The organism is Streptomyces uncialis (genome assembly GCF_036250755.1).
In the GTDB taxonomy this organism is placed as follows: domain Bacteria; phylum Actinomycetota; class Actinomycetes; order Streptomycetales; family Streptomycetaceae; genus Streptomyces; species Streptomyces uncialis.
Map to the genome: position 1 here is coordinate 1,898,166 of NZ_CP109583.1, position 57,671 is coordinate 1,955,836.

49 protein-coding genes and 4 pseudogenes (2 of these 53 cut by a window edge) are annotated in these 57,671 nt (G+C 70.3%); 32 read left to right on the plus strand and 21 right to left on the minus strand.

Translation table 11 applies throughout. The features are described 5' to 3' along the window. The 3 genes from OG711_RS07540 to OG711_RS07550 all read left to right on the plus strand — a co-directional run. Positions 1-254 carry the final stretch of a DUF4331 domain-containing protein gene (locus OG711_RS07540; RefSeq protein WP_405648144.1) on the plus strand. 1,249 nt of this gene lie to the left of the window's left edge, so the window shows 254 of its 1,503 coding nt (coding positions 1,250-1,503); the start codon falls outside the window, past its left edge; the stop codon is at positions 252-254. A 112-nt stretch (positions 255-366) separates the two neighbouring features. Next, positions 367-1,707, plus strand: a complete 1,341-nt coding sequence (locus OG711_RS07545) for a tetratricopeptide repeat protein (RefSeq protein WP_266506608.1) — start codon at positions 367-369, stop codon at positions 1,705-1,707. Further along, the gene (locus OG711_RS07550; protein ID WP_329558811.1) at positions 1,704-3,380 is read left to right on the plus strand and encodes a HoxN/HupN/NixA family nickel/cobalt transporter; all 1,677 of its coding nucleotides are present in this window, start codon (positions 1,704-1,706) and stop codon (positions 3,378-3,380) included. The genes OG711_RS07545 and OG711_RS07550 overlap by 4 nt, the downstream gene beginning before the upstream one ends. A gap of 21 nt (positions 3,381-3,401) precedes the next feature. Here OG711_RS07550 and OG711_RS39045 read toward each other — a convergent pair whose 3' ends face one another. Then, positions 3,402-3,779 carry a helix-turn-helix domain-containing protein gene (locus OG711_RS39045; protein ID WP_405672946.1) on the minus strand — a complete coding sequence of 126 codons (378 nt, stop codon included), beginning with the start codon at positions 3,777-3,779 and terminating at the stop codon, positions 3,402-3,404. Positions 3,780-4,413: 634 nt separating this feature from the next. Between OG711_RS39045 and OG711_RS07560 the strand changes: the two genes are divergently transcribed. Further along, entirely contained in the window at positions 4,414-4,572 is a 159-nt protein-coding gene (locus OG711_RS07560; protein ID WP_266506612.1) for a VOC family protein, read from the plus strand. A gap of 98 nt (positions 4,573-4,670) precedes the next feature. Here OG711_RS07560 and OG711_RS07565 read toward each other — a convergent pair whose 3' ends face one another. After that, positions 4,671-5,831 carry an alkyl sulfatase dimerization domain-containing protein gene (locus OG711_RS07565; protein WP_323181303.1) on the minus strand — a complete coding sequence of 387 codons (1,161 nt, stop codon included), beginning with the start codon at positions 5,829-5,831 and terminating at the stop codon, positions 4,671-4,673. After that, a pseudogene (locus OG711_RS39050) lies at positions 5,809-6,120 on the minus strand (sulfotransferase); the annotation flags it as partial. The gene OG711_RS07565 and the pseudogene OG711_RS39050, both read right to left, overlap by 23 nt. A gap of 61 nt (positions 6,121-6,181) precedes the next feature. Here OG711_RS39050 and OG711_RS07570 point away from each other — a divergent pair. Further along, a pseudogene (locus OG711_RS07570) lies at positions 6,182-6,469 on the plus strand (ISAzo13 family transposase); the annotation flags it as partial. A gap of 15 nt (positions 6,470-6,484) precedes the next feature. On the opposite strand, the pseudogene OG711_RS07575 reads toward OG711_RS07570, so the two are convergent. Then, positions 6,485-8,176, minus strand: a pseudogene (locus tag OG711_RS07575) (ISAzo13 family transposase). Between the two features lie 91 nt (positions 8,177-8,267). Between OG711_RS07575 and OG711_RS07580 the strand changes: the two are divergent. Beyond that, complete coding sequence (locus tag OG711_RS07580) at positions 8,268-8,528, plus strand: Thoeris anti-defense Tad2 family protein (protein ID WP_266506614.1); 261 nt, start codon at positions 8,268-8,270, stop codon at positions 8,526-8,528. Positions 8,529-8,541: 13 nt separating this feature from the next. Here the strand turns inward: OG711_RS07580 and OG711_RS07585 are convergent, their stop codons facing one another. After that, positions 8,542-9,780, minus strand: coding sequence for a helix-turn-helix domain-containing protein (locus OG711_RS07585; protein WP_266506616.1), 1,239 nt, complete (start codon positions 9,778-9,780; stop codon positions 8,542-8,544). A 525-nt stretch (positions 9,781-10,305) separates the two neighbouring features. Between OG711_RS07585 and OG711_RS07590 the strand changes: the two genes are divergently transcribed. The 9 genes from OG711_RS07590 to OG711_RS39055 all read left to right on the plus strand — a co-directional run bounded on the left by OG711_RS07590 (position 10,306) and on the right by OG711_RS39055 (position 16,868). Then, positions 10,306-10,794, plus strand: coding sequence for a hypothetical protein (locus OG711_RS07590; RefSeq protein ID WP_329558812.1), 489 nt, complete (start codon positions 10,306-10,308; stop codon positions 10,792-10,794). Then, a complete protein-coding gene (locus OG711_RS07595; RefSeq protein WP_329558813.1) occupies positions 10,791-11,222 on the plus strand; it encodes a DUF6302 family protein in 432 nt (143 codons plus the stop codon). The genes OG711_RS07590 and OG711_RS07595 overlap by 4 nt, the downstream gene beginning before the upstream one ends. Continuing rightward, the gene (locus tag OG711_RS07600; protein WP_266506622.1) at positions 11,219-11,818 is read left to right on the plus strand and encodes a class I SAM-dependent methyltransferase; all 600 of its coding nucleotides are present in this window, start codon (positions 11,219-11,221) and stop codon (positions 11,816-11,818) included. The genes OG711_RS07595 and OG711_RS07600 overlap by 4 nt, the downstream gene beginning before the upstream one ends. A 353-nt stretch (positions 11,819-12,171) precedes the next feature. After that, positions 12,172-12,606: a helix-turn-helix domain-containing protein gene (locus OG711_RS07605; protein WP_329558814.1), complete on the plus strand. Its 435-nt coding sequence runs from the start codon at positions 12,172-12,174 to the stop codon at positions 12,604-12,606. Positions 12,607-12,792: 186 nt separating this feature from the next. Then, on the plus strand, positions 12,793-13,752 hold the full coding sequence (locus OG711_RS07610) for a hypothetical protein (protein WP_329558815.1): 960 nt from the start codon (positions 12,793-12,795) through the stop codon (positions 13,750-13,752). Beyond that, positions 13,749-14,216 carry a helix-turn-helix transcriptional regulator gene (locus OG711_RS07615; protein ID WP_329558816.1) on the plus strand — a complete coding sequence of 156 codons (468 nt, stop codon included), beginning with the start codon at positions 13,749-13,751 and terminating at the stop codon, positions 14,214-14,216. The genes OG711_RS07610 and OG711_RS07615 overlap by 4 nt, the downstream gene beginning before the upstream one ends. Before the next feature lie 132 nt (positions 14,217-14,348). Beyond that, positions 14,349-14,708 carry a DUF6302 family protein gene (locus OG711_RS07620; RefSeq protein WP_329563675.1) on the plus strand — a complete coding sequence of 120 codons (360 nt, stop codon included), beginning with the start codon at positions 14,349-14,351 and terminating at the stop codon, positions 14,706-14,708. Between the two features lie 694 nt (positions 14,709-15,402). Then, the gene (locus tag OG711_RS07625; protein ID WP_329558817.1) at positions 15,403-16,380 is read left to right on the plus strand and encodes a helix-turn-helix transcriptional regulator; all 978 of its coding nucleotides are present in this window, start codon (positions 15,403-15,405) and stop codon (positions 16,378-16,380) included. Then, a complete protein-coding gene (locus OG711_RS39055) occupies positions 16,380-16,868 on the plus strand; it encodes a DUF6302 family protein (RefSeq protein WP_405674791.1) in 489 nt (162 codons plus the stop codon). Before OG711_RS07625 ends, OG711_RS39055 begins: the two co-directional genes overlap by 1 nt. A gap of 655 nt (positions 16,869-17,523) precedes the next feature. On the opposite strand, the gene OG711_RS07630 is transcribed toward OG711_RS39055, so the two are convergent. Continuing rightward, positions 17,524-18,885, minus strand: a complete 1,362-nt coding sequence (locus OG711_RS07630) for a tetratricopeptide repeat protein (protein ID WP_329558818.1) — start codon at positions 18,883-18,885, stop codon at positions 17,524-17,526. A 662-nt stretch (positions 18,886-19,547) separates the two neighbouring features. Between OG711_RS07630 and OG711_RS07635 the strand changes: the two genes are divergently transcribed. Then, entirely contained in the window at positions 19,548-20,468 is a 921-nt protein-coding gene (locus tag OG711_RS07635) for a TauD/TfdA family dioxygenase (RefSeq protein WP_329558819.1), read from the plus strand. Between the two features lie 92 nt (positions 20,469-20,560). Here the strand turns inward: OG711_RS07635 and OG711_RS07640 are convergent, their stop codons facing one another. Then, the gene (locus OG711_RS07640) at positions 20,561-21,334 is read right to left on the minus strand and encodes a glycosyltransferase family 2 protein (protein ID WP_329558820.1); all 774 of its coding nucleotides are present in this window, start codon (positions 21,332-21,334) and stop codon (positions 20,561-20,563) included. 66 nt (positions 21,335-21,400) lie between these two features. On the opposite strand from OG711_RS07640, the gene OG711_RS07645 reads away from it, so the two are divergent. The 3 genes from OG711_RS07645 (at position 21,401) to OG711_RS07655 (ending at position 25,194) form a co-directional block, all read left to right on the plus strand. Beyond that, positions 21,401-22,648: a nucleotide sugar dehydrogenase gene (locus tag OG711_RS07645; protein ID WP_329558821.1), complete on the plus strand. Its 1,248-nt coding sequence runs from the start codon at positions 21,401-21,403 to the stop codon at positions 22,646-22,648. Positions 22,649-22,847: 199 nt separating this feature from the next. Next, entirely contained in the window at positions 22,848-24,188 is a 1,341-nt protein-coding gene (locus OG711_RS07650) for a hypothetical protein (protein WP_329558822.1), read from the plus strand. Beyond that, positions 24,085-25,194, plus strand: a complete 1,110-nt coding sequence (locus OG711_RS07655) for a glycosyltransferase family 4 protein (protein ID WP_329558823.1) — start codon at positions 24,085-24,087, stop codon at positions 25,192-25,194. Before OG711_RS07650 ends, OG711_RS07655 begins: the two co-directional genes overlap by 104 nt. 558 nt (positions 25,195-25,752) lie before the next feature. Here OG711_RS07655 and OG711_RS07660 read toward each other — a convergent pair. After that, a complete protein-coding gene (locus OG711_RS07660; protein WP_329558824.1) occupies positions 25,753-27,072 on the minus strand; it encodes an MmyB family transcriptional regulator in 1,320 nt (439 codons plus the stop codon). A 438-nt stretch (positions 27,073-27,510) separates the two neighbouring features. Next, the gene (locus tag OG711_RS07665; RefSeq protein WP_329558825.1) at positions 27,511-28,794 is read right to left on the minus strand and encodes a helix-turn-helix transcriptional regulator; all 1,284 of its coding nucleotides are present in this window, start codon (positions 28,792-28,794) and stop codon (positions 27,511-27,513) included. A gap of 1,169 nt (positions 28,795-29,963) precedes the next feature. On the opposite strand from OG711_RS07665, the gene OG711_RS07670 reads away from it, so the two are divergent. From OG711_RS07670 to OG711_RS07715, 10 genes and pseudogenes are all read left to right on the plus strand, one after another. Further along, entirely contained in the window at positions 29,964-31,037 is a 1,074-nt protein-coding gene (locus OG711_RS07670) for a hypothetical protein (protein ID WP_329558826.1), read from the plus strand. Continuing rightward, a complete protein-coding gene (locus OG711_RS07675; protein WP_329558827.1) occupies positions 31,034-31,798 on the plus strand; it encodes an ATP-binding protein in 765 nt (254 codons plus the stop codon). Before OG711_RS07670 ends, OG711_RS07675 begins: the two co-directional genes overlap by 4 nt. Before the next feature lie 119 nt (positions 31,799-31,917). Beyond that, on the plus strand, positions 31,918-32,610 hold the full coding sequence (locus OG711_RS07680; protein ID WP_329558828.1) for a WhiB family transcriptional regulator: 693 nt from the start codon (positions 31,918-31,920) through the stop codon (positions 32,608-32,610). Between the two features lie 94 nt (positions 32,611-32,704). Further along, a pseudogene (locus OG711_RS39060) lies at positions 32,705-33,127 on the plus strand (DUF2637 domain-containing protein); the annotation flags it as partial. A gap of 923 nt (positions 33,128-34,050) precedes the next feature. Then, positions 34,051-34,242, plus strand: coding sequence for a hypothetical protein (locus OG711_RS07690; RefSeq protein ID WP_266506735.1), 192 nt, complete (start codon positions 34,051-34,053; stop codon positions 34,240-34,242). Between the two features lie 99 nt (positions 34,243-34,341). Continuing rightward, entirely contained in the window at positions 34,342-34,578 is a 237-nt protein-coding gene (locus OG711_RS07695) for a hypothetical protein (protein ID WP_329558830.1), read from the plus strand. 251 nt (positions 34,579-34,829) lie between these two features. Next, positions 34,830-35,237: a plasmid mobilization protein gene (locus OG711_RS07700; RefSeq protein ID WP_329558831.1), complete on the plus strand. Its 408-nt coding sequence runs from the start codon at positions 34,830-34,832 to the stop codon at positions 35,235-35,237. After that, a complete protein-coding gene (locus OG711_RS07705) occupies positions 35,234-36,961 on the plus strand; it encodes a relaxase/mobilization nuclease domain-containing protein (protein ID WP_329558832.1) in 1,728 nt (575 codons plus the stop codon). Before OG711_RS07700 ends, OG711_RS07705 begins: the two co-directional genes overlap by 4 nt. Positions 36,962-37,030: 69 nt before the next feature. Beyond that, positions 37,031-37,483 carry a hypothetical protein gene (locus OG711_RS07710; RefSeq protein WP_329558833.1) on the plus strand — a complete coding sequence of 151 codons (453 nt, stop codon included), beginning with the start codon at positions 37,031-37,033 and terminating at the stop codon, positions 37,481-37,483. A 76-nt stretch (positions 37,484-37,559) separates the two neighbouring features. Beyond that, complete coding sequence (locus tag OG711_RS07715) at positions 37,560-38,264, plus strand: hypothetical protein (RefSeq protein ID WP_329558834.1); 705 nt, start codon at positions 37,560-37,562, stop codon at positions 38,262-38,264. Between the two features lie 88 nt (positions 38,265-38,352). On the opposite strand, the gene OG711_RS07720 is transcribed toward OG711_RS07715, so the two are convergent. Further along, complete coding sequence (locus OG711_RS07720; protein WP_329558835.1) at positions 38,353-38,505, minus strand: hypothetical protein; 153 nt, start codon at positions 38,503-38,505, stop codon at positions 38,353-38,355. Positions 38,506-38,915: 410 nt separating this feature from the next. On the opposite strand from OG711_RS07720, the gene OG711_RS07725 reads away from it, so the two are divergent. Further along, positions 38,916-39,881 (plus strand): hypothetical protein, encoded by a 966-nt coding sequence (locus OG711_RS07725; RefSeq protein WP_329558836.1) that lies wholly within the window; start codon positions 38,916-38,918, stop codon positions 39,879-39,881. Between the two features lie 160 nt (positions 39,882-40,041). On the opposite strand, the gene OG711_RS07730 is transcribed toward OG711_RS07725, so the two are convergent. The 3 genes from OG711_RS07730 to OG711_RS07740 form a co-directional block, all read right to left on the minus strand. Further along, on the minus strand, positions 40,042-40,290 hold the full coding sequence (locus OG711_RS07730) for a hypothetical protein (RefSeq protein ID WP_329558837.1): 249 nt from the start codon (positions 40,288-40,290) through the stop codon (positions 40,042-40,044). Continuing rightward, positions 40,290-40,418: a hypothetical protein gene (locus OG711_RS07735; RefSeq protein ID WP_329558838.1), complete on the minus strand. Its 129-nt coding sequence runs from the start codon at positions 40,416-40,418 to the stop codon at positions 40,290-40,292. The genes OG711_RS07730 and OG711_RS07735 overlap by 1 nt, the downstream gene beginning before the upstream one ends. Before the next feature lie 524 nt (positions 40,419-40,942). Continuing rightward, positions 40,943-41,149, minus strand: coding sequence for a hypothetical protein (locus tag OG711_RS07740; RefSeq protein ID WP_329558839.1), 207 nt, complete (start codon positions 41,147-41,149; stop codon positions 40,943-40,945). A gap of 839 nt (positions 41,150-41,988) precedes the next feature. Here OG711_RS07740 and OG711_RS07745 point away from each other — a divergent pair. After that, on the plus strand, positions 41,989-49,350 hold the full coding sequence (locus OG711_RS07745; protein ID WP_329558840.1) for a LamG domain-containing protein: 7,362 nt from the start codon (positions 41,989-41,991) through the stop codon (positions 49,348-49,350). Between the two features lie 433 nt (positions 49,351-49,783). Here the strand turns inward: OG711_RS07745 and OG711_RS07750 are convergent, their stop codons facing one another. The 3 genes from OG711_RS07750 to OG711_RS07760 form a co-directional block, all read right to left on the minus strand. Further along, positions 49,784-50,458 (minus strand): DUF317 domain-containing protein, encoded by a 675-nt coding sequence (locus OG711_RS07750; RefSeq protein WP_329558841.1) that lies wholly within the window; start codon positions 50,456-50,458, stop codon positions 49,784-49,786. A gap of 79 nt (positions 50,459-50,537) precedes the next feature. Further along, positions 50,538-50,813: a hypothetical protein gene (locus OG711_RS07755; protein WP_329563677.1), complete on the minus strand. Its 276-nt coding sequence runs from the start codon at positions 50,811-50,813 to the stop codon at positions 50,538-50,540. Positions 50,814-50,934: 121 nt separating this feature from the next. Then, positions 50,935-51,288 (minus strand): DUF317 domain-containing protein, encoded by a 354-nt coding sequence (locus OG711_RS07760; RefSeq protein ID WP_329558842.1) that lies wholly within the window; start codon positions 51,286-51,288, stop codon positions 50,935-50,937. Positions 51,289-51,714: 426 nt separating this feature from the next. Between OG711_RS07760 and OG711_RS07765 the strand changes: the two genes are divergently transcribed. After that, positions 51,715-52,083: a hypothetical protein gene (locus OG711_RS07765; RefSeq protein ID WP_329558843.1), complete on the plus strand. Its 369-nt coding sequence runs from the start codon at positions 51,715-51,717 to the stop codon at positions 52,081-52,083. Positions 52,084-52,187: 104 nt separating this feature from the next. Here the strand turns inward: OG711_RS07765 and OG711_RS07770 are convergent, their stop codons facing one another. The 5 genes from OG711_RS07770 to OG711_RS07790 form a co-directional block, all read right to left on the minus strand. Further along, complete coding sequence (locus OG711_RS07770) at positions 52,188-53,237, minus strand: MSCRAMM family protein (protein WP_329558844.1); 1,050 nt, start codon at positions 53,235-53,237, stop codon at positions 52,188-52,190. Between the two features lie 92 nt (positions 53,238-53,329). Continuing rightward, on the minus strand, positions 53,330-55,108 hold the full coding sequence (locus OG711_RS07775; protein ID WP_329558845.1) for an MSCRAMM family protein: 1,779 nt from the start codon (positions 55,106-55,108) through the stop codon (positions 53,330-53,332). 55 nt (positions 55,109-55,163) lie between these two features. Next, positions 55,164-55,934 (minus strand): DUF317 domain-containing protein, encoded by a 771-nt coding sequence (locus OG711_RS07780; RefSeq protein ID WP_329558846.1) that lies wholly within the window; start codon positions 55,932-55,934, stop codon positions 55,164-55,166. 78 nt (positions 55,935-56,012) lie between these two features. Further along, positions 56,013-56,423: a hypothetical protein gene (locus OG711_RS07785; protein ID WP_329558847.1), complete on the minus strand. Its 411-nt coding sequence runs from the start codon at positions 56,421-56,423 to the stop codon at positions 56,013-56,015. A gap of 110 nt (positions 56,424-56,533) precedes the next feature. Continuing rightward, a protein-coding gene (locus OG711_RS07790) for a DUF317 domain-containing protein (RefSeq protein WP_329558848.1) crosses the window boundary here: on the minus strand, positions 56,534-57,671 show its 3' portion. Its footprint extends 71 nt past the window's final position; 1,138 of the gene's 1,209 nt are visible here — the last part of the coding sequence; its start codon lies off the right edge, out of view; its stop codon occupies positions 56,534-56,536.

The following is a 57,671-nucleotide window of genomic DNA, read 5'->3' on the forward strand; positions in this document are numbered from 1 at the left end:
GCGCAGCCCAGACCGGACAGCTCGTCCCCGCCCTGGCCGACGGCGACAAGGTCGACACCAACGAGGTGCCCTTCGGCGCCTCCTTCCCCTACCTGGCCCTGCCGCACACCAAGTCCGTCAACAGCGGCCCCGGTCCCGGCGTCCGGCAGTCGTCGCTCAGGACACACCAGTCCGCCGCCATCGGTGCCGCCGGTCTCGCGCTGCTCGGCATCGGCGGACTCCGTCTGCGCCGCCGTCGCGGCACGACCGGCTGAACCATCACCGGACCGGACCGGGCCGCGTCCGCCCGCGCATGCCGGTTGCCGGCCCGGTCCCCCAAGGGACCGGACCGGCAACCGGCATCACCGATATGGGGAGAGACCTCCTATGTGTCAAGACACCCCCGCGCTCACCCGCAGATGGCTGGGCAGCACCGCTGCGGCCCTGCTCCTGGGCGCCGTGATGTTCACCGTCGGAGCAATCGGCCTCGCTCCGGAGGGGAACACCAGCGCCCGCCGAGCCGGGGGGACATCCGAACACCCCGCACCGGACAGGGGCGTCGATGCGCTACGGGCACGGGTGGACCGGCTGCCACGGGACGCGGGGGCCTGGGCCGCCCTGGGCATCGCCCACCTCGAACAGGCCCGCGTCACCGCCGATCCGGCCGCTCATGACAGGGCCGAGAGTGCCCTGCGCCGGTCACTTACCGTTCAGCCGGACGGCAACACCGCCGCCGAAACGGGACTCGGAGCCCTCGCCGCGGCCCGCCACGACTTCCCCACCGCTCTCACCTGGGCGCGAAAGGCGACCACCGGCGACCCGTACAACCCGGCGGCCCACGGAGTCCTCGCCGACGCCCGCACCCAGCTCGGCCAGTACGAGGCCGCGGACCGGGCCGTGCAACGCATGAACGACCTGAACCCGGACAGCTCCGCGCTCGCCCGCGCCTCCTACGCCCTCGAACTGCGCGGCGACACCACCCGGGCCCGCTCACTCATGCGGCGCGCGCTCACCGCCGCCGCCACCCCAGGCGAACGCTCCTTCGCCCGCGGCACCCTGTCCGCGCTCGCCCTTCAGGAAGGCGACGCCCCCCAAGCACTGGAGCAGGCTCGCGCGGGACTGCGCACCGACCCCGGTGACCCGGCGCTCCTGGAAGCCGAGGCCCGCGCCCACACCGCCCTCGGCCGGACCCGCCAGGCGATCCGCGCCTACGAGGCCGCCCTCGCAGTAGCGCCGCTTCCCCACTACCTCCTGGGCCTGGGCGAACTCCAGCAGTCCCTCGGCCGCCAGGACCGGGCCGAGGAACAGTACGCACTGCTGCGGGCACAGGAGACGATGCGACGATCCGGCGGCGAGCCGGGCAGCGGGCCGGCCGACACCGACGCGATCCTCTTCGAAGCCGATCACGGCCGCCCCGATCAGGCGGTGGCCATGGCCGCCGAAGCCCTGCGCACCCGGCCGTTCATCGCCGTCCACGACGCCCAGGCATGGGCCCTGCACCGTGCCGGCCGCGAGGACGAGGCCCTCGACCACGCCGACCGTGCCCTCGCGCTCGGCACCCGCAGCGCCCTGTTCCACTACCACCGAGCGGTGATCCACCACGCCCTCGGCAACACCGCGGCGGCCCGCCGGGACCTCACCACGGCGCTGGGCACCGAACCGCGCTTCCACCCCCTGCACGCCCCCGTGGCCCGTGCCCTGCTCCGACGAATCGACCACACCCCATGAACCCCGCCTTTCGCCGCGCGTTGATCACAGCGGTCTCGATCCTGATGATCACCGCCGCAGCGCCGCCCCGGGCCGTCGCGCACCCCCTGGGCAACTTCACCGTCAACTACCACACTGGCCTCGCACTGCACCCCGACCGCGTTGACGCAACCGTGATCGTCGACCGCGCCGAGATCGCCACCGTCCAGGAACGGCCCCGTATCGACCTCGACCGCAACGGCACGACCACCCCGGACGAAGTCCGCGTCTATGCCACCGCCACCTGCGGCACGCTCGGCCGGCAACTCCACACAGCGGTGGCCGGCTTCCCCCTGCGCTGGCACCGGCGGTCGTCGCACCTCGTGTGGGAACGCGGCGAAGCCGGACTGATGACCAGTCGGCTCACCTGCGCCTACCGCGCACCCGCGGGCCTCGCCCGGCCCGCCGCGATCGACATCCGCACCACCTACGACACCCGGCGCGTCGGCTGGCGCGAGATGACCGTCAGCGGCCAGGACGTACGCGTCACGGGGACCCGCCTGCCCGCTGCCTCGCCCACCGGAGAACTGCGCCGCTACCCCCGGGACCAGCTCGCCACACCGCTCGACCAGCACACTGCGCACCTGCGCACCGCACCCGGCGAGAACAGCTCTCCCGGGCGGCAGAGCACCGCCCTCGCCGGTACCGGCTGGATCGCCACGGTCCTCGACCGGATCGCCGCGCGCTTCGACTCGCTCGTGGGCGCCCGTGAACTCACCGTCCCGGTCGGCGCGCTCGCCCTGCTTCTGGCCCTCGTACTCGGGGCTTCCCACGCCGTTCTGCCCGGCCACGGAAAAACCATCATGGCCGCCTACCTCGCGGGCCGCCGAGGCACCCGGCGTGACGCGGTCACCATCGGCGCCACGGTCACACTCACCCACACAGGCGGGGTCCTCGCCCTCGGGCTCGCCCTGCCCGCCGTCACCCACCTCGCGGGCGAAGCCGTCCTCCGCTGGCTCGGCGCCACAAGCGGCCTCATCGTCACCGGCATCGGCATCGGGCTTCTCGTCACGGCCCTGCGCGGACAACCCCCTCACGACCATCACCACGGCCACCACAACGACGACAGGGTCCACGCCCACGGGCATCACCACCCGCACAGCCACAGCCACAGCCACAGCCACAGCCACAGCCACAGCCACAGCCACCATGGGCACGAGGACCTCAGCCACGACAGCCCTCGACGCAGCCTCGGAGGACTGTTGCCGACCCGGCGCGGCCCCGACCCCACTCCCCTACAGGGCCGAACGGGCGTCGCGATCATGACCCGACCGGACCCTACCCGCCCCGTCGCGCCCACCACACCTCGCCGCCGCACTCCCAAGGGCGGCCTCATCGGCATGGGCATCGCCGGCGGACTCGTTCCCAGCCCCTCCGCCCTCGTGGTCCTCCTCGGCGCCGTCGCCCTGGGCCGAACCGCCTTCGGCGTGCTCCTCGTCCTCGCCTACGGACTCGGCATGGCCGCCACCCTCACCCTCGCCGGCCTGTTCCTGATCCGCCTCCGCGACCGTCTTGAGGCACACATCCGCTCTCCGTCCGGCAAGCGCTCCCCCACCCTGGAGAATCTCGCCCGGATCGGGCCGTCGGCCACCTCGCTCCTCGTGGTCCTTGTCGGCCTCGGTCTCACCGCACGGGCCGCCACCGGAACCGGCTGAGGGTTGTCCCGTACGCGCAGGTCACGAGTGGGCTGAACTTGCTGTGGCCGGTGCGATCACGGCGTCGGAGCCGTCCTGGCCGGCACCGTTCACCGGGTGGAGCCTGCGGCGGTCCGGCGAGCTCGGCTTGCGCTCCAGCCGTGCAAGCGGTTCCGCAGGGACCGTGCTGATCGTGGACGTAACCCTGGTCACCCTGCGGGTGGGCTGCCCGGCGAACAGGTACGGGTGGTCCCGCTCAGCGGGAGTCAGCCGCAGCACGCGGGCGACAGCGCCCAGGACTCCTGCCGACACGGTGACGGCCCATCCCTGCTCCAGCCAGGTGTACCAGGACACCTGCACCCCGGCGGGGCTCTGCTGGAAGCCGGAGATGTCCATGCGCAACTGGTGGGCGGTACCCACGGAGGCCGTTCCGTCATCACTGTGCTGCTTGCGAGCGATACGCAGGCTTCTCCGCACCACGCGGGCACTGGGCGTGCGTCCACGCGGCTCGCGATACAGGCGCAGGACCTCAGAACGGTGGACCGTCACGCATCCCGATCGAAACAGACCTGGAACATGCGGCGTAGACGCCACGCACCGCCCTGCTGGAAAGCCTGTTGCACAGCTTCGTCGCCAATTCGTGGGACGCGGGGCCCGGCGGTCGTACGCCACCATCACCACTTCCAGCCGACCGGATCTCGGCGAGAACGCGTGAACATACCTCGACCCCGTATCCCACGCCGCGCACGGCGGACGACAGCCCTGGCGACACGGCGCGGGAACTCCGGGAGTGCACCCGCGACCGCCGCTGTCGCGGAAGTCCGCGGCGCCCTCCCCCGCAAGCCCAGGAGCTGACTGCCCACCTGCATCTCGGAACTCCGCCCGGCCTGGCCCGAACTGCCGTACACCCCTGAGCTGCCGCGGCGAGCGCGGATCATCGGTTTCATAGGAGTCAGCCCGGGATCTCCCGGTGCGCGCAGCCGAGGTCCCCCTATGCCGCGTCAGGCGAGGGCGATCGTGGACTGCACGTACAGGAGGTAGGACGCAGCTCTCCGTGGCCGCCGACGACGTGGCGATCCTTCACGCGGAACTTGACGGCAAGGGGCTCCAGTCGAACGGACCCCTGATGGAAGCGCCGTGGGGATCGTTCTTCTCGATCAACGACCCTGACGGGAACCACCTGCTGATCGTCAAGGAGCCCAAGGACAGCTGATCGCGGTAGCCACGGGGCGGTGCCCGGCCGGTGAGTTCCGGCCGGGCACCGCCCCGTGGCTACCGCGGCCGGGTCCGTTCAACCGTCGGCTGGCGCTGTCACGGGGCCCAGCGCTCGCCGCTCATCTCCTGCTCTCCGTCCCCACCGGCGGCAAGGGACCTCGACTGGGCAGCCGTCCAGCTGTAGACGGAGCGGGCCATGAAGGAACCCGACGACTCCTCCAGTGCGGTGAAGACCCGGGCGCGAGCCGCGTGTATCTCGGCGTAGCCCGGGTCGGTCACGGACGCACACATCGCTGCCAACTCCGCCAGGTGCCCCGCCAGCCGGTGCTCACCCCGGTCGGCGAGGGCGCTCGCCCTACGCGCCAGGACAAGGGCCCCACCCGCCAACTCCGCTATTTCACAGGCCAGTTCGGCATTTGCGGCTGGACGCAGCGCGGATGGGTCACCGTCGTACCAGCCCCCGTAGTAGCGCCACAGATTGCGGACGATGAACTCCGGCTCATCATAGGTCGGACGCAGATAGGGCTTGCTCAGCAAGTCCTGGTCCGGCGTCACCCCGCGCAGCACCTCGTCCAGGGAGGCGCCCTGGTTCATCAGGGCAAGCACCTGGTCGTGCAGCTTTTCCAAGAACATGGCGGAGGCCACAAGGGTCTCCTCGATCCGGTCGCTGCCCACGATCGGCACACCGTGCCCGGGCAGTAGCAGTTCCGCCCCTAGGTTCGCCATCCAGCGCAGCGCTTGGGCCCACTCGGCAACATAGCGCTGGACTTTCTGCGGGTTGCCTGTGTTCGGCGCGTTCCACGCGTAGAAGTCACCGCAGCACAGGATGCGGGAGTCGGGGAGCCAGGCACTCGTGGCGTCGTCCGTCTCGCCCCTGCCATGCCTGAGGTGCACCTCCACCTCGCCGACCCGCAGGTCCTCCCGGTCGGTGTAGGTCTGGTCGGGACGCCGGAACACCGTGGGCCACGTCATCTTCGGTACGCGGAATTGCCGACGGTTGATCACGCTGTTGTAGCCGGCGGTCAGCACATAGCGGTCGAATCGCCGCTGCACGGCGTCGTGTGCGATCACCCGGGGAGCCGTGTTGCAGGTCCTGGCCCCCTCTTCGTCGAACGGGGTTGTGCCCAGGACGTGATCGACGTGGCCGTGCGAGTAGATGATGCTGTGCACGGGGTCCTTCGTCAATGCCCGGACCGCGGTGTGAAGGTCCCGCGCGGTATGAGGGATCGTCCGGCACCGGGACACCGAGGAATTCACAGAGGGGGTCCCACCCCTGTCCGACTTGATATTCCAGCAGCCGACCCGGCGCTATCTCCACTCGTACCCGCTCGGTGTGCTCCTGGAAGACCGACACTGCCGCGTGCTGATCGTCGATGGGCCGGTTGCCGAAATGCCGCCGGAAGATGACGTCGAATACCTGCCGGAAATTCCGCAGACGCTTGTCTGCAGCCAGCAGCGGAATACGCATGAGAGGGAGGAGGACACGCCACACCAGTTCCCGGCGATACGGGCCAGTCCACCGTTGCGCGGTTGCCGTCGAAGACACGGCCTTAGGGCGTGCAGATCTTTAACTCGTAGCTTTCCGTTGGGTGGTTCGTTGGTCTGGCATGAGAGAGTTGGATAGGCAACGGGCCGTGCTGGCTGCCAAGTTCGCGGCGGTTCTGCCGCACCTCGATGAGCGGCAGCGTCGTCTGTTGTTAGGGGCGGAGGCCCAGTCTCTCGGCCACGGCGGGATCACAGCGGTCGCCCGTGCCGCCGGTGTCCGTGAGGCCACGGTGTCTGCCGGAGTACGGGAACTCGACTCCGGAGAGGCGCCGTTGAGACGCATCCGTCGGCCCGGCGCTGGTCGCAAACGCGTCGTCGACCGGAACCCGGCCGTTCAGGAGGCGCTTCTTAGGGCGTGCAGATCTTTAACTTGCTGTCTTGATCTTGTCCTTGGCGGGATCAGGGGCGAGGAACGTTGTGACGTCGGCTGTGGTGCGGAAGCGTGCCGTGGAGGCAGCGATACGGTGGCCGTGTGCTTCAAGGAGTGGGCGAACCTCCTTACTTGCTCGGCAGATGGTCACGGCGGAGACGCCGAAGAGTTGACCCAAGAGGTCCATGTTGCCGAGTTTGCGCAGGTGGAGCACGGTAGACAGGATCCGCTCGGCTGGGGTGAGCTTGGCCTTGGCACCGGTGCCCGGTGCGACCAGGCGCTCGTGACCACGACGTGCGTGGAGTACTTCCTCGCGTTGCGTCTCCAGCGCGGGCGTCAGGGTCTCGATGAGTTGGTTGAGCTGTTGGCGGGTCATGCCGGTCAGTTCTGGCGCTCGCAGTGAACTCTGGGTGAGGTGATCCAGCCCGTTCGAGGGGTCCCGGGCCGAGGTGTTGTTGATCGCCGTCGTGTCCCGTGAGTGCTGGGGGTGGAGGGTGTAGTTCCAGTCGCCGTGGAAGCGGTGCCGGGTGATCGGCAGGGCGGCGATCTCGTCGTCGCTGACCTGAACGCCGGTGGGGTATGGGTTGGTGTCGAGTTCGGCGTGCACGGTCAGGCCGGTTTTGGTGGTGGTTGCCGCGATGCTCTCGACGATGACTTCGTGGCTGGTCAGGGGCCTTCCCCGCCAGTTCATGGTGATGTGGGAGAACAGCCGGCGCTCGATCCGGTTCCACTTCGAAGTGCCGGGAGGCAGGTGGCAGAAGGTTACCGTCAGGCCGGCCTCTGCGGCGAACCGGGCGAGTTCGGTCTTCCAGGTGCGGGTGCGACAGCCGTTGGAGCCGCCCGCATCGGCGGTGATCAGCAGCCGGCCGGCACTCGGTTAGGTGGCCCGCCCGCCTCCGTTCCACCAGCGGCGGATCGATTCGACGGCGAAGGCGGCGGTGTCGTGGTCGGTGCCCACGTTGACCCAGCCGGTGTTCGCGGCGACGTCGTAGATGCTGTAGGGCACCGCCTTGCCCAGCTCGCGGTCGGGGAAGTCGTGGGTGTCGACTCGCACCGGCTCGCCTACCGGTTCCCATTCACGGCCGTTGTTCTTGAACGGGCCGACCAGTTCCTTCTTCTTCGTGTCCACACTGATCACGGGAGTCCCGCAGCCCTGGTGGTCGCGGGCCTGCTCGTTGAGGTAGTGGAACTGTTCGTCCCGGTCGGGGTGCTGCTTGCCTTCGAGCGTCTTGGCGTTGCTCTGCAGGCTGAAGCCCTCCTCGCGCAGGAGATCGCCCACCGTGTCCGCGGAGATCCTGTGGCCCCGCTGGGTCAGCAGCTCGGCGAGCTTGCGGGTGGACTTGGTGGTCCAACGCAGCGGCGACATGGGATCCCCGCGAACATCGGGCTCGACCAGTGTAAGAAGCGCCTCCCGAACGGCCGGGTTCCGGTCGACGACGCGTTTGCGACCAGCGCCGGGCCGACGGATGCGTCTCAACGGCGCCTCTCCGGAGTCGAGTTCCCGTACTCCGGCAGACACCGTGGCCTCACGGACACCGGCGGCACGGGCGACCGCTGTGATCCCGCCGTGGCCGAGAGACTGGGCCTCCGCCCCTAACAACAGACGACGCTGCCGCTCATCGAGGTGCGGCAGAACCGCCGCGAACTTGGCAGCCAGCACGGCCCGTTGCCTATCCAACTCTCTCATGCCAGACCAACGAACCACCCAACGGAAAGCTACGAGTTAAAGATCTGCACGCCCTAAGTCGCCCTCGGCGCAGGACCGCTACCGTTGCCCCATGGAGTTCTCCGAGGCGCTGCGCGCGATGAAGTTGGGTGCCTGCATCACCCGGACGAGTTGGATAGAGCCAGGCAAGTACGTCTACTGGCTACCGGCTGCGACCGTCCGGACGCCGGACGGACTCATCCGGGACTTCGTCGGGCACGCCGTGTTCGTGCGGCCCCATAAAGGAGACAGTGGAGTCGCCGAGCCGTGGCTGCCCAGCTTCGATGCGCTGGCCGGAGATGACTGGGCCGTGGTGGATGTCAAGCTTTCCTAAGCAGACCACAGCATCAGGCCGCGCCGACGAGCGTGGCGTGTTTGCGAAGTCCGGGCAGCGACGGACTGGTCGCGAGCATCCCTGAAACCATGCGGCGCAGAGAACTCCGCCGGGCATCCTGTGGCGCTTCGGCTTCGTGCTCCCGCAGCAGGGCCAGAGCCCGCGGGAGGTCGCCCAGGTCCTGGGCGAGTTTGGCGCTGTCGTGCCGGTAACGGGCGCGCCGCTCGGCGGTCGGCATTGCTCGAACTGCGACCTGACTCGCATGGTGCAGTGCCGACCGTGTGTCGCCGAGGAGGTGGTGGATGCACAGGGCATAGCGGTGTAGTTGGTCGGGGGTGAGGGGACCCGCGTGGTCGGGCCAGTGGGTGGTGATTGGCCCTCGTTCGGCGAGTTCGTTCGCTTGTGCCCAGAGGTTCAAGGCGTCTGTGGTCTGTCCGGCCTGGGCGGCCCCGTAGGCCGATTCGAGCGCGATGTGGGCGATGACAGGCCGGGCAGTTGGCTCGCTGACGAGGTCGTTCAAGGCGTTGTCCGCGACCTGGCGTGCCTGGGTGTGGTGACCCCGCTGGCGCAGGACGACGGTCTGGGCCCTGGCGGCCATCGCGGCGGCGAGAGGGTCCTGTGAGAGGCGGGCTGCCTGCACAGCGCGGTCTGCCGTGATCATGGCGAGGTCTCCGCGCTCTTTGACGGCCACGGCGGTGGCCAGCACGTAGGCGCGGGTAAGGAGCGCGGCAGCTCCGCGCCCACCGTGGTCATGGGCGTTGCGGTCTGCGGCCGCGACCGCAGTGGGAATTGCGTCGGCGGCTTCGGCGTAATGGGCGTCAGCGTAGTACCCCACGACAGTGGCCAAGGCAGTACGGATCTGCGGGGCAGTCAGGGGGCGCCCTGGGTGGGGTTGCCGAAGAAGGACTGCGTCCCAGGGCACTGGAGCCGCAGTCGGGGATGGGGCTCCTGGAAGAACCGAGGCCAGTCCGATTGCGCCGGTTGCTGTTATCAGATCGCGCCTGAGCATGTCGACCTCACTGGTGTCACCGTCGTCCCCGGTGCTCAGGCCGAGCAGGGGCACGTTGAGTTTCAGAGCCTTTGCCAAGGCCCGCCGCTCCGCTGCGTCGGGTACGTGCTGGCCGCGCTCAATACGGGAGATGCCACTCTGGGCGATGGCACACAACTCACCGAGCTGTTGCTGTGTCAGGTTCGCCATGGTCCGGGCCGCTCTGACGACCGCACCAACGGACCCACTGCTGCTGAGCGTCATACTCCGACGGTACTGCGACGAGCCATCAGGAAGAGCGTGCATTCCTGCATACGGTACCCAGATCCTGCATACGGTACCCAGAAGCGGATTTGGGTGAGGTTCCCAAGCCGATCGCGGACCAGGATGAACCCACGCAGCCAATGACCAACAGCGATGCGTCCCGGGGCAGTTGCCGCCCCGGTCTACCGGTGCCGCAGGAGCCGCCTCGGACATCGGAGTGCACCTCTCAAGTACGCACCCCTTTCCCCCGGAGTATTTCATGTCTGCTCTGCTGTGCACGACCCGGCTCATCCTCACACGCTGGTCCGCCGATAAAGCCAACGGCAAGGCGTGCGATCTTCGTGCAGCGGCATACAGAAGGCAGTATGCCGACGCACAACTGGGCACGTGGTCGGCCTCTCACCCGCCCGGCACGCCCACGATCGGAAGCCTCCGGTGACCTCGACGCTGCCTGAACGGCTTCTCGCTCAGCAGATGCAGCCGCTGCCGCCCTCGGGTAGACGGCCAGCCGCTCACCTGGCACAGATGATCGCCGACCTGGACCGCGCAGCCGGGTGGCTGAGCGTGGACCTCGGTATCGCGTTCGATGTCGTGGTCTCCGGGCCTGTGGGTACCGAGGCGCTGCACATCATGGACGCCGAGCAGGGTGGTCAGTGCGGACCGGTGGTGTCAGATCCCGATACGGGCTGGTGGTACTGGCTTGTCCCACCAGGCACCGCCGATCGGTGGTGTCACGAGTTCGGAGTTGGTGTGGGGGCCCGGCACCGGATGCCGCTGCCTCCGCGAGACCTTGTCCGGCCGCCCGGCCCGTACTGGGCAAGACCCCTGGGCGATGACCGTCTTGTCCCGCCGTCCGCGCTACGCCGCATGCTCCATCAGCTCCAGCCGGTGCCGTCGCCGCACCGCGCGCTCGCCGCGCATCTGGACCCCGACAGGCGCGCGGCAGCCGCCGGGAGGGCCCGGCCGTATGCGCCCGCCGCCATCAACCCGTACAGCGAGGGCTACCACCGGTGAACGACCATCTCGACCAGCAACTCGACCGGGACCGGACCGCGCTCGCCGGGCGACTGGCCGTCCCCGAGCTTCTGGACGGAGCCTTCGCCCTGGTCCTGAATGAGGGGCAGTGCCCGGGGTGGGCGGGCTTGTTCGTGCCGGTCGGCGGACTGCGCGTCTGCGGCTATCTATGGGTGCCCGGACAGCTGGTGCTCGACGTGCTGGATTCCCTCCAGCGTCTGGCCCCCGGCGAGTTCCCGAACATTCGCAGGCATCAGCCGTTCCGCACGGGAGGGGAGCCCTTCGCCCGGATCGAGTGGGGCGCCGAGCCTCCCTGCGAGGCGGCGGCAGCGGGCTTCATGCTCGGCTATCACCCCGACGGTGTGCGGATGTTCGCGGCTGAGCGCCCGTACGGGGTCGCGGCACCAGCGACGGAGAGCCGGTCATGAGCCGGACGGAGACCGTACGGCTGTCGCCGGAGGACTGGGACGAGCAGCACAGCCGGGCCGCCGCCTGTCCTGTGAACCCTGGTGAGCTGGAACTCTTCCGGGAGCTGACCGGGTTCCGGGCCGGGGACAGGGTGGCAGATCTGGGCTGCGGCACGGGTGAGTGGACGCATGTCCTCGCTGACGCGGGCGCCGAGGTGACCGGGTTCGACTTCTCGCCGTACGCGCTGGTCATGGCCCACCGTGACCGGTCCGGCCGCTACGCCGAATGGGACATCGAAGCGGCCCCGTTGCCCCGCGACCTGCGTCCGGGGTCAATGGATATCGTCACGTTCCGGGACTCCCTCCAGTGGCTGCCTGTCTACCGGCTGCTGCATGACGTGCACCGCGTACTGCGGCCCGGCGGCGCCCTCCACATCCAGGACAACCCGCGCACGAACCCTCCGTCCGCACAGGGTCCCGACGAAACCCGCGATGTGCGGTTCGGACAGCGCCTCGCCGCCACGGACGTGACCGCCGTGCGGACCCTCCAGGGCTGGCGGACCCCGCGCCTGGTGCGAACCGGGGATGCCGTCACCCTTGTTCTGCATCGCGACTGACCCTCCTTCCCCGAGCCGGCCCGCCTCCGTCCTCCCGCCAACCGGAGGCGGGCCACGCCGGGGTGCCGGGCGCCATCACCCGCCCAGCACTCCGAAGGGCGGTACGGAAAGCCCCACGGGCACAGGCCATCGCCTGCGCCGGCTTCCCGTACCGCCGCCACTCCCGTAACGGCCCGGATCACCGCCGTCACCCGGTCCGGTACTTCCCGCCCGGGGCGCCGACGGACCGACCCTGCCGCACCCCAAGCCCTGACCACGACTTGAGAGGACCATCCATGGATGCGCCGCCCGATCGCGCTGACGAGGTCCGCCCGCCACCTCGCGGACTACTGGACGACGGGCAACGAGCGGTGGTGAGAGGTCTCGCCGACGGCCTGACCCTGGAGGCCGTCGCCCAGCACCTCGGCCTCGGGATCTACGCCGTGCAGAGCCGCTTCGAGAAGGCCAGGCGCGCCCTGGGCTGCTGTCCGCACGGCACCGGCGAGGCAGTCGCCGCCGCCTACGCGCGAGGCGAGCTCCCACTGCCCACCCGCAACACCCGGCCCTTCGAGCTGTCGCTCGCCGAGCACACGGTGATCCGGCCCATGGCTGAGGGCCGGCCCGTACAGGAGATCGCCGCGCGGACCCACCAGCCCCTCGCGGTCGCGCGGCGTCGAGTGCGGGCCCTCTGGGAGCGGATGGGAGCCACGAACAGGGCGCACGCCGTGACCCAGGCCTACGCCCTGCGCCTCGTCCCCTCCGATCTGATGCCCCGGCAGCACCCCTCTCGGCCCGCCCGCCGCCGTTAGACGCGGGCGCGCCCCGACTCCGGGAGCCGGTTCCCCCGGCTCCCGGCACCGGGGTGGTCCCTGCGGCCGTGCCGTCACTTCCCCCTGACGTCGCGGCCGGGCGGGGCAGCCCGGGGCGCACCCCGGCCTGGGTGTGCCCCGGGCCCCATCCACCCACCCTCCCTCCCGCCAGACCTGGAGACACCCGTGCCCGCAGCCGGCCCCATCAGTGCCAAGATCCCTTCCTCCCCCTACGTCCGGTACCGGGTGGAAGGCCGGGAGCCGCATCACGACCCGACGGCCCCTGCCCTCAGCAGCAGGGAGATCGTGGCCTTCCACCTCGCCCGGCTCGGCCTCGGGGTCACGGAGGTACACGGAAGCACGGGGCTGCGTCAGGTCGTCCCTGACGGTTCCGGCGTCTGCCGGGCGCACACCCTGGAAGAAGAGGCCTGGCCGCGCGGGGCCGAGCTGTGCGCGCTGGTCATCTGGACCCCGGACAGCCGCTACCAGCACAACTCGTGGGACCGGCACCAGCCGGTCACCGTGCCGGACGGGGCCGACGAGCACTGGCGTGAGCGCATCACCATGACGATCGCGGCGTTGGAGTCCCTCGGCTTCGTCGCACAGGAGACGGGCCCGCCGCGGCGACCGGGCTACCACCCGGGCGCCGAACTCCTCGTGTACCGCATGCCACCCGGCATGCCCGCCCCCCGGCAGCCCGCCGACGCCTTCGCCGGGTGGCCCCCGCAGACTCCCAACCTCCAGGTCGCCTACCGGTATCCGGCCCCCGCCGAGCGGATCAGCGCCCTCCTCGACGATGCCGGCTTTCGCCCGCAGCAGCCCATCACGCCGACGGGCCACGGCCGGTGCGTCACCCGCAGTATCACCATGACCGTGTGGCCTCCCGGCTCCGCCGCATGCGCACTGGTCATCTGGGAACCGGACCCGCTCTTCCGGCCCACCGGGGACGGGCAGCTCCCGGACCGCACCGCGGAGCACTGGGAGACAGGCACGGCCCGCATCGAGGAACTCCTCGCGTCGCACGGCTACATCCTGACCCGCCGAGAGCGCCCCATATCACCCACGACCGACCACCAGGTCGCCTACCTCGCCCACCTCCCGGCGCAGCAGTCCGACGCCGTCTCCCCCGCCGGGGGCCCGCGATGACCGCCGCACCTCTCGCCAGCCGGACGCTGCCGCCCCCCGTCGTGGACCTGCTCCGCCTCACCGCACGCGGCATCCACCTCAGCACCGCCGTCCGCATCCTCGGCCAGCACCCCGAGCAGGCCCGGCTCAGGCTGGAGCGTGCCGCGCGGGCCTGCGGTGTCACCGGCAACGCCGCGCTCGCCTACGTCGCCTGCGAAGCCGGACTCCTGCCGGAGCCCAATCCCCGCCAGCCCCCGAAGCATCTGCGCCTGACAGAGCGCGAGCGTGACGTGCTGCCGCACCTGGCCGCCGGAGTCACGTCCGAGGACATCGCCCTGCGCCTGAACTGTCCCCCGGCGGAGGTCCGTCACACCCGCTGCGGACTGTGCAGCGCGTTCATGGCCGCCAACAGCACGCACTTCGTGACCGTGGCCCGCGCTACCGGCCTGCCCCGCACCCCCTACCGGCAGGAGTCGGCCCCATGAGCCCCGCACTGCGCCTCGTACGAGGCGGGAACCGGAACCGAGGAACAAGCCCCCTCCCGCCACAGCCCGCCACGGCCGGGCCGAGCACGACGCTGACGCTGCGAGCGGACCGCGACCACTTCTCGAGCACGGCTGCACGACGTCCACCTGCTCCACGCCGCCTTCCCCCTCACCGTCGGACACGCCAGGGAGGGCTACCGGCACATCCGGCTCGCCGTACCTGTCGGAGGGCACCGCCGGGCCGGCGCCCTCCGGATCCATCCCGCTCCCGACCACGACGTCATCGACATCCTGGACCAGCTCGGCGCGAGGGTCGGATTCCCCCGCCCCCGGCTGCGCCGGCCCAGCCAGACAGGAATCGTGTGCGTCGAGTGGGGCGAACCCGTCCCCGACGAACCGTACGCAGCAGCCCACCTGTACGGATACCACCCCGCCGCAGCCGAGACCTACGCCCGCACCCACACCCGGCCCACACCCGAGGGCCTGTGGTGATCCGCCCGAGACCGCACCGCCAGGCCTCCCCCGCACCCCAACATCCCCAGAGGGACGACCCCGTGAGCAGCACCCCACCCGGCCAGCTCCGTCTCCTCCCGAGCACCGGGCCGACGTCTATACCTCCCCCGCAGGTCCACCCTGCGCCGCCGACGACCGAAACGGCTCCCGATGTCAGTTCCGACTTGCTGCGCGCGGACCGGGAGGAGATGACCGGGCGCCTGCGCGGCAGGGACGCCCACTTCGTGCACCACTCCCTCGTCATCGCTGCGGGCCACAACGGAATCCACCCTGCGTGGCGGCTCGCCGTCCCCCTCTACGGCAGCCGCGAAGCCGGAACCCTCCGCGCCGACGAGCCCTACTTCGTCACCGCTCTGATGCGCCTGGTCCACAGGGTCGGCTTCCCCATGGCCGCGATGACCCACCCCGCACTTCGCCCATCCTTATGCGAAAAGACAGGGTCGCCCTCGGCGACCCGTTCAACGCGGCGCTCGCCTTCGGTTGCACCCCGGCCGCGGCTCACGACTTCGCCAAAGCCCACCAGCTCCCGCCCGAAGGGGTGTGACGGGCGGTGCCCCGTAACCACGAACTTCTCCAGCCCGGTACCCACCACGACCGCCCCAGGGAAGCCGAGCGGACGCATCCCCGTGCCGGGTCGATCGAACGGCCCCCATCCGCATTCGCAGGAGTACTTGTGCACGACGACCACAACGGCGACAGCACTGACGCGCTGATTCCCCGCCGTCCTCCACGCCCCGACAGCGCCCCCCACCTCACTCCCCGCCAGTATCAAGTCCTCCAACGTCTGGCCGCGGGCGCGACGATCATGGAGATCACCCAGGAGTTCCACATCACGCTGGGCACGGCGTCCACCCACATCAACGGGGCACGCGACGCACTCGGCATCACCCGTACCCTCCGCTACCAGGGATACGGCCTCCTGGTCCACACCGCCTATACAAAGAACGTCCTGCCAAAGCCCCGGCCCTGCCGCCCCATCGCGCTCACCCCGCAGCAACGCGCGCTCGGGTCCTACGTCGCCCAGGGCCTGACCGCCGCCCAGACCGCCGAGCTGCTGGGCACCATGTCGGCGAGCATGGTCCGCAATCACCTACGCGTCCTCATCGGCACCGTGCAGTCCCGCAACCGCTGGGGAATGGTCACCCGTCTCCACCAACTAGGCGTTCTCGGCGAACAGGACATCACCCACCACCTGAACCCCGAAACGGGGACCGATGGCGTGCCGGTCTCCCGACGAGCCGTCACCAGGAACGACGCCCCGCCACAGGCGCGGCATCTGCTGACCGCCCTCGCCCACGGACTTCCCATGCCCGCAGCCGCTGAGGACGCGGGGCTGTCCGCACTCCACGCACAACAGCACCTCGAGCCCCTGAAGGTCCAGTTCGGCCTCGCCTCCCTTCCGGCTCTGGTCTTCGCCGCCTACCACTGCGGCCTTCTCGACTGGCCGTCCGCCGACACAGCCCTGCCCTTGCTCCCGCAGCCTGAGGCCGGTCTTCTCACGCTGATCACCCTCGGCATGGACGCCGACGACATGGCCGACCAGCTACGCGCCCCCGTCGACGACATCCAGAACACGGCCCGCTCCCTGATACGGACCCTCAACGCCAACTCCCCGGCCACCTCGTCACCCAGGCATGCCGGACCGGACTGATCACACCCCACGCCTACCCCCACGCCCGCACCAGCCTCGACTGGGACTACCACGACCTCCGCAACCGGCTGCACGGCCCCGGCCTCATCCAGCACGGCATCCGCATCACCACCGGCCGAACCGGCGGCCACCAACCCCTGCACCGGCTCGCCGTCCCGTTCGGCGACAACCGGCGGGCGGGCTTCCTGGCCCTGGAGGACTACGCCGTCCACGACGCCCTGCGCCTCCTCGCCGACCCCGTCCGCTTCCCCCACCTCACGCTCCGACGCCGCGAGCCACCCATGCCCCACCCCTACGTCATCACCTGGGGCGCCCCCCTCCCCACCGACCCCGCCGAAGCCGCCTGTCTGCTCGGATACCACCGGACGGGCATCAAGGAATACGTCGCCTACGCGGTTCCGGGCGGCTTGGCATACGCGTCGAGCAACGGTGGAGGAGAGGAAGTGTCCGCCTCAAGTGGATGTTCTCCCGATGTAGGTCCAGATTGAGGCGTTCTGCCGGTCGGCGGAGACTTCCAGAACACGGCAGCCTTCTCCCCCGACAATCTGTCGCTGCAGAAGCCGCCCGCGCCACAGGCCGCAGCGGTGTGCGGCTACGGCGAGGCGCTGGTGCTTTACGCGGTCGGGTAGCCCTTCCCGGCAGACTCGGTCGCGCCGCCGCTCCTGCACGTGCACGGCCTCCTCTTCGCCGTCCTCGACACCTCCAGAGCGCTGCGCTCACCAAGCGGTGCGGCCATGCGTGAGACGACCCTGAGCCGCGAAGTGGGCGCGGCCGCCCGCGCGGAGCTCGCCAACGCCATGACCGGCTCGGATACCGCATACGCAAGACTCCGGGAAAGCCTCAGGAATGTCGCAGCCCAGCAGCGCTGGCGTAGAGGGGAGTACTCGCCTCCCCCGCGCTGCGGGCGGGATGCCCGAGCCCACGCCCTGAACTGTGGCCGGGGTCGGTGAGGTCGCCGTTGCAAAAGGCTGCGTCTCAGTGCGGGTCGCTCCGGGCGGGAGGTCTGGGAGCCCCTGCCCTGACCAACGATGACCGTGGCGGGGTCCCGTGCTGGGCGGTCACGGCGAGCGTCGAATTTCGCGTGGCTGGTCACTCGTTATCGGGACGGAGACACTCGCGCTCTGGTCCCGCGCGCTGTGCCGGTCATGCGGTAGCTCGCAGGAGAACGGTGGCCTGTCGGCGCAGGTGTCCGGCGCCGGTCACGCCGCGCTGCTGGTAGCCGGCGGCTGCGGAGCGGATGGTCTTGATCTCCTGGCGGCCGCGGTGGGAGATGACACCGTCCATGACGTCGAGGGCACGGCCCCACAGGGTGACGGACTCCTCGTAGCGGTGCTGGGCCGCTACCGAGCGTCCCAGGTTGATGAGGGTGAGTCCGTGTCCGCGCTGGTATCTGCCCGGGGCGCGTCCGGCCAGGGCGGTGCGGTAGTGGCGTTCGGCTGCGGGGTGGTCGTTCATCGCGGTGAGTGTCTTGGCGGTGTGCGAGGCGACGGTGGCCGCGACCGGTCCGGATCCTGCGGCGTACGGGGATACGGGGTCCCGGGTGTCGGCGGCGGCGTCTTCGGCGGCGAGCAGTGCGCGGGCGGCTCTGCCGGTCTCGCCCGCGGTGCCGTGGGCGCGGGCGCAGGTGACGAGGAGCAGTGCTTCGGTCTGCCGGTCGACATGTCCGCTGGCGCGGCGTCCTGCTTCCTCCGCCAGTTCGGCGGAGGAGCCGGGCTGGTTGAGGTCAAGGGCCTGGTGGGTGAGGGCTCGCATCATCCAGGCCGCCAGGCCGTGCGGGTCGGCCTCGCAGGCCAGTTGGTAGGCGAGGTGGTAGAACTTCTGGCTCGCGCCGTCGCGGCCGAGGTCGTGGAGTTTCCAGCCGGTGAGGCAGGCCAGTTGGGCGGCGGCGGCGAAGGCGTCCCGGCGCAGGGTCTCCGAGGGGAAGCGGGCGCGGAGCATCGGGTTGACGGTGTCGGTGAGGTAGGCGGTGACGGTGGTGAGGCCGTGGCCGCCGCCGAGGCGGTCATCGACGGTGCGGAAGTGTTCGGTCAGCTGCCGGACGGCGGTGACCTCGCTGGCGCCGACGCGTCCCTGGGTGCGGGCCGCAGCGAGTGTGCGGGCGGCGGCCTCGTGGTCGTAGGCCACGGGGAGTGCGGCGGCCGCCTGGGTGAAGGCGGAGTCGAGGAATTCCCTGCGGCGGAGCAAGACGGCTCTCCCGTATTCGGCGGCGGTGACCAGCGGGTTGGCGGCCATGGTTTCTCCGGTGCCCGCGCAGCGTAATCCGATCTCGGTGAGCGTCACCGTCCGTCGGGCCTTTCGGCTGAGGGCCTCGGCGATGTAGAGAGCGGTCCGGCCGGCCGGTGCCGCGCCGGCGACCCAGGCAGAGATGGTCGACGGTGCGGTGCCCAGCCGCTGCCCAGCCTCCGCGGCGACGGCGCGTATCTCGCAGGCCAGCGCGTGGTAGGTGATGCCGACTTCGTCGATCACGGCCGCCAGGAGCAGGTTCGGTGTCCGGTTTTCGGGCATGTGCGTACCTCCTGTTAGTGATCATGAACAAGTCGAACGGGTCCGACGGGCGGGAACCGTAGCAGCACGGCCCGGGCGGAGGTTCACTCTTCCTACGCCCCCTGGGTCTACCGGAGTTCGGTGGCCCGCGGGCGCTGAACGCGGTGGCCTGTACTTCCTTCGGGCTGTTCGCCGCTCTCCCATCGATGCCAGGAGTCCCCCGTGTCGTTTTCCCCGCGCGCCGGTCGGCCCCGAGAGTACGGTCACGTACCCGCGCAGGACGCCGACGCAAGTCGGTCAGTCAGGAGAGTCTGGGCCCATTCATGGCGGAACAGTTGTCCCTCGGACTGGCCGGTCCGCCCGGGATGGCCGGGCGACGACATCCGCCGGCACCGTCGTGCCCGGCGGATGACGCCCCCACCCTGGTGTGCTCTTCGCCTCCAACGCGGGTGGTCCTCGCCTCCCCCGGCTGAGACCTCGACCCCGGATCGTTCCGGCTGCAAGTCCGTGCGCGCACGCCACGGGCCCGCTGCCGGTCACCGCTCCCGAGCGGTTCCGTGGCGTCCGGGGCACGGCACAACGAGACCTGCCCGCTACCGAGCCCCTGCCCTTCAGCGCCCGAGCCACGGCGGAGCACCCGAACGCCAGACCGGACATCACCCGAAGAGAGAAGGAAGCTGCGCGTGTTCATCGAGATCCCGAGCGAACTCGAAGCCGCTCTGACCGACCATCCCCTCCCGCCCTGGACTCTCGACGGTTCATTCCTGGCGGAATCCACCATGGAGGAGTACCAGGCCAGGCTGGCGGCCTCCCCGAAGTTCGAGGAGACCGCCTCGGCGCTGCGCCACGCCCTGACCGGGGATGCCGGCGGATACGCCGTTCTGCGCCTGGGGAACCTCGCCAGGGCCCTGGGGACCGGTGACAGGTTCCGGCGTCTGGCGACGGCCTTCGCGGCCGAGGTGGCGGTCCCCTTCTCGCCCTTCCCCCGGTGGCCCCTGTGGAAGGACATCGGGGTCAAGGCCGACAAGGACCCCGGCCGCTCCAGCGGCATCGGGTACAACGCCTTCCACATGGACCTGGTGAACGCGACCCGGCCCCCGGACTGCACCACGCTCCTGTGCGTCCGCCCCGACCCGCTGGGCGGCGGTGCCAGCATCCTCTCCGACGCCCACGCGGCGGTCGCGCGGCTCCCCGAGCGCAGCCGGGCCCTCCTGACGGAGACGGCTTACCACTACGGGACCTTCTTCGACCTCCACGGCGTCGGTGAGGAGTACAGGCCGTTCCCGGTCCTGGACAGCTCCGGCCCGGGTGAGGGGTTCGTCCGGTTCACCGCCAAGATGCTGGAGCGGTCCCCGCTCGGCCGGTCACACGCCGACGCCGCCCGGGAACTCGCCGAGGAGCTCGTCCGTGGTCAGGTCTCCTTCACGCTCCAGTCAGGGGACTATCTCATCGTGGACCAGCGCCGCTTCCTGCACGGCCGGGAGGCGCTCCACAGCGGTCAGGAGACCGTCCCCGTCGACGGCAGGCGGCTGCTCCTCCAGCTGTTCCTGCGTGCCGGCACCGGCGCCGACGCGGGCCGCGTAGTCGACCGACGGCACCGGTGACCTGCTACCGGGTCCTGCCCCCGAGCACAGTCCCCGAGCACGCGGCACGGCCACGGGGCGGGGCCCGGTCGGGCTCCCCGGGCTCGTGCGCGTCAGATGCGCGAGTTGCGCAGCGACTGCCATACCGCGCCGGCCAGTGCCCGCGTCGACCGCGCGACCGACAGATGCTCGTGTTCGCGGTACAGCTCCCAGTTGTACTTGACCAAGGACATCTTGTTGGAGGACAGCGATCCCGCCTGGTGGGCCCTGTACACCGCCAGCGGCTCGGCCAGGCCCCGGGCGTCGGCTCCGTCCCGCATGATCGACAGCCAGAGGGCGTAGTCCTGGCGCTTGCGCATCTCCGGCATCAGCCTCGTGCCCAGGACATTGCGGTCGTACATGGCCGTCAAGGCACCGATGTGGTCCCGGCGCAGCATCGCGCGGTAGTCCACGTGCTCCCGTGCACGGACCACCCGCCCGTTCGGAACCCAGTCGGTGCTTTCGCCTTCATGGTCGGCGTCCATCTTGAAGTACGAGGTGAACGTCAATGGCGCATCGCCCTCCGCAGCGAAGGCGAGCTGCTTCTCCAGCTTCGCGGGGAGCCACATGTCGTCGGAGTCGAGAAAGGCGACGTAGTCCCCGCGGGCCCTGTTGATCGAGCGGTTGCGGGCCCGGCCCGCTCCGCCCCGTTCGGGTGCCTGCTGCGGCAGGACGCGCTCGTCGTGCCCGGCGAACTCGCGGAGCAGGTCCATGGAGCCGTCGGAGGACTGGTCGTCGGTGACCAGCAGCTCCAGGTCGCTGTGGGTCTGTGTGAGCACCGACCGGACCGCTGCGCTCAATGTCGCTGCCGAGTTGTACACGGGCATCACGACAGACACCAAGGGCACAGCGGTTCTCCTTGCCAGATCAGGAACGACGGTCCATTCAAGCACCGCAATCGAGCAGGAGCTGCCATGCAGGTAGTCGTCGCTGGTCAGGGCTACGTAGGGCTTCCTCTGGCCGTACGCGCCGCGGAGGTGGGTCACCGGGTCGTCGGCTACGACGTGGACACACACCGCGTCCAGCAGCTCGCCGCCGGCCAGTCCTACGTGAGGGACGTGGACTCCTCGCGGCTGCGGGCCGTGCTGGACTCCGGGGCCTACACCGCGACCGGCGACGCTGCCGCGCTGGCCGGCTTCGGCATCGCGGTGATCACCGTGCCGACACCGCTGCGGGACGGCGTGCCCGACCTGTCCTGCATCGAGTCCTGCGCCCGGACCCTGGGCGGGCACCTTCGCCCAGGCGCGACGGTGGTCCTGGAGTCCACGACCTATCCCGGGACCACGGAGGAGCTGCTGCTGCCCATCCTGGAAGAGGTGTCGGGCCTTGAGGGCGGGGTGGACTTCCTGGCCGGATTCAGCCCCGAGCGGATCGGGAACAAGCGCTGGTCGTTCGATACGCCGAAGTTGGTATCGGGAATCGACGCCGCATCACTCAGCGCGGTCAAGGCTTTCTACGACGGCATCTTTCAGACCACGGTGCCGGTGTCCGGGACGAAGGTCGCCGAGCTGGCCAAGCTGGTCGAGAACACCTTCCGGTTCGTCAACATCTCCCTGGTCAACGAGATGGCAATGCTAGCTGCTTCCCTCGGCGTGAACATCTGGGAGGCGATCGACGCCGCCGCGACCAAACCCTTCGGATTCACGCGGTTCACCCCGGGGCCGGGAGTCGGCGGACACTGCCTGCCCATTGATCCGATGTTTCTCTCGTGGAAGGCCCAGCAGGAGCTTGGTGTCCCGTTCCGGTTCGCAGAACTCGCCGCCGACGTGAACCGGAACATGCCCGACTACGTCGTCCGGCGCGTCGTGGAAGCACTCGGCAAGCGCGGCATATCCGTCAGCGGATCTCGCATTCTGCTGCTCGGCCTGACCTACAAGTACAACGCCACCGACCTTCGCAATTCCCCTTCGTCACGTGTCGCCGAACTGCTCATCGGTCTCGGCGCAGAGGTCCGCGGCGCCGAACCCAACATCCCGGACGGCGACAACACCGAGTTGAACGTGCCCCGGGTCGATGCGACACCGGACGAGGTAGCCGCCGCTGACGCAGTGGTCCTCCTCATGGATCACCCACGATTCGACCTCCCGATGATCGAGAAGTGTGCGACCTATGTTCTCGACTGCCGCAACCGGCTTTCCGGGCCGAGCGTCGAGACGCTTTAGGTTCTCCAAAACCCCCGGCCCCGCCGCCAATCCTCCAGCCCCGGGAGTTGTCGTGCGCGACGAATGGGAGCACGCCCACACGGACTACACCATGCCCGCGCGGCGCCGAATCCCCGCTTCGCTGGCCGAAAGTGAGAATGACTGGCGCCACTACCTGGAATCGTCAACCCCCAACGGCTGGCTCATACGGAACAATGCCATGACCGAAGCGCTCCTCAGCGGAAAGCCGATGCACCTGCTGCACACCACCAAGGACATCGACGCCATCCGTTCCAGCGGGGAGCTGCACGTCTCCACCGGATGCCTGGTCGGGGCCCTGTACTGCTCCCCTCTCACCCGTCACCGCGGGGGGCTGCGCCCTCACAACCTCGGCGCCTACCTCATGCGGACGAAGCCCTCCACCACACCCCTGATCCTCGAGGTCACCCCCGACGCCCCGATCCCACCACAGGGCATCGACTACCTGCACCTCGGTACCATCCACCTGCGCACCTACCAGCGCTACCAGAGCTTCCTGACCCCGGCCGAGAACGACCACCTCGACCACGCCGTGCTGACCGGGCTGCGAGCCGCGGCCGTGTTCCTCGACATCACACTGCGCAACGCCACCGGCCGTGCCACCCCGGCACCCGAGTTCATCGACCAGTTGTCCGACGCCGTGGTCCACGTGCCGTTCCTCGGCTACCTGTACTTCGAGGTTCTGTCCGAGTACCTGATGCTCCACTCCGTCACCCCGGAGACCAAGGCCTGTGCTCAGGAGGGCGAGCTGAACAACTGGCTGTACAAGCGACTCGCGTTCGCCGCCGTGGACGGCATGGACCGGCTGTTCGACCTGGCCCGTTTCCACCCGCGTCATCACCTGCTCGTCCAGCTCATCGGCGGCATCGAACCGGCTCTCGCCCCGGGTGTCGCCGAGTACGTCCGGCGACGACTGTCCCACCTGTTCGCCCGGACCGCGCTGCACCCGTCCCAGGACGCGGCATCGGTCACCTTCCAGGGCACCGATCCCGGCACGCTACGGAAATCGGCGCCCGGACTGATCGGCCAGATGATCTTCCGCGAGATCCGGTACATGCCCCGCTACCTGCAGCTGTACCACTGCTTCGAGAAGGCCAAGGCTCTTGAGGCGTGGGAATACTGGAACAGCGAAGGAATACCCGCCCCCTTCAACGGGATTCTCCCCAAGGGAGAGATAGGAATACATCCCGTCTACCCCCGAGCGCAGGTCAGACTGTGGACGGCAGAACAGGACAGCAAGGGCTGTCTGCATCCGGCCGAAGAAGTCATGGCCGTCCTCACGCCGCATCTGGCGTCATGGTGGGCACCGCCTCGTCAGCGCGGGAGACAGACCGCTGCCAACGACCCGCGAGCCGAGGCCTCCCCGAGAGCCCGGTCTCTCCTTCCCGCCCAACGAGCACCCATCGACGGGATACCGCATGCCCACCCGGCCCCTGAACATCCTGACCGGCATCAACCGCACCTCCACGCCATCGTCCGGGAGCCTGATCCTCGTCCACGATCTCTACCGCGCGATGCCTGACACCCGCACGACCTTCCTGGGCAGGGCACCGGTCGATCACGCCTGGAAGACTGCGTTCGACCAGCTGATCACCCTCTCCACGCCGAAACGCCCCCACGGCCCCGCATTCGGCCCGTACGTCGACGAGCTGACGCGGGAGGTAGGTGCGCTCATCAAGGAGTCCCGGCCGGACGCCATCCACGCCCAGTACCTCGGGTTCGCCCTCAGCCTGGCCCTCACCCGAACTGCCGGCAGCATCCCCGTCATCGCCATCGCCCACGGACCCGACGTGATGGCGGCCGAGCGCGACACATCGGAACGCGGGGTCCTGAACGAAGTCGCCGCCGCCAGCGCCGCGATCGTCGCCCCGACCCCCGCACTCGCCGACCGCATCGACCGTGTCACCGGACGACGGTTCAGCGATCGGCTCACCGTCATCCCCTGGGGCATCCGCCCGGGCGATGCCCGGCTCCGCACTCAACCGCTCACCGGAACCGGACCCCTGTCCCTGGTCCACGCCGGCCGCCTGGACGACAACAAATCCACGATCACCGCAGTCGAAGCCCTCTCATTGACCGACCAGCCGCACCACTTGACCGTGATCGGCGAAGGAACCCTCCAAGAGCACCTGCAACAGCGGGCAGTCGAACTCGGGCTCCGGGACCGGGTCCGCTTCGTCCCGTTCCTGCCCCGCGCCGAACTCTGGCGCCTCCTGCCGGACTTCGACGCCTTCGTCTTCACCACCACAGGTCTTGAGGCCTTCGGGCTCGTCCTCATCGAAGCCCAGGCCCACGGGCTTCCGGTCGTCTACTCCAACCTGCCCGGTGTAAAGGAAACCCTCGGAGGCGCCGGAGTTCCCTACACTCCCGGCGTCCCACGCTCACTGACCGTGGCCCTGGACGGGATGGGCCGGGCCCCCCACCGGCGCAAGGCCCTGAGCAAGGCGGCTCTCGACAACGCGCGCCGATACGACATCGCCGCCACCGGCCGCCGGCTCCGCGAACTGACCATCCGCGTCACCTCCTGAGCCCGATGCTCGTCCAGTTGGCCACCGACCGCTCCCTGCCTCGGCATCCTCCTGGGATCGCTGCACTCCGCGGCCATCACCATCCGCACCTGGCAGAAGAAGCCAGGCAATGCCGCGGCGTACCACAACGCCCTTCATCGCGTCGCCGGGATCGCCATCGCCGGAGGTGCTTCGCAAGGAGCGGGCGTGCCTTCGCGGACGCGAGGCAGGGAGCGGGGTGAAAGGTCATGCCGGTACGATTCCGAAGGTGTCGCTGCGGGCCACGCGCCGAAGGGATTGAGGGAGACCTGGAGGAGGTCGCCGCCTCGGATCCGGAGGCAGAAGCTGTTGCGGCTGACCGGGGCGAATTTGATGACCGCCCCAGCGGTGGTATCCGAGGAGATCGAACTCTTCGCTGTCCGCAGCCTGGCACCCGTACCGGATGATTCGACTCCGTCGTATCGCAGTCCAGTAACGCCATCACGTCGTCCCGCCAGTTGCCGCCGGGACCGCGGACTTCCGGCTCGGCGTGGTGCCCGGCGGACCGATCCAAAGGTCCTGACAATACTTCCCGCAGACTCAGTGGTCGGTCTTCGGTACGGGTACACGGAGGTCGCGTTCGATGCTGTCCAGCACTTCGATTCGAGCCTTCAGCTGCTCCTTGAGCGCTCTTGACTGGCGTGTGGCCGCATCAGGTTCGGGTGGGAGGCTGGCGCGGGCCAGGGCCGTGAACTCGTTGCGGAGGGCTGGGTCGACCGCGGCTTCCGGGAGGCGGACCATGACCGGGTACGCGGCGATCTCGCTGACGTCCCACCGGCCGTCAGAGGCTTGCGTCGCCCAGAGCACGGTGCCGCTGCGGGGCACGAGGGTCAGGCTGCACCCCGGTCCGATCAGCCGGGCGAGCCCCGGCAGAGGTACACCGTCGGCACCGGCAAGGTCTGCGGCAGCGTGTGCCGTCGCGACGCTGACGCGGGCAGTGGCCTCCTGGACGAGACGGCGGCGCTCGACGAGATCGAGCTGCGGGGTCACTGCCGTCACGGCGCGGAGGCGTTCTGTCCCGGCCCCTGTCCAGTTCACCATGAGGACCCGGTGGCCCGGGGCGGCGGACGGGCTGAGGACGTGGGCGACGGCGGTGATGGGCTCCCAGCCCAGGGCTGGCAGGCTGAGCCGTAGTGAGGCTCCGTCGGCGCTCTTCCGTACGCGGGTGGACGCATTCCAGATTGATTGGACGTCCGGGTCGGCGCAGACCTCGTCGATGAGGGCAGGGATCCGGGGGTCGTCGGAGCCCCGGTGTATGAGGGCGTAGCGCAGTTGCTGCACGCCGATCTCCGATGCCTGGCGGTGCCAGTCGTGTACCTGCGTGCGGGCGTCACGGTCGAGCAGGAGCCATCGCATCAGGTTGGCGCCGGGTTCCAGCAGGCCGGGCCACAGCGCGGCGGCGGCGCGGGAGTACGAGACGACGGTGTACGAGCTGTCGTACACGACGGCCGGGGCGGACTGCGAGGCGACCAGCAGGTCCAGAAGTGCCTTCGTCCGGGCGCCGTCGTCGTCCGGGAGTGCGGAGGCTGTCGCGGGGCGGCCGGCCAGGGCCGCGAGTGTTCTCCGCTCGGCAGGATCGAGGCGGAGTGCGTCGGCGAGCTCCCGCAGGCGCCTGCCGACCTGGACCGGGGCGGCTCCCGTCTCGAGGTCGCGCACCCACCTCTCGGAGCGGCCCACCGCGGCGGCTAGCGCCGCCTGCGTTATCGGCTGACCGTGATCACCGGCGGTGGTCCGCCACGCTTTGACAAGATCACCGAGCTGTAGCGCCCTGCCGGTGATCCGGGGCGCGGCGGTGGGCGGTGCCGGCCCGTCACTCTCACCATTGCTGCCGGGCCGGCGAGCCGCAGGGGGAGCACTCACTGCACCAATTCCTTGATCTTGCGTGAACGGGAAATCCAGATGGATCCTACGCGATTCGGTGCACGACCCAAGAATTTACACCCAGCGTGACAGGCGGCACATTCTCCTCCGCACCTCTGGAGGACCGGCAGGAAATCTGCCGCTCCGCTCAACCGGCAAATCATCTGCCGGTCGAATCCATCCGACCGCACCTTTCGTTCACTGCCCCCATATCTCCGCTCAGTGAACGCCGAAGAGCCTCATAGGGCTCGCTCAGGCAGTGTGAAGGGTTCCTCCGGTGCGGTTCCCACATCCGACCGCCGCAGAGTCCACCTGTCATTTCTCTGCAACCGCTCCCTGCATCGTCCTGACACGTCCGCGTCGGGGCCGACGGCTGCCAGGTCGACTTTCTGCCTTCCTGACCGCCTGTCGGACAGGGTGCTTCGTGAAGGCGCGGTGCTAGATCTCGTCCACCGGGTGCCAGGCTCGCGGGAGGGTCCGGTCCGTCTCCCAGAGGTCCCGGTGGATTTCTTCGAGCAGGTCGACGCGTGCCTTCAGCTGGGACACGAGGGCCTGGATGCGGTCGACGGCGTCGGCGGGTTCGAGCGGGAGTACGGCGCGGGACAGCGCTTTGACCTCCGGGTGCGCCTCCGGCAGGGCGGAAGCCTGCGGCAGGCGGACAGCCACCGTGTAGGCGTCGACCTCTGCGACGCCCCAGCGGCCGTCGTCCTCCAGGGTGGCCCAGATGACGGTCTGGGTGCGGGGGGAGAGCGTCAGGCGGCAGTCCGGTCCGACCATGCGGCTGAGGACGGGAAGGGCGCGACCGCCGTCGCCGGCCAGTGCTACGGCCTCTTCCTCGGTGGAGACGACCAGCCGGTCGGTCAGTTTGCGGGTCAGCAGGCGCCGTCGAGCGGTAGCCCCGGAACCCGCGCTCCCCTTCCCCTTGGGCGTCGGGTTCTCGGCCGTCGCGGCGGCTTCTAGGAGGTCGCGCTCGTCGTCGTCCTGGACCCAGGTCATCACCACGAGGCGGCAGTCGGGCAGGCTGGCCGGGTAGAGGATGTGGCTGACGACTTCGACGGGCTCCCAGTCGAAGGCCGGCAGGCTCAGGCGGTAGGCGTGACCGTCCCTGTTCTCCAGGACGTCACTGCAGGTTTCCCAGATGTGGCGGACCTCGGGGTCCTTGCAGACGTCGCCGATGAGCTGGACCAGCTCGGCGCTGTCGCCGCGGCCCGCGAGGGCGAACCGGAGCAGACGCACGTAGGCGACCGCGTGCCGGCCCCAGTCGTGGAACTGCCGGCGTGCCTCAGCGCTGGTGAGGGTCCACCGCATCAGGTTGGCGCCGGGCTCCATCACCCAGGGCCACCACTCTGCCATGGCCTGGTTGTACCCCAGGATGTTCCAGTTGCTGTCGCACAGGTAGGTCGGGCTCGGCATCTGCTTGTCGATCAGCAGGCCCAGCGCGCTGCGGAGCCGGTCGTCGAGTTCCCGGGAACGGATGTCGAGCGATCCGCCGTTGTTGTGCAGGAGCAGGGCGTGGCGTTCGTCGCGGCCGAGCTGGAGCGTGTCGGCGAGGGCCTCGCACTGCTTCCGGTCGAGCCACTTGGCCGTGGCGCCGTTCTCCAGGTTGCGGTACCAGCGCTCGGAGCGGCCTATCGCTTCCGCCGCTTCCTGCTGCGTGAGGGGCCGGCCCAGACGTGCGCTCGCGGTGGTGCGCCAGGCACGCAGGAGTCCGCCCAGGCCCATGACCTGTCCCGGGCGGGGTGTTCCAGGAGACGTCTTCTCGTGCTTGCAACTGTCATCGTGGGGGGCGCTTTTCGCCATGGGGAGCCCTTCGTTCCATTGTGCTGTGGGACGGGCCGGAATTCGCCGTCGCAGGGGTGCCGCGCATGACGGAAGGGATCAGTTGTCCCGACCTCTTGACCTCCGGCGGTGACCAACACAATACGCAATATGCAATCGCCCTTGACCAGAACGAACAGCAAGTAGTGGCCCAGGTCACAGCAGAAGGGGAGTCGTATTCGAGAATCTCAGCAACACGTCGGACAACATGGCATTCTCGACGCGAAATGGACATGCGGACCGGCAAATTATTTGCCGGTCCGCTAACCGGCAAATAATTGCCGGTCACGAGTTTTACCGGCATGTCGGTGGCCGAATCAAGTGCCCCGATCGCGCAGCCGCAATTCCTGCCGCACTTCCATTCCCCTTGCGGGGAGCGGAAGTTAGGCGCCCCCGAACCCTCTCCGGGTGGTCGCGGCGGGCAGCCCGCAGGGCTCGGCGAGGGGGGTAGCAGCCCGTTGACGGGGCGTCTACGCAGGGCTTAGATCCTTGTGACCAGCCGGTACACCGATCGGCACAGAGGAAGACGGGGGATCTGGAGTGCGGAGCGTCATCGAGCCGCGCGGCACTCGGTGCTCACCCTCGGACCCGCCTCCAGGGACCCTTTCCACACCCTCGTCGCATTGTGGAATTTCAGAGGTGTACAGCGGACGAGAGCTATCCATGGACTTCTGCCCGAGGTGTGTGGTGTGTTGCTGGCTGGCTGGCTGGCTGGCTGGCTGGCTGGCTGCCGAGGGTCAACCCCGGCAGCCGAGAACCGGACCCCGGGGAGAGACCATGAAGTACCTGACGGCCATAGCGGTGAGCCCGCCTGCCTGAAAACGGCGGCGGCGCCTGAGAGTTGGAGCTCTCAGACGCCGGCCGTTCTCTACATCTCCGGCCCCGGCAAGGGCCTTGAGACCTACCACCAATTCACCGCTCCGGCCCTCACAACAGGACACACCGGCGCGGCATCACTTCAGTGGAGAGTGTTGCATGTCCACCCCCAGGCGCGGAAGGCCGGACGTCCCGGCCTGTGCGATGCCCGAATACTCCGGTCACCGGTCGGCACCCCAGGACGGGGGTGCCGCCTGATGTCCCGCATCCGTACCGTCAAGCCGGAGATGTTCGAGTCCGAGGACATCGCCTCCGTCTCCGTGACCGCGGTCCTCACCTTCATCGGCCTGCTAACCCTCTCCGACGATTCGGGCCGCTGCCGCGACCACCCGGCGATCATCGCCGGACGGCTGTGGGCGCTGCGCCAGGACCACAGCCCCGCGCACGTCGCGCAGGACCTGGAGGAACTGGCGGAGGCCGGGCTGATCTGCCGGTACACCGGCTGCGACGGCCGCACCTACCTCCACATCGTGAAGTGGGAGCAGCACCAGAAGATCAACCGGGCCACCGACTCGCGCCTGCCGCGCTGCCCGGGACACCAGGGCGCGCGCAAGTGCGGGAAGTGCCAGGAGCCCCGCTGCGCCAGCATCACGCACGCGCACTCCACCCAGGCGGGTCCCAGCCCCGGCCGGTTCGGGGTCTCCGTGAACACTCCCGGAGGACTCGAACAGCCGGATGCGGTCGGCTCCGCGACGGCCCGGGTCACAGCGGAATCCGAGCGCACGCTGGAACCGGCAGCCTCGGCCCTGCACGAGAGCCCTGCGGAGAAGCTAGCGCCGTCCAGCAGGAAAACTGCTGTTCAGAGCGCCGAGAACTCGGATCTGGGCGCGACTCACGCACATCTCACGGAGGACTCACGGCCTGGATCTAGGATCTTGGATCCTGGATCTTCCCGTAGGGGGCGCGAGGCGCCCGCACCCGACGCCGCCTCGGAGAGGGGCTCGGCGAACGAGCTGGTGGCCGAGTACGTGAGGGGCTGCCACCAGCGCCCGCCGGGGAACTTCATCGGCCAGCTGGGGCGGAACCTCAAGGCCCTGCTGGACGAGGGCTTCGCACCGGAGCACATCCGGCTGGCGATGGACCGGCTGCGGGCGAAGGCGCTCCACCCGAGCGTGCTGCCGAGCCTGGTGAACGAGGTCGTCAACCCGCCCGCCCTTGTCGGCGCCGGGGCACCGAGCGCATCCGGCGGGGGCCCCTGGGCCGCCACCGGCCATCAGCCCTACCTGAACCCGAACACGCCGGAGCCGACGACCTTCGGGAGGAGCCTGTGACCCGCACCCTGAGCCGGTCGGCCGACCCGCAGCCCGCGATCGGGGAGCGGCTCCGTGCCCGCCTCGACGCCCGGCTCGCCGCTCGCGGCATAGACGCCGGCACCCCGCTGCCGCCAAGCGCCCCCGAACCGAACCCGGCGCTGGAAGCCGCGCAGAAGCGGATCCCGTACGACTACCGGACCGCCTCCGCCGCCCACCCGGACGTCACCGCCTGGGTGCGGACCATCGCCGGGTCGGCGACCGCCCCGTACGCGGACTCCCTCCAGCCGCACTACGGCACGGCCGGGCGGCGGGTGGTCGCCCGCGGACCGTCGCTGCTGCTCTGGGGCCCGACCGGAACCGGCAAGACGCACGAGGCCTTCGGGGCGATCCGCTCGCTGACCGACGCCGGGTGCGCGGTGCCCTGGCAGGCCACCACCGCCGCCGACCTCTACGGCGAGATGCGCTCCCGCGGCGTCGCGGACCCCGAGGTCCTGCTCCGCCGCATCATGCGGGTCCCGGTCCTTCTCCTGGACGACCTCGGCGCGGCAAAGAACTCGGAGTGGACCGAGGAGGTCACGTTCCGGCTGCTGAACTGGCGGGCGCAGAATCGTTTCCCCACGCTGATCACCAGCAACCTGCCCCCGGTCCGCACCCAGGGCATCCCGCCTGGGCAGCCGGTGCTGCGCGACCGGGTCGGCGACCGGGTACTGTCCCGCCTGTCCGGCATGTGCACCGCCGTGGAACTCACCGGCCCGGACCGCCGCTTCCAGGCCCACTGACCCGCCCTTCCCGGCATCTGACCTCCGGCGCGACGGCCCACGCCCGCGCCCCTTGCCCGCCCCGCCTCCCGAACACGCGCATCCCGCCCTCGCGGTGACACGTGTCCGCCGACGGCCCCATGAGGCGTACTCCGGAGACCCCCTTGCGCTACATCACCACCATCGACGCCACCCGCCCCGCGCTTCGCGGGATCGCCGACCACAGCTGGCACGCCCGCGCCCTCTGCCGCGGCCTGGCCCCCCAGCGGGCGGACGAGCTGTTCTTCCCACGGCCGCGCAATCACAAGGCCATCGCCCAGGCCAAGTCGATCTGCGGCGGCTGCCCCGTCAAGCGCGACTGCTTCAACCACGCCCTCGACAACTGCATCAAAGAGGGCGTCTGGGGCGGCCTGACCGAAGCCGAACGCCGGGCCTGGCAAGCGAAGATCAGCAAAAGGCTCGACTACGCGCGGGTACGGGCCGCGTTCTTCGGCCGGGACGTCCACCTGTCCGCCGCGGAGCGGGAGGCCGTCACCCGTCACGCCCACGTCCGCGGCTGGACCCCCGAGCGCCTCGCCTACACCCTCCAGCTCGACCTCGACTACGCCCGCGACCTCATGCGCGAGGCCGCCCACGCCGTCGAGGACCGCGACCGGTACTGGGACCTCTACGGCACCACCGAGGACCAGGGCGAGGACGAGGCGGACGCCACGGTCGTCACACCCGACGACGAGCAGCCCTGCGACGAGGAGAGCACCCCGCCAGTGTCCTCGCCGGTCCCCGGACACATCCACACCCAGGCACTGATCGCCGCGCTCGGAAAGGCCGCATGACTTCCCGCACCACCGCGCACGCTGTCATCCCCGTCCCGCGTACTCCTGCTCCCGGCCCGCTCGGCCTCTCCGTCACGGCGACGGGAGGCCGGTGATGAACAGTCAGGCCGCCGAACGGTGGGCCCTCGCCGCGGCGGGCGCCGTGATCATCGCCCTCACCGCCGGGGCGTTCTGGCTCTCCTACGCGCATCTGGCGGAGATCGCCGGACAGCACGGCCTCGGGCACTCCCCAGCCCGGCAGTGGGCCTGGCCCGCGTCCCTGGACGCCGCGATCATCGCGGGCGAGCTCCTGATGCTGCGAGCCGGGCTCCGCAAGGAGGTCGACTGGTGGGCCATCGCCCTGACCGCCGGCGGGTCGGTCGGATCGATCGCGCTCAACATCGCCGGGGTCAACAGCACCGACCGCGCCGGCTCCATACCCGTCCTGGACTATGTGGTCGCCGCCGTCCCGCCGACCGCTGCCCTGGTCGCCTTCGGCGTCCTGATGCGGCAGATCCACCAGCTCGTCACCGAACCCACCGACCACAGCACGACAACCGCAGCCGACACCACCCCGGAAACGATGCCCGCCACGGTGGCGGAACCCCGCTACATCTCGACCCGGCAGACCGGGACCACCGAGAGGCCGGACCACGGCACCGGACCGCAAACACGGTCCGAGGGTGCGGACCAGGCTGGCAGCAGCGCCGCGGACCACGCGCGGACCACCGCCGCGGACCAACCGCCTGTCGGCGCGGACCACGGACCGGCGCCCGGCCCACCGCGAACCAGCACAGTGGACCAACCCGCCGCGGACCAGGACCAAGCCGCCGCGGACCAGTCGGCCACCGGGCCGGACCACGCACAGACCACCAGCGCGGACCAGACCGACACGGCGGACCAACCGCACACGGATCACAGCCCCAGCACTCCGCGGACCAGCATCACCGCAGGTCACACGCCAGACCAGGCTGCGGAGCAACAGCGGACCACCCAGCCCACCACACCTGGAACAGCCGTCGACTACGCGGCGGACCACCCGGTGAACACCTCCTCCCACCAGCACACCACCGCGGACCACCGCCCGGACCGGACCGCCGAAAAGCCGGCGGACCACCCGCTCCCAGGCCCGAACCATGCCATCGCGGTCCGGTCCGTCACCGGACCGGACCACCCGCGGACCACCACCGCGGACCAGACCGCCGACGTCCGTGACCAGCAGCGGACCACCGCCGCGGACCAGGGCGGGGACGAGCCGGTACCGATGGAGCGGCTCGTCGAAATCGCCCGCGAAGCCGCACTCGCCGAGGGGCGGATGACCCGCCGCGTCATCCGCCCCTATCTCCGAAGCCTGGACATCCAGATCAGCAACGAACGCTTCAGCGCCCTCCAGACCCTCCTCCAGCAGGACTCAGCACTCGCCCACCTGCCCCAGCCCCAGCGAAAGGCCCGACCGACCCGATGAAGACCTGCCACCGCTTCACCCGCATCCGCACCGGCTACGAGCAGGACATCCAGTACCTGCGCAGCCACTCCGAGCGCCACGAGGGCAAACCGTCGGCGAAGGCCAGCGCGAAGCACGCCGCCGGCGCGAAGCGGGCCATGGCCCGCGCCCTGAACCGGCACTACGAGCGCTGCCCCGAATGCGGCTGAACCCCGCACAGCAGGCCCCAAGCCTGCGGCTAACCCCCTCCTCGTGTCCGTGGTGGTGCCCCGCGCCGCACCGGGACACCACCATCCGAAAGGCCCCACATGCACCGCAACATCCCGCCCGCCTGGGCGGACCCAGCAGCCGAAGCCCACGTCTGGGCGGACATCCTGCTCCGCCGCCGACTCCTACACGCCGCCGTTCTCGGCCCGACCGGGCAATGGCTCGTCCAACGCACCCCCACCGCACCCGTACGTCTGCTCGACGGACCCGCCGAGATGATCCGTTTGGCCGCCCACATCCAGTACCGGCTCCGCACCGAGGAGACCCGCGCCCGATGACACACCCGAACACGGCCGCCCCCACCAACGAGGGCTCGCGGGGCCCCAACTCGACCCGAGGACGAGCAAGTTATCCCATAAGTAGCACTCCCATCGGGAGTGCTACTTATGGGTTCCCTGCTCCGGGGGTGGCGGGGTCGGACCCGCGCCGGGGGGCGCGGGTCCGGGCGGATGAGGCCGGGGGCGGCCCTCATCCGGAGGAGGAGACGCCCGAGCCGTGTCACGCATCCAACTGCACGCACACAGAGAGCGTGCCGTCCCCGCCGCGCCGTAATCGTGCGCGCAAGAAGCCCGCCGACAAGCGCGTGAACATGATCGCCAGCCGCTTCAGCGACGACGAGAAGAAGCGTCTGCTCGCCGCCGCCGAAGCGTGTTCCATGACTCCGTCCGGCTTCCTCGCCCGTGCCGCTCTCGCAGCCGCCCGTGATCTGTCGCGCAGCGCCGCCGAGGTCGCCGAAGAACGCGAGATGCTCACCGAGTTGTTCGCGCTGCGCCGCCACCTCGGCCACATCGGCAACAACCTGAACCAGGTCGCCAGGACCCTCAACTCCGGAGCCGACGCCCCTCAGACAGAAGCGGTGCTCCAGGCCGTCCGCCGGGCGGCCCGGCGGGTCGAGGAGTTCACCCAGCAGCGCGTACGGCAAGCGGGCCCGGCGTGATCCCCCGGGTCCACAAACGCGGAACGCGCACAATCGGCCTCCTCTACTACCTGTACGGCCCCGGCACGCACGAGGAGCACATCGACCCGCACCTGGTCGCGGCCTGGGACAGTCTCGCCCCCGACCCCGGCCGCGACCCCGAAGCGTCGTACGCCGATCTCCAGCAACTCCTCGACCAGCCCGTCGAAGCGGCCGTAGGCCGGCGTGGGAAGCCGCACGTCTGGCACCTGTCGGTGCGGGCCGCGCCCGAGGACCCGGTCCTGACGGACGAGCAGTGGGGCGAGATCGCCCGCCGGATGGTCGCGGCCACCGGCATCGCCCCCGAAGGCGACACCGCCGGTTGCCGCTGGGCAGCCGTCCGGCACGCCGACGACCACATCCACATCATCGCCACCCTGACCCGCGAGGACGGGCGCACCCCCCGGCTCAACAACGACGCCGCCCGCGCCCAGGCCGAAGCCCGTCTCCTCGAAGCCGAATACGGCCTTCGCCGTCTCGCCGCCGGTGACGGAACCGCCGCTCAGCGGCCGACCAGTGCCGAACGGCACAAGGCCACCAGGGAGAAAAGGGAGCGCACGCCGCGGGAGGAGCTGCGGGAGACGGTCCGCCGGGCGGTGGCCGGCACCCAGGACGAGACGGAGTTCTTCGACCGGCTGGCCGCCGCCGGGCTCCTCGTCCGGTGCCGGGTCGCACCGTCGGGGGACCTGCTCGGGTACACCGTCGCCCTGCCTGACGACCGCAACGGCCAGGGCGAACCGGTCTTCTACTCAGGTTCCAAGCTCGCCCCCGACCTCAGCCTCCCCCGACTTCGCGAACGCTGGACCGCTCCGGTCGGGCAGGCGGTGGAGAGCGCGGAGGAGCAGCCGCCCGTGGAGCTCGAGCCGGTGACCGCCGGTCCGGCGGGGGCACGGCGGCGGGCGGCGTCGGCAGTGTGGCAGGCAGTGCTGGTCGTGGACCAGGGCGACGACGGCCTGGTGGCCGGGCAGGTCGCCGGCGCCGGGGAAGTCCTCGACGCGCTGGCGAAGACCTCGGCCGCTCACACCCGTCGACAGCTCGCGGACGCCGCTTTCGCGTTCGAGCGGGCGACCCGGTCTCACGTCCGGGCCGCCGCCGGGCACGACCGGGCGCTGCGGCGGGCCGCCCGGGAGCTCGCCCACGGCGGACCGGCGCTGGGGCGGGGCGAGGACGGCGCGACCACGGCGATGCTGATCGACATGGTGTTCTTCCTGGTGACCGCCGCCGCGCACTGGCACGCACGCAAGGGGCACGAGCAGCAGGCCGCCGCCGCCCGGCAGACGGCCGAACACCTGCGCGCCGCCTACCAGCAGTCCGCCGCGTACCCGCTGGGCGTCATCCATGAACGAGGCCGCCAACTCGCCCTGGCGGTTCAGCGGCAGCAGGCCGCAGTCGTACGGACCGCGGTGCCGGAGCTCGCCGAGCAGGTCCTGGGCGCGGCAGCCTGGCCCGCGCTGGCCGCGACCCTCGCCGACGCCCAGGTCGCCGGCCACGACCCCGCCTGCCTCCTCGCCGACGCCGCCGGACGCCGGGAGCTGGACACCGCCGGCTCAATCGCCGAAGTGCTGGTGTGGCGGCTGCGCCGCATGGCCGACCTCCCCGCCGACACCAGCGCCCAACCCCCCGTCGCCGTGCGGGCGACGGCCACACGGCAACCGAAGTCCCGGCCCTACGCCAACCGTTCTCACCAGCGGCGAAACACTCAGTGATTAATGAATTTCAGAGTTGAAGCCGGACAGATGTATGGGGCACGCTCTGTGTGGCCCGAGGGACACAACATGAGGGAGAGCAGGTTGTTCAAGCGACGCGACAACCGTGAGTGGCGCGAAACCCGGCGCGCGGCCCAGGGGATGATGGAGTGGGCACAGCGCCAGCCGGACCCCGATGCCCGTCCCGAAACCGTCCCGGCGACCGACCCGGCCTCCTCCCCGGTGGTGGACGACTTCCTGCCCCCGGGCCTGCTGGCGGCCTCTCAGGGCGGGGTGACCGGGATGATGATGCCCTGGAAGGGGCCTCTGGTCGTCGAGGGCGAGGTCCGCGAGTGCCCGCGGTGCGGCGCGTACCGCGACGTTGTCCTCCTCGCCATGGGGGACAGCGTGTGGCGCCGCTGCCGTGAGGGCCACGAGACCCTCGACCCCGTCCTGGACGGCGCGTGGTTCAACCGTCACAGCGGCCCCATGGCACACCGATTCGACAGTCTCGGCGAGGGCCTGCGCCACCTCGGCCACTGACCTCCGGTCCCCCTACCCCGCCGAACCGGAGGTTCGGCCAGTCAGACCCTCCGCACCAATCCCCTGGGGTACCCGCATGCGCCGCCGTTCCACCACCGCCGTCCTCGCCCTGACCGCCCTCACGCTCCTGACCCTCCCGGGCTGCTCCAGCGACAGCCCCTCCCCAGCCGCTCCCACCCCGACCGGTACCGCCGCCGAGCCCAAGGCCGCGGTAGACGACGCGAAGCCCGCGAAGGTTCTGACGCCGGCGCAGCTGCGGGAGCGGCTGCTGGACGAGGCCGATCTCGGGCAGGGGTACACCCGCAAGCCGAAGCGGGACGTCAGCCGGGACGATGTGACGGTGATCGGATGCCCCGCGCTGGAGAAGCTCGGCGGCGACGCGGCGGCCGGCGGCTCCCTGAACTTCCCGAACCGGGCGAAGGCCGCGTTCACGTACACGGGCAGTGCCGACTCGGAGGTCACCGAGGAGCTGTACAGCGACACCGCGACCAGGCTCTCCACGGGCACGAAGCGGATCTTCGATGCCATGGTCTCCTGCCCGGTGTACCAGGTCGTGGTCGGCAGCACCCCGGTCAGGATGGCCACCCAGAAGATCACCGCCCCGGCACTGGGCGACGAGCAGTGGTCCCAGCTGCTGACCTTCACCACCGGCGGGCGTGACAGCGTCGTCAGGCAGACGGCGGTCCGCACCGGCACGCTGCTCGTGATCGTGTCCGGTTCCCCCGGCCTCGTCGACACTCATGTGGACAAGGCCCTCGCCAAGGCCGGGTCGCCGAGCTGAAGTCCCTTTCGTCCAGAGGGAGACCTGCCGCGGACCATTCGTCCACGGCAGGTTCCGGCTTGCTCGGACCAGAGCTCGGGCGTCGTGGTCACGCCCGCAGGATCACGGCCGTGACCGCGACTCCCGCCGCGTACCCGACTAGCGATACCTGCCACTCCGTGTACCCGCTACGGGCTGCCCACCGCTGGGCGCATGCCCGCGCGACCGCTGCCGCCACCACCGCCACCGTCTTCTTCGACACCACAGCATCCTCCTTGTGTACGGGGGGCGTGACCGCCCCGCGCGAGCGGCACCGCCAGTTCGGCGGGCCTGTTCTCCTGACACAAGCACCGCGCCAGGCGTCCCGGCAACGGTCGAGGCCCCGGATGCGAGATGCCGGCCCTCCTGCCGGGAGTACCTCCTCCCGGCAGGCCCTCCCATCCCGTCTTCGGCCGCCCCCTGCCCCTCGGGGACGGGGCGCACTAGGCTGCGCCGATGAGCCCTGCCACGCCCCCCAGTCCGCCGCCGACACACCCGGGCCTAGACGGCGCCGCACTTCTCCGGAGGGCCCGTCGCGCGGGGTTCCCCTTCACTGAACGGCAGTTGGAGACGCTGCGCGCCCAGGGGCTCATTCCGCGCCCCCGCCGGGCCTCGAACCGGGGGATCACTCCGGTGTGGGTCTACCCGCCCGGCACCGAGCGGCAGATCGTGTCCCTGGGCCGCTGGCGGCAGCGCACGAAGGACCTCGGCGTACTCCGTGTCCTGCTGTGGCTGGAGGGCTTCCCCGTCCCGACAAGTGCCGCCCGCAGCGCGCTCGTCGCCGCCCTTCACACAGCCGAGGACACCTTTCGGAAGCACATCACGCCGTCACCGGCTCCGGCCGCCGCGCCGGGGTCCGCCGTCGGCCAGGAACCCATCGCGTCCCTCGCCGCCGAACTCGCATCGAAGCGGGGCCCCGACGCTCTCCCCCGCCCGATCCGGCAGTCGGCCGCTGATCGGGTCCGCTCCGTCGAGCTGCTCCTGCGCACCTTCGGACTCGGTGAAGTTCCCACCGCGTCCGACAGCGAAGCCTTCGAGATCGAACGGCTTCTCGGTGTCGCCCCGGGCCGCCGGCAGAAGGTGGACGGCGCGGGCCCGTGGCTCACCGGCTCGCCCCACGACCTGCTCTCCGCCGGGCCCACTCTGGCCCTGCCGGTCCTCGCCCAAACGATGGAGACCGCTTCGGACTCCGAGCTGGAAGAAGCCCGCCCCTTCGCCCGCTCCCTATTCCATCTGAGGCCTCTCGCCGCCCGGCTCATCGGCGCGACCCACGGCAACGACAATCACGCGGGCTTCGGCGGGATCGCCCACTTGGACGAGGAACCCGAGCTGGGCCCGCTGATGGTTGCCATGACGGTCGGCATGCGCCGCACGGCACCGGAGATGGCTGACAGCCTCGCTGCCATCCATGACTCCCTGCAATCCGCCCCTGACGCGATGGCCGCCATCAAAGCCCTTTTGGACATGCCGCAGGGGGTGGTGGACCAGAATCTCGCCGGGCAACCGGTCTCAGTCCGGCACCGGTTCGACCGAGCGGTCGAGGCCGCTCTGGAGGGAAGGATCCATGCGGGCCCCTGCGGGAACAGCTCAACTACGTGAGGCGGGGGACGCCGCAAGGCCAGAACAGCTCCCACAGAGTCGGCCACAGTCGACGGGAGACAACGTGAAGGCCCGGAGGGCCAGGCCGACAGTGGCCTGGCCCTCCGGGCTTTCGGGCTGTCCGCCGCCCGTCCTCGACGGAACGCGGTGCTGATGCGGTTCAGCGTGGGGGCCGCCGGACGGTGACGAGCCGGTCGCGCCGCAGGCGCAGATCGCTCAACCGTTCCTCTGCGGGGAGGTAGACGAGGAGGTCGGTGTGGCTCTCCCCCGCCCGGTCGGCGACCGCGACGACGTAGTGCCTCTCCGCACAGCCGGAAAGGGTGTAAGCGTCGCCTGCGTCGAGGGTGCTGGCACGGTCCTCGAAGATGTCGACCCGGTTCTGGTCCCAGGTCCGGGCCTTGTCCTGCATCAGGGGCAGGTGAAAATCTGCCGGGCGACCTCGGCCTCCTCCCAGCGGCGGCGACACGACGCGCACTCGTTGACGGAGCCGGGGTGGGGGCCGGAGAGCGGGCGTTCGCAGAACCCCTTGCCCGTCACGCTGTTGCGACGGTGCCCGGTGACGAGGTTGCCGCGGGCAAGCGGTGCCCAGCAGGGTGTCGTCGCCGTGGCACGGCTCACCCCCCGGAGGCGGGGACAGTTCGCCCGCCCTCCGGTGCAGCGCGTCAAGGGCGTCGCTGAGCCGGGTGCACATCGAGCAGCGCCGACCGGTGGTGACCGGCCGGGTGTCAAGGGGTCTGCCGCAGTAGGAGAAGAGGTGTCCGGGGATGGGCCGGTGCCCGGCCCCACCCCGTCCGGTGCCGACTGCGGGCCGAACCCCGGGTTCACCGCCGGGATGCGGAGCGGTGGTGAGAACCAGGAGGGCGCGGACGCAACTCTGGCAGGGGGTGTGGGCGGTGAGATCGGAGATGGGGTGCAGGTCGGGTGTGTGGGTGGCGCAGGCGGTCACCGCGACGGCGCCAAGCATGGCGCCGTGGTGAACGGTGCCGTTCACGGGGCCGACAGCGAGACGGATCAGCGTCAGCGGCAAAGAACCTCCGAGGAGCGGAGCGGACAGACGAGGGTCAGGCACACGGGGTGCAGTAGCCGTCGTGGTCGACGGCCTGGCGGCAGCGGTCTTCACAGGGGTGTCCGGCGCGCGCCTGGGAGGTGGCCTGGTGTTCGTCGCAGTCGACGCACCAGGCGGGCCCGGCGGGAATGTCCCGGTTGCGGGCGAGGAAGCCGGTGGCGCCGCACCGCTGGCAGATTTCCCCGCGCTCGCGGTGCGGCACGGACGTTCTGTAGCAAGTGATTGTTGTTGCCGAGGGCTTTGTACGGCTGGAACGCTCCTGGTGATCACCAGGAAGATCGTCACCTAAGCCGTATTTGGGGAGAACGGGTGCGTGATCCGTATGGTGCAGTTGCTGCGCTACTGGGTGCGAGTGTCTACAGCGCCCGCCGTCGGTCCGGTCCGGTTGACTCTTTCTCTCTCTTGACCACCCCTTGACGGGCCCTCGGTGTACTCCACCGGGCAGGATGTTTTTGGGCCGCCGCGGGCGCTCGGACGGTGGCTCGGGGTCGACGGGTATCGCAGGTGAGCGTTGTGTCGGTTGCCCGCGCGCGTATTGCGACCGGCTTCGACATCCCTCCGCAGGGGGTTGGGTACCGGTCCGACCGTTCCGTGCCTTTCGCCCGGGTGCCGGCTTCGCCGGTCTGTTCTCTTTCAGCCTGGCGAGGACACCGCTCGCCAGAAGGGGACTCCGCTGCCAGGCGGGAGCCCTGGGCAGGCACCGCCCGGCTCGGGGACCTTGTATCCAGTGCTCCGTGCTGGTTCGGCCCCGATTGCGAGTCGGAGAAGGAGGCTGCGGGGGCTGTGGGTTGGCGGTGGTTCCCGGCCAATTACGGCATCAAGGTGCTGATCGGTCGGATTCACGCCTTTTCCCGAAGAGGGAATGTGTTCGATATACGGCGTGCTCGGCGCATGCTCGAATGGCAGCCGTACATCGAACGCCTCCCCTTTCCCGCTCACCGGGCCGTCGTGGTCCGGTGGCCGATTCGTCATGCGCCACTGCCAGGCCCCCGACCGATCCGGCATCCCCGCCGGCGGCGTGGGAGGACCGGACGGATATGCATGCAGTCTGATCAGGGCACGCTCAAGATCTACAGCGACCGTACCTACACCCGCACCACGATGGTCCGTCATCAGGGCACCGCGCTCGCGTTCGCCGTGGACGACCGGCGGCGGATCGTGTACACGGTTCTCGATCTGTCCACTCACGACGAGGAGCGGGGGGAACTGGACGCCGCGTACTGGTCGGAGAGCCCTCAGGAGGTCCCCTTCCCCGCTGAGCTGGTGACGGTCGGGTACTCGGTGGTGGGCGCGACGGCGATGCCGGTGGTGAAGAAGGGCGGCCGGACCGAGGCGGGCGCCGATGAGGAACTGGCGCCGGAGGAAATGGACCGGTTCCTGTCCACCACCGCGCGGCTGTCGGCCGACGCCCCGTTCCAGGTGATCTCGGACGGCACCCATGTGGTGCTGCTGCGGCAGGCGATCGGCGCGGCGGACGCGGACGCGGTGTTCCGGCTGACGAACGGCGCCGCCTCTGGGAACACCGCCCGGACCGACTTCCAGCTGGCGGGGACGGCGCGAATACCGGTGGTGGCGGACACGCTCCTGTGCGACCGGTTCCTGCTGGTCGGCAATGTGCTGAAGCCGGTCTCCGAGGTGCGGTTCAAGCGGAGCCGGCACAAGACCCGCCCGGCGTCGGCGAAGGACAGCCTGGGTGCCACCGACATGGACGGCAAGCCGTTCCACGAGCCGACCCAGCAGTTGGAGTTCATCCGGAACCTGACCCAGGGCCGGTTCTCGGCCGTCCTGACGCCCACGGCGGTGCAGGGGCAGCAGCGGTGGCAGTTCTTCGCCCACAACAGCGCCACGGGCCGGATCGACTCCTTCAATGTCGAGCAGGCCGCGGACGGGCTCTTCAACACCCAGGGCAGCCGCTACTGGACCAGCCCCGACGCGCGCTACCGGGGCTCGGTGTACGAGCGGGCGCCCGGGATCTGCCCGTTCACCAACCTTTCGCTGGTTCCGATCACCCCCGACATTCCGCACCCCGAGACCGCGCTTCAGTTCAACGGGACCAGCAACTACGTGGACGTGGGGGCCGCGCCCGCGCTGAAGTTCCAGGGTCGCGCCTACGCGGTGGAGGCGTGGGTCAAGCCGCGGGCGGCGGGCGGCCCGGTGCTGGCCCGCTGGTCCGGCACCGCGAGCCAGGGCGGTTTCCAGCTCCGAATCACCAGCGCCGGCCAGGTGGCACTGGACCACAGCGGCGGCACCCTGACCTCCCTCCAGAACATCCCGGCGGACACCTGGGCGCATATCGCCGCCTCTTTCGACGGCACCACCGCGACCCTCTACGTCAACGGGGCCTTCAGCGGCGACAAGGCCCTCCCGAGCTCCGGCGACGGCAACGCGCGCCTGCAGATCGGCGCCAAGGAGGGCGGTCCGCTCTTCAGCGGTGTCATCGACGAGGTACGGATCTGGAACCGGTCACGCGGCCAGAGCGAGATCGCCGACAGCAGGCACTACCGGCTGATCGGCAACGAACCTGGCCTGACCGCCTACTACCGCTTCGACGAGGGCAGCGGCACCACCGCCTACGATCAGACCGACACCGCCGCCCATATCACCCTGAACAGCTACAGCCCGTTGTGGGTGACCTCCCAGGCCCCCGTCGGCGAGCACCCGGGAGTACGGCGCGACAGCTTTACCCTGGCCGGCCGCGACATCGTCTCCGGGCTCACCTCCACGCTCTACTACCAGCAGGAAGACGCGGTATCCGGCTACCAGGACACCCCCAGGCCCGCCAAGCGCAACGCGCGGGTCCTGCTGGCCTGCGCCACCCGCCCGTCCGGCAACACCACAGCGGATGCCCATATCGCCACCGTCGACTTCGGTGTCGGCATCGACGGCCGCCTCGCCGACATCCCCGACGTCGTCACCCTCGCCGAACTCGGCCGCCCCGTGGAACAGACCAGCGACCTGGTCAGCGCCCAGCAGCAGATCCTCACCGGCATCGAGCAGCAGGCCACCGCCATCCAGACCGAGATCACCACCCTGACGGCGGAGAAGGCGACGCTGGAAGCGGCGATCGCGGCGTCCAACGCCGCCGCGGCCAACGACCCGGCGCGCTGGATCGTCCAGTTCTCGGCCTTCGGATGCCTCCTGGGTCCCGTGGGCGGCGGTCTGACACAGGCAACCCTGGTCGGACTGGTGCCGAGGGATACCCAGAACACCCGATGGCGCTTGGTGCGGGCAGGGTCGGCCTCCCGGTACGGCAACCCGACCTACGCTCTGGTGAACGACAGCGCAGCGGGTATGGGCGTGCACACGTACTTTCGTTCCTTCTACTCGGCTGAGTTTCAGCCTCTCAACACCGCCGAAGTCCACCAGCAGTGGTATGTGCGCGGCACATGGAACACCAGTGTGCAGTTCCAGAACGCCGGCCAGGACGTCTGGATGGGCCTGATCTCCTTCTTGCAACTCCGTGACCAGACCAGCGCGATCAGTTTCACGGTCGAGAAGGTCGGGATCATCCCGGACCCGACCCTCCAGGTCAAGGTCAACCGGCTCGCCGTCATCAACCCGCTCCTCGTCCAGCGCAACCGCGACCTCATCGCCAAACAGGCCGAGATCCCACCCGCCCGTGAGGAGCTGGCCCGCCGCACCGTGACCCTGCTGGGCGAGGCCGACCTGGTCCTGCCCGTACCCCACATCGGCATCGATGTGCGCGGGCTCAGCAGTGCGGGCGCGCTGCTCAAGTTCGCCCGGACCGCCGCCACACCCTCGCTGATGGACAGTGCGGCGGGCCGGGTCGCGCTCTATTTCCAGGGCGCCAACGGTCAGTTCTTCGCCGCCTACCTGGACACCTCGGCGCAGCGGGGCAGTCAGCAGCTGACCGGTGGCGGGCTGACCGCTCTGTTCACGGCGCGCGACCCGGGCGTGGGGCTGTCGGGGACGCAGATCAGGGTCAGCGACTGCACCGTGAACGGTGCGGCGGCCCCCAGCCTGTGTGATCTGACGATCACCCGTGGCGGCGATACCGAGACCTTCGCCCGGCTGCCGCGCCGCGTCCAGGATCTGGCCGCCGCTGTCAACGGTGTCACCGACGAGCCGGTTCCGCTCGGCACGGCGGCGAGCGCGGCGGGGGATCAGCTCACGCTCGCGAGGGCGCTGTCGTTCCCCGTTCCGGCCCATTCCCATCTGCTGATCGGGGAGAGTGCCCATCTGGTCACCAGCGCCGCCGACACCGGCGGGGCGACGCTGCGGGTCACTCCTGCCCCGGCCACTCCGCTCGCTCAGGGCACGGCGGTGTCGCTGATCCGCTACGACACGGCCCGTGCCGTCGCCTCCCGCCCCGGCGCCTCTCTGGCCCAGGGCTCGCGGTGGATCACCGCCGCCGCCGACAAGAGCGATGTCCTCGTGCCCAACGGCACGGCCACCGCCCTGATTCCCGGTCACGGCAGCCGCTGGCGCGGTGACGCCCCCGGACGGGCCTTCTCCCTCAACGGCACCACCAGCTACCTCGTGATGGGCGGCGGGGCGGGCAACGCCGCCGTCACCGGCGATCTGACCGCCGAGGCGTGGATCAATCCGCGCCGTGTTCCCGCGCCCCGGTCCCGGGTCTTCCATGTGCGGACCGGTGACACCAAGGCCGCGATCGCCCTGAGCCCCGAGCCGACCACTGGCGGTCTGATCCTCAACGGCAGCGATGTCGCCATGGCGATCCCCGGCGCCGACCCCACCGGGACGGACTTCACCGTCGAGTGCTGGCTCAAGCGCACCACCGGCCGCACGGTCGCGGACACCATCGTCGCGATCGGCGCCAACGGTCTGAGCATCGGCTTCACCTCCACCGGCGCGTTCACCTTCGGCTTCACCGGACAGACCCTCACCACCACCGCCACCTACACGGACGGGGAATGGCATCACTGGGCCGTCACCTTCGACCGCACCACCCGTGCCCAGGTCATCCTCCGGGACGGGACCGAGGTCGCCCGCCGCACCGCCGGCGGAGTTCCGAGCGGCACCGCCCAGCTCATCGTCGGCCGCACCGACTCCGGCACCTACACCTTCTTCTCCGGCCGGCTGGCCGAGCTGCGGACCTGGAACGTGGCCCGCTCGGCCACCGACATCGCCGCCGACCAGAACCGGCGCGTCGCCCCGGGCGAACCCGGTCTCACCGGCGCCTGGATCTACGACGGCAGCCGTCCCCAGCTCAGCCAGTTCCCCGACATCAGCGGCCAGGGCCGCCACGGCGGTGTCTGGGGCAGCGCCGCGGCGAGTGAATCCGCGGTCAAGGGCTACAAGATCCTGGCCGCGGTCGGCGACAAGCACCGAACCAGCCGCGAGACCTATCTGTGCGGGGAGTGGGCCCATGTCGCGGCGGTGCACCGGCAGTCCTGGGCGCTGCGCTTCAACGGCTCGGCCTGGGCGGACACCCCTGACGCGGACGCTCTCGACCTCACCGAGGACCTGACCATCGAGGTCTTCGCCCATATCGACGCCATCGGGTCACGCCAGGGGCTGGTCTCCAAGGGCCGCCTCGGCGACGGCGCGGGCGGCACGGTCCCCTATCAGCTCTCCGTGCTGGCGGACGGGAAGCTGGAGTTCGCCTTCGAGGAGCCCGGCCCCAGGACCGTCCGCTACACCTCCGGCTCCGCCATCACGGCCGGATTCCACCGGATCGCCGTCGTCCGCAAGGCCGGCAGCTCCAGCGAACAGGTCAAGGGCACCCGCAACATCACCTACAAGGACGAGAACGGTGCCACCCAGACCAAGACCGTCGACACCATCGACCACGTCGACACCAAATCCTGGGACGACATCCGCTTCGTCGTCGACGGCGCCGAGACCGGCACCGGCCGCTACACCGGCACCGGCCCGCGCGGCAACGACGGCACCCTGGACATCGGCCGCGCTGGGGAAGGCAGCGCCCTATACCCGCTCAAGGGCACGGTCGGCGAGGTCCGGATCTGGGGCAAGGCCCGGGAGACCAACCAGCTCGGAGCCCCCCTCCAGCCCCGCGACGAGGGACTGATCGCCCGCTGGACCTTCGAGGAGAACACCGGCAACACCACCGCCGACCTGGCCGGCGGCTACGATCTGCGGCTGCACGGCGCGAAGTGGGCTACCGACCCGGACCCGGCCGCCAGCTCCTTCACCGTCCACCGCAACGGCCGCTCCATCCCCTGCGACACCCCCGCCGTCAACCCCCTCGCCAATTGGGGCGACGAACTCCTCACCCTCGGCGCCTACCGGGCCTCGGTAAACCAGTTCGCCGAGTTCTTCGACGGCACCCTGGACGAAGTCCGCTACTGGCGGACCGCCCGCACCCCCGAGCAAATCCTCGACAACCTCTTCACCCGCGTCACCGGCGACAAACAGGACCTGATCGGCTACTGGACCTTCGACACGACCGCGGACGAGAGGGTCGACTCCATCACCGACCAGGGCCTGCGCGGCAACCACCTCGACCTCAGCGGCAACAAGGTTCCCTCGACCGCGCCGATCTCCACCGACACCGCCGCCGTCCGCTCCGCACTGGCCGGCATCCGCACCCCCTTCCACCAGAACATCTCCACCCCGCCGGCCGCCACCGAGTACGCCGACCTCCAGTTCACCGCCACCGGTGAGGCCCTGGGTGTACTGAAACGCTGCTACACCCACACCGCCGACGGCGCCTGGCACCTCACCACCGGCTACAAGGTCGGCGACCTGGTCAGCGAATGGGTCAGCCAGGTCCAGTTCGACCCCCAGCTCATCGGCTACATCGAAGGCGCGCCCCCGGTCCCCTCCGAGAACCTCACCGGGCAGATCGACCCCGCCGGATCGTCCAGCGTCACCTTCGAGCAGGCCGACGAGGTCACTTCCACCCTCTCCTCCACCCATGAGCGCAGCATCGACGCGAGCTTCAGCATGGCCGCCGGTGTGGAGGTCGACGAGAAGATCCTCATGATCACCGCCCCGCTCGGCATCGGCACCGCGCAACCGCTCGCCTCCCTCACCCTCAAAGCGCACGTCGGCGGCACCATGGAGTTCTCCAACGCCTGGACGGACGAGACCTCCGTGGGACAGGGCACCAGCACCACCCACGACACCACCGCCACCCTCACCGGAAACTGGGAGGACCCCGCCCGGATCCTCAACACCGCCGTCGGCCGCCGCTACCTCCCCGCCAACAAGGGCTACGCACTCGTCCAGTCCGAGACCGCCGACGTGTACGCGCTGCGCCTGGCGCACTCCGGCGCCCTGGTGGCCTACCGGATCCTGCCGAACCCGGACATTCCCAAGGACTGGAACATCATCACCTTCCCCATCAACCCCCAGTACACCAAGCAGGGCACCCTCGACGGCGCGGTCGGCTTCAACGACCAGGGCAAGGTCCTGGACCCCGCCTACCCCAACGCCTTCCAGCGCGGCGAGTACAGCTACTTCAAACCCCGCGAGGCGTACGCCATCAAACGCCGCATCCTGCGCGAACGCCAGGAACTGGAGACCTACTACAGCACCGTCTCCACCGAGACCGGCGACACCGACCCCACCGCCGAGCGCGCGGCGAAGGTCCTGGCCCCGATCGTCGGCACCAAGAACGCCACCGAGAAGGCACAACCGGTCGAGTCGGCCGGCTCCTTCGCCAACCGCAACATCGCCAACACCTACGTCTGGACCGCCGACGGCGGCTTCTTCGCCGAGACCACCGGCACCGTCGACGTCGTCACCGAGACCACCGGCGGCTCCTACAGCCTCTCCGGCTCCGTCACCGGCTCCCTGGAAGTCGGCTTCGACGTCGCCGGAGTCGGCGTCGGCCTCCAGTTCGACGCCTCCCTCGGCGGCGGCATGACCACCACCCGCCACCGCTCCAGGGAAGCCACCCGCTCCCACAGCCTCAACGTCACCTGCAACCCCAGCGGCGACCTCCAGAAATACGACAGCACCGGCAAGGCCCAGTACACCCCCGCGGGCGCACCCGTCCTGGTACCCGGCAAGGTCGACGCCTACCGCTTCATGAGCTTCTACCTCGGCCAGGACACCAGCCACTTCAACGACTTCTACAACAAGGTCGCCGACCCCATCTGGCTCGAAACCAGCAACGACCCCAACGCCGCCGCCCTGCGCGAGGCCCGCCACAGCGACCGCACACCCCCCTGCTGGCGAGTCCTGCACCGCGTCACCTTCGTCTCCCGCATCCTCCCCCCGGTGCCCGCCACCACCGCACCCCCGCTGGAGCAGAAGATGCGCACCATCGACGTCGCCAGCAACTACGAACTCATCCGCCGCCTCGACCCCTACGTCTCCACGTTCACCAGCTCACAGTCCCAGCTCGCCGACGCCACCCGCACCGCCCTCACCGAACACCTCCCCCAGCTCCTCCCCTACGCACTGGAGATCAGCCTGCTCCTCTCCGAGTACTACGACGTCAGCGAATAGCCGCCAGGTCACCACAGATGATGCCCGGTGCCCCGGTGTACGGCCACCCGCCGTACACCGGGGCACCGCCCTGGCCAGAGGGAAGACCATCCAGAGGACGCCGCCCACTCCACAGCCGCAAGGACGCCCGTACCGTGCGCGACGGAGCGGACAGAGGAGGGTCAGGCGCACGGAGTGCAGAGGCCGTCGTGGTCGACGGCCTGGCGGCAGCGGTCTTCACAGGGGTGTCCGGCGCGCGCCTGGGAGGTGGCCTGGTGTTCGTCGCAGTCGACGCACCAGGCGGGCCCGGCGGGAATGTCCCGGTTGCGGGCGAGGAAGCCGGTGGCGCCGCACCGCTGGCAGATTTCCCCGCGCTCGCGGTCCGGCACGGACGTCGTGGAGAACAGAGAGGCACTCTCCTTCGGGAAGAAGACGGAGGAGGCGGTGGTGGAGGTCAGTGCGGGGGCATCAGGGTGAGATGGCCCTGGGAGCTCTCGGGCAGCAGCCGGCGCCGTACCGGGACGGGTGAGGCGAGCGAGGACGCGAACACGGCCACCAGGTCGTGCGGGACGCTGGCGCTGAAGGTGGCGCACCACAGGGGCGTGCCGATGGCGGGTTCGGCCCATGCCTGCCAGCCGGGCAGGTCGGGGCGCGGGTCGGCGTCGAAGACGTGCTCCGGCACGGTCTCCAGCGAGAGGCTGGCGGTGAAGCCGGGATCGCTGGCGGTGGTGTGGGGGCGGTCGATGTCGCGGATCCAGCCCTGCGCGGCGAGCGCGGACAGCACGGCGTCGGGTCCGTCGTATCCGGCGTGGGGTTCGGGGCTGGCGTCGAGTGCGAGGAGGAAGTCGGTGACGGCCTCCGGCGGGATGCCGGCCGTGAAGTAGGCGTTCCACTCACGCATCGCGCTCGTGGGGTGGGAGCGCGCGGTGATCTGCCAGGCCACCGGCAGACCGCCCAGTGCGAACGGGTAGGAGGCGCGGACCCATTCGGCGCCGCACAGTTCGTCGGGGCTCACGTAGAGAAGGGTCTGGCGGGCCGTTGGCCACATGCGCCAGCCCGCGGCGGTGAGGGTGGCACCGACCAGGTCGGCGAGGGCGTCGTCGTCTCCGGCGAGGTGTCGCGGGGACACCCAGTAGCCCGACGGGTCAGGGGTGGCTGGGTAGGGGAAGGGGTGCGGGTTCAGCGGCGCCTCCGGGCTCGGGGGTGGTTCAGCGGTCGCCGCCGCTGGGGCGGGCCGCTCCGCGACGGGCGCGCGGGGGTGCGGTGGTCGGCTGCTGCCAGGTCAGCCGGACCGCGACAGCGGGCGGCAGGTGACCGAGCTGCTCGCCGTCCGCGAGGAAGACCACCGGCCGGCCGGTCTCGTCTGTCGCGGTGACGACGTCGGCGATCCGGTGAGCCATGGGGAAGAACGGGTTGACGGCCAGCCGCGCCACGGCATCGCGGTCCAGCTCGGACAGGCGGTCGATCAGCTCGCCGACCGTCATCTCCGGCGTTTCAGGGGCGTCGGGTGTTTCCGGTTCCACGGGGCTCTCCGTTCGGCAGGGGCGGAAGTGCTTCAGGCATGGGGCAGCGTACGAGGCCGGTGTGAACAGCCGGCGCCGCCGGTCAGCGTGGGCGGGAGGTGGCGAGGACGGTGGCCACGGCCGCGGCGACGATCTGCGCCGGGGTCCCCGTGTCGAAGCTGACGCTGTAGCCGGGGACCCGGGCGGTCCCGGTGACAGCGAGTTTCCAGCCCTCGCCGTCCGTGCCAGGACGGCCCGTGGGGAACCAGCCGAGGTAGAAACGTCCGTCACGGGAGTTGATGTGGACATCGGCCCGGTCGTCCACGACCAGCTTGAAATCGGCGTCGGTGAACTGGTCGGTGACCAGCGTGGGCTGTCCGGGGCCGAGCTGCCACGAGCGGAGCCGCAGCGCCTCGGCGGTGGTGGAGAATCCGGGCTGGGAAAGATCGACGGTCAACGCGATCACCTCTCTGACCTGGTGTTTTCCGGGGAGTCGTCTACGTTGACATGCCCCTGCCCGCGTGCACCAGTCCTTTCGGGATCTTTCCTGTCTGCCCCCAGCGAATAGGCAGAAAAATGTACGAATCATGCCGGTCCCGTCCGGGGCCCCAATCGTTATGGGAACGCATGTTCGAGTACGATCCCGTCGGGACGGACAGGACGGAAGTGGTGTCGCTGCGGTGCCGCCGTCGGGCATCGTGTGGCGCTCACGGCGGGCGCGGGCCGGCGGCCGGCAGGAGAGGGGTATCGCGGGATGGCGATAAAGGCGGATGTCACTGCCCAGCAGGAGCGGAACCAGGGGGATGCACGGGTGCCCCGGGTCCCGAGTGCGGGTGCCGGGCGGCGGCTGCGTTCGCTGACGCGGGCGTTCACCGTCGGTCCGGTGACAGGGCATCTGATCGTGTCGCACACGGCGGGCGGCGAGCCGGTGCGGGTGGAGATCCGGATGGCGAAGCAGGGCTCCACCCTGCGGGGGATGCTGGACGTCCTGTCCACCACGCTGACCCGCGCGCTCAGGCTCGGCATCCCGCTGGGTGGCCTTCTGCCCGACTGCCTGTCCACCCGCTTCGAACCGGCCGGGATGACCGACGATCCGCAGATCCGGCAGGCCACTTCCGTCCCCGACTACGTCGCACGCCGTCTCGCGTTCGACTTCTTCCCCTACGAGCAGCGCCAGGAGCTGGGCGTGCTGACCCGCGAGGAACGCCTGTCGGGTGAACAGGCGGTGTGGCCGGTGGGCCGGCAGCGCTGACCGACGTCCGGAGTTGCGGGCGCCCGCCGGAAGCGGACATGCGTGAGGCCCCAGGAATCCGGGGGGATTCCTGGGGCCTCGTCAGATGGTCCGGAGCAGGGGTGTCAGCTCCATCCGGATGTCCGGACGGGACCATCGTCCGCCCGCCGCCGGTGTACGGCGATCACCGCGCCGCCTCCAGCTGCGAGCAGGGCGCCTGCTCCGCCGAGGAGCCACCAGATGGTGTCGGCGCCGGTGCGGGCGAGCTCCCCTTTCGCCGCAGGTGCTTCGGCGGCCGGGGTGGTCTCCTTCCGCGCCGGGGACCGGGTGGCCGGGACAGACGCCGAGGCGGCGGTTCCCGTCTCGCGGAGCGTGTCCGGGCGCGGTGTGTCCGAGGGCTCGATGGGTGGAGTGGCGCTCGGCGTGGGAGCGGGCGGGCTGGTGGGCGGTTTGGCCGGCTGCTGCTTCCTGGTGTTGGCGAACGCGGCGATGAGGGAGGTGGCGGGTCTGGCGGTGAGCTTGACCGGCTTGCCGGGCCGGTATCCGGCGGGGGCTGCGGTCTGGGTGGCGGTGTAGGGGGTGCCGGTCCGCGAGGTGACCGGGAGCGTGGCGGTCGCGGTGCCGTTCCTTCCGGTGGTCAGGGTGATCGTGCCGCCCCCGCGGGCCGTGGTGATGTTGACGACCGCTCCCGGCAGGGGCTTGCCGTTGTGCCGGTCGGTCGCCTTGAGCGTGAGCGCGGCGGGTTTGAACGGGTCGGTGATCGTCAGGGGGATGGTGGTGCCCGGGGTGACGATGACGTCCTGGTCGGCGACCACGTCGTGCAGCGGGCTGCCGCTGGATGTCTCCTTGAGCCGGTACACCCCGGCGGGGAGGTCCGCGAACGCGAGGCGGCCCGCCGCGTCGGTCTTCCCGTCGGCGATGCCCTTACCGGTGTCGTCGAGCAGGGCGAAGGAGGCCCCCGCAAGGACATCTCCGCCGGTGTCCTTCTTGAGAAGGGCGATCCCGCCGGTCGCCGGGGTCTCGGGCTCGTCCCGCTGAGAGGCCGACGGCGAGGAGGACGGGGATGGCTGGGTGGGCTCGGCCGAGGCGGTGGGCGCGCAGGCCAGCATGCCAACGGTCGCGGCGGCGACAGTGGCACCCGGCCTTCTGCGGCGGGCGGGGCGGATACGGATCAAGAAGGAAGCCTCCATGGCCAGGGTCGGGGACACGGCGGTGCCGGGTGCGGATGCGTAGGTCCGCACCCGGCACCGGGGAATGCGGGGAAGGGTCAGCTGGACGCCGTCTCGTCCTCGGCTTCGGCGGTCCGGTCGCGCCGGTTCCTGGCCGCCCAGTAGGCGGCGCTTCCGGCTGCGAGCAGGGCTCCCGCTCCGCCGATGAGCCACCAGGTGGTGTCGGCGCCGGTGTGGGCGAGGCTGCCGGACGGCGGGGTGATGTCCGGTGTGGCCGGGGGATTCATCGGCGGGGTCGCCGGAGGTGTGGTGGGCGGGACCGGCGGAGGCGGAGTGGTCGGCGGGGGCGTCGGGGGCGGGGTCGTGGGCGGCGGAGTGGTCGGCGGGATGGTGGTGTTGGGGAGGGTGACGGTCACCGTCTTGCCGGGTTCGGCGGTGAAGGCGACCGGGGTGGGATTGAGCTGGTAGCCGTCGGGGGCGGTGATCTCGGTGGCCCAGTAGCGGGTCCCGGCTTTCAGCTTGACGTCGAGCTGGGTCTTCGCGGTGCCGTCCTTGCCGGTCGTCAGGGAGAGCAGCTTCTCCCCCGGTGCGCGCTTGCCGTCCGGCCCGGCGACGTCCTGGGCGATGTTGATGACCGCTCCCGGCAGGGTCTGTCCGCTGGCCTTGTCGGTCTTGCGGAGCAGGAGATCGGCCTTCTTGAACGGGTCGACGATCGTGATCGGGTGGGCCTGGGCACTGCGGCCGGATTCGATGGTGATGTCCTGGTCGGGGACCAGCTCGTGGATGGTGTCGCCGGTAGAGGTCTCCCGGAGAGTGTAGATACCGGGGGCGATCCCGTCGAAGACGAGCACACCCGTCTTGCCCGTCTTGCCCTCGGCGACCAGCTTGCCGGTCATCGTGTCGAGGAGCTGGAAGACCGCGCCGGCGAGAACGTCCCCTTCGGGATTCTCCTTGTGGATGGTGACGCCGCCCGGAGCCGGCGTCACGTCGAAAGTGGCGGTGTCCTTGGCGGCGGTGGTGTCCCCGGCGAGGAGCATCCGCTGCGCCACGGGGTTCTTGGGGGTGAGGACCTTGAGCTGCGCGCCGGGCAGGCCGGTCGCCGTCGCGGCCACGGTGGCGGTTCCGGCCTTCGACGGGGTGAACTCCCATTCCGCGGCACCGGTCCTATCGGTGGTGACCTTGCCGGTGGCGGTGCCGGCGCCGGATCCGGTGAGGCTGACCGGGACGCCGGGGATCGCGGTGCCGGTGAGGGTGGAGGTGACCTTCACGTCCACCGTGACTTTCTTCCCGGTGTGGGTGGTCTTCACCGACGGGGTGATCGTGAGGGCGTAGGGGCCGGCGTACTTCTGGGCCTCGCCGATGTAGCGCAGGGCCAGGGTGCGGGACGTCGGGGAGACGACCGGGTAGGCGAGGCGTTCCTTGCCGCGCTTGCCGTCGATCGCGTACATGCCTCCGGCGAGCCATTCGTAGACGGCGGCGTCCACGGCCGCCGCCTGCGCGTCGGACTGGGTCTGGCCGTACTTGCCGATCACGTAGGAGGCGTATGCCAGATTCTTCTTCGGGACCTTCTTCCCGGTGACCGAGGACGTCCAGGACGAGACGGGCTGGGGAGCGCTGTATCCGTCGGCGTCGGCCGGGCCCTTCTTCAGCGGGTCCGCGCAGTAGGTCTGCGAGTCGCCCCAGACCTGGGGTCCGGGCGGGCCGTACGCGCCGATGTGGCTGGCGCCCGGATTTCCGTCGCTGTCGGGAATGCTGTAGCCGGGACCGAGGTGGTCGGCGGCGTGCGCCGGGGTGCCGGTGGCGAGGGTTCCGGCGACGGTGGCGGCCACCGCCACGGCGAGCGGACGGCGGATGCTGCGGGTGGCAGATGCGTGCAAAGCGGGGGTGCTCCAGATCGAAGGGGATGGGTGTGTTCCCGCTGTGGCCGGGTGGTCAGCGGGAGCGGCCTGCGGGCGGGGCCGGCAGTGGCAGAGCGGGCTTCGGCGCGGGGGCCGCGGTCGGCAGTCCGTCGGGGAAGTACAGGTAGTCCCTGGTGGGGGCGGGGAGGTCCCGAACGGCTCGGGTCAGCGGCTCGTCCTCGACGAGGGAGTTGGTGAAGGCGCTGATGAGGGGGACCGGTGTGCCGGCGGTGAAGGTCGCCTTCCACACGGGTGACCGGTCGGTGATCGCGGCCTGGAACACCCAGCTGCCCTGGATCCCTTCGGTGTAGAAGTGCCAGAGGACGGCGACGTTGTCGAGGCTGCAGAACAGCTGCTTGCCGTCTCTGCGGACGGTGTGGCTCCAGCCCTCCGTGAGGAGCGGCAGGTAGCCCTCCACGGCGGGTACGTCTTCGTCGAGGAGGTAGTCCTCGACGTTGTCCTGGTCCGCCAGGTAGAGGGTGAGCAGCGCGGTGTGGACGTCGCGCAGCAGCTCCAGGGGTACCGCGCCGGTGAAGGTGGCCCTCCACCGGGCGGGGCCGAAGGGCTGCTGGACGGTGGTGGTCCAGGTGCCGCTGGAGGGGTTCTTGGGGTCGGGGAGGAATCCGGTGTGCACGCGCAGGCAGGGGCTGGCGGCGATCCGGTGGCCCTTGTCGGGGCGGTGGAGGGACCAGCCCTCCTCGAAGGGGAAGGGCCAGGCCCTCTGGAAGTCGGCGCTGCCGGGGCCGGCCAGGTATCGGGGCATGACCTGCACCTCGGCCTCCGGGGCGAGATTGTCGAGGGGCAAGCGGTGGCCTTTCTCATTGGGTGAGGGAGCCGGACGGTGTCGGCCGCCGAGCCCTGTGGACATAGGTGGCACGGCTCGTCAGCCGCGGGGTGCCTTCGCCGGGCTGAGCGGGCGCGAAGGGGAGGGCGCGGCCGGTGCCCGGACGCAGAGAGATTCGGCGCATGCGGTGAGGACGGCGCGGGCAGCCGGGCTGGTGAGCCCCGAGAGCCACAGGTTGCAGACGGCGTCCATGGACGGGCCTGGCAGGTCGACGAGGGCGTGTTCACAGCCGATCCAGTTGGCGGCGAGTTCGCTGGTGTAGAGCGGTGGGAGCGCGTCGTCCTCGTGGCCGGGCAGGGGGAATTGGGCGACCGTGCCGAGTGCGTGTCCGGTCTGTCTATCGAGCCATTGGGCAGCCTCGCCTTCGTAGTCGTCCAGGAGGCTGTAGCCGACCAGGTTGGCATCGACCGTGGCCCCGACCGCGTTCAGGACTCGCGGCGTAAGGTGCACGGGGAGCCGGTGGATTTCCACACTGTTCCCGGACGGCGTGTGGTGGCTGAACCGGCCGGGAACGGGTCACAGCCGGATGTATGCCGTGGGTCCGGAGGGCGCGGAGGGTGCTATCGGCCGCGGACGCGGGAAGGGGCCGGAACGGGGAGTGCGGCTCGCTGGGACGAGCGGACCGTGGGCTTCGGGGCGGGGTATCCCCACATACCAGCGTAGGCATGAACCGCTTGGGCGAGGGCGGTGAAATCACCGCCCTTCCAGGGTGGTTCGGACCTGCCGGAGCCGGCGTTGATGACGTGCCGGTCGTAGCTGGCGGAGGTGGCGCGGGCGCGGAAGGTCCCGTACTCCTTGAAGGACAGGGCGACCACGTCGATCTTGCCCTGGTCCGGGTGGAGGACGGTGAGGCGCAGGCCGCCGAACTTCTGGTGGTAGATCGTTTCGTAGAAGTCGATCCGGAGACGGATCTGTGAGCCGGGCGGCGGGACGGCGTAGAAGCTGTTCCCCACCACGGAGCCCTGTATCCGGAGGGGGAGTGCTTCGGTGAAGAACTGCTCGGCGTGCAGGGACATGGGATTCCTGGTCGAGTCGAAGGGGAGCGCCGGGTCAGCGGCGGCCAGCCGGGCGGGCCGGGGCCGGGAGGCGGGCGCTGGGGGTGGTGGTGGACCAGCGGGGGGGGCGGAGACCGTGCCGAGGGTCGGCGCGGGCCGCCAGTGGGTGCGGGCGGTGTCCCCCGGGGTGGGGGCCGGCGGGCGGACCGGGGTGGCCTGGGCGTGCTGCCGGACGGAGCGGGTGAGTTCACCGTGCCAGCGCAGGACGGGTGCGGGGTCGACGACCGCTGCCGCGGTGGCGGTGATGAGCGCGGTGGGGGTGTGGTGGGAGAAGACGGCGTACCAGCCCACGCGGGGTGGGCCGCCCCACATGCCCCATCGGGTCTCGTTGCTGACCAGCTCGTTGTCGGGGTCGAGGTCCCGGCGGTCGTACCAGGCCCCCGCGAGTCCGTCCGGCGAGGTCAGTTTCAGCATCGTTCTGCGGTCGTCGATGATCCAGTCGGCCTCCAGCATCGGCGCGAGCACGGGCGTGGGGTCGCGGTAGTTTCCGAGCCCGCCGCGCAGGAACGCGTCGCCGTGCGGATCGTAGGAGGCGACGAGTCCGGTGGTGAAAGCGGTGACGTACTCCGTGGGACACGCGGTGTTGAAGGCCGCGGCCCAGTGGGGCCGGGCGAACTGCTCTCGGTAGGCGGCGATCTTCCAC

Coding starts and splice junctions, on each gene's coding strand:
- OG711_RS07695 (WP_329558830.1), top strand. CDS start 34,342: ATGCACCGCAACATCCCGCCCGCCTGGGCGGACCCAGCAGCCGAAGCC.
- OG711_RS07670 (WP_329558826.1), top strand. CDS start 29,964: ATGTCCCGCATCCGTACCGTCAAGCCGGAGATGTTCGAGTCCGAGGAC.
- OG711_RS07715 (WP_329558834.1), top strand. CDS start 37,560: ATGCGCCGCCGTTCCACCACCGCCGTCCTCGCCCTGACCGCCCTCACG.
- OG711_RS07710 (WP_329558833.1), top strand. CDS start 37,031: ATGAGGGAGAGCAGGTTGTTCAAGCGACGCGACAACCGTGAGTGGCGC.
- OG711_RS07550 (WP_329558811.1), top strand. CDS start 1,704: ATGAACCCCGCCTTTCGCCGCGCGTTGATCACAGCGGTCTCGATCCTG.
- OG711_RS07690 (WP_266506735.1), top strand. CDS start 34,051: ATGAAGACCTGCCACCGCTTCACCCGCATCCGCACCGGCTACGAGCAG.
- OG711_RS07645 (WP_329558821.1), top strand. CDS start 21,401: ATGCAGGTAGTCGTCGCTGGTCAGGGCTACGTAGGGCTTCCTCTGGCC.
- OG711_RS07650 (WP_329558822.1), top strand. CDS start 22,848: ATGACCGAAGCGCTCCTCAGCGGAAAGCCGATGCACCTGCTGCACACC.
- OG711_RS07655 (WP_329558823.1), top strand. CDS start 24,085: ATGCCCACCCGGCCCCTGAACATCCTGACCGGCATCAACCGCACCTCC.
- OG711_RS07590 (WP_329558812.1), top strand. CDS start 10,306: ATGATCGCCGACCTGGACCGCGCAGCCGGGTGGCTGAGCGTGGACCTC.
- OG711_RS07580 (WP_266506614.1), top strand. CDS start 8,268: ATGGAGTTCTCCGAGGCGCTGCGCGCGATGAAGTTGGGTGCCTGCATC.
- OG711_RS07630 (WP_329558818.1), bottom strand. CDS start 18,885: ATGCCCGAAAACCGGACACCGAACCTGCTCCTGGCGGCCGTGATCGAC.
- OG711_RS07600 (WP_266506622.1), top strand. CDS start 11,219: ATGAGCCGGACGGAGACCGTACGGCTGTCGCCGGAGGACTGGGACGAG.
- OG711_RS07755 (WP_329563677.1), bottom strand. CDS start 50,813: ATGACGGTCGGCGAGCTGATCGACCGCCTGTCCGAGCTGGACCGCGAT.
- OG711_RS07730 (WP_329558837.1), bottom strand. CDS start 40,290: ATGCAGGACAAGGCCCGGACCTGGGACCAGAACCGGGTCGACATCTTC.
- OG711_RS07585 (WP_266506616.1), bottom strand. CDS start 9,780: ATGACGCTCAGCAGCAGTGGGTCCGTTGGTGCGGTCGTCAGAGCGGCC.
- OG711_RS07680 (WP_329558828.1), top strand. CDS start 31,918: ATGAGGCGTACTCCGGAGACCCCCTTGCGCTACATCACCACCATCGAC.
- OG711_RS07665 (WP_329558825.1), bottom strand. CDS start 28,794: ATGGGCCTGGGCGGACTCCTGCGTGCCTGGCGCACCACCGCGAGCGCA.
- OG711_RS07745 (WP_329558840.1), top strand. CDS start 41,989: ATGCAGTCTGATCAGGGCACGCTCAAGATCTACAGCGACCGTACCTAC.
- OG711_RS07615 (WP_329558816.1), top strand. CDS start 13,749: ATGACCGCCGCACCTCTCGCCAGCCGGACGCTGCCGCCCCCCGTCGTG.
- OG711_RS07545 (WP_266506608.1), top strand. CDS start 367: ATGTGTCAAGACACCCCCGCGCTCACCCGCAGATGGCTGGGCAGCACC.